The 57,671-nt window shown below is 49.2% G+C and carries 45 protein-coding genes (1 of these 45 running past the window's edge); 6 read left to right on the plus strand and 39 right to left on the minus strand.

Features of this window, described 5'->3' with window-relative positions; all coding sequences use genetic code 11:
• From CWI81_RS06370 to CWI81_RS06460, 20 genes are all read right to left on the minus strand, one after another.
• On the minus strand, window positions 1-3,574 hold a 3,574-nt coding region (locus tag CWI81_RS06370; RefSeq protein ID WP_126784486.1), incomplete at its 3' end, for a beta strand repeat-containing protein.
• Window positions 3,575-3,694: 120 nt separating this feature from the next.
• Window positions 3,695-7,690: a phosphoribosylformylglycinamidine synthase gene (purL, locus tag CWI81_RS06375; protein ID WP_126784487.1), complete on the minus strand. Its 3,996-nt coding sequence runs from the start codon at window positions 7,688-7,690 to the stop codon at window positions 3,695-3,697.
• A 342-nt stretch (window positions 7,691-8,032) separates the two neighbouring features.
• Window positions 8,033-8,518 (minus strand): transcription/translation regulatory transformer protein RfaH, encoded by a 486-nt coding sequence (gene rfaH, locus CWI81_RS06380; protein ID WP_126784488.1) that lies wholly within the window; start codon window positions 8,516-8,518, stop codon window positions 8,033-8,035.
• Window positions 8,519-8,571: 53 nt separating this feature from the next.
• A complete protein-coding gene (locus tag CWI81_RS12875; RefSeq protein WP_276567841.1) occupies window positions 8,572-8,706 on the minus strand; it encodes a hypothetical protein in 135 nt (44 codons plus the stop codon).
• Between the two features lie 91 nt (window positions 8,707-8,797).
• Window positions 8,798-10,162 (minus strand): membrane-bound lytic murein transglycosylase MltF, encoded by a 1,365-nt coding sequence (gene mltF, locus CWI81_RS06385; RefSeq protein ID WP_126784489.1) that lies wholly within the window; start codon window positions 10,160-10,162, stop codon window positions 8,798-8,800.
• A 60-nt stretch (window positions 10,163-10,222) separates the two neighbouring features.
• Window positions 10,223-10,825 carry a hypothetical protein gene (locus CWI81_RS06390; RefSeq protein WP_126784490.1) on the minus strand — a complete coding sequence of 201 codons (603 nt, stop codon included), beginning with the start codon at window positions 10,823-10,825 and terminating at the stop codon, window positions 10,223-10,225.
• On the minus strand, window positions 10,825-11,955 hold the full coding sequence (locus tag CWI81_RS06395) for a transglycosylase SLT domain-containing protein (RefSeq protein ID WP_126784491.1): 1,131 nt from the start codon (window positions 11,953-11,955) through the stop codon (window positions 10,825-10,827). The genes CWI81_RS06390 and CWI81_RS06395 overlap by 1 nt, the downstream gene beginning before the upstream one ends.
• Entirely contained in the window at window positions 11,912-12,640 is a 729-nt protein-coding gene (locus tag CWI81_RS06400; RefSeq protein WP_126784492.1) for a hypothetical protein, read from the minus strand. The genes CWI81_RS06395 and CWI81_RS06400 overlap by 44 nt, the downstream gene beginning before the upstream one ends.
• The gene (locus CWI81_RS06405) at window positions 12,637-13,923 is read right to left on the minus strand and encodes a hypothetical protein (RefSeq protein WP_126784493.1); all 1,287 of its coding nucleotides are present in this window, start codon (window positions 13,921-13,923) and stop codon (window positions 12,637-12,639) included. The genes CWI81_RS06400 and CWI81_RS06405 overlap by 4 nt, the downstream gene beginning before the upstream one ends.
• 26 nt (window positions 13,924-13,949) lie before the next feature.
• The gene (locus tag CWI81_RS06410; RefSeq protein ID WP_126784494.1) at window positions 13,950-15,326 is read right to left on the minus strand and encodes a hypothetical protein; all 1,377 of its coding nucleotides are present in this window, start codon (window positions 15,324-15,326) and stop codon (window positions 13,950-13,952) included.
• On the minus strand, window positions 15,323-16,453 hold the full coding sequence (locus CWI81_RS06415; RefSeq protein WP_126784495.1) for a hypothetical protein: 1,131 nt from the start codon (window positions 16,451-16,453) through the stop codon (window positions 15,323-15,325). Before CWI81_RS06415 ends, CWI81_RS06410 begins: the two co-directional genes overlap by 4 nt.
• Window positions 16,454-16,471: 18 nt before the next feature.
• Window positions 16,472-17,398, minus strand: coding sequence for an LPP20 family lipoprotein (locus CWI81_RS06420; RefSeq protein WP_126784496.1), 927 nt, complete (start codon window positions 17,396-17,398; stop codon window positions 16,472-16,474).
• On the minus strand, window positions 17,398-18,096 hold the full coding sequence (locus CWI81_RS06425; RefSeq protein WP_126784497.1) for a hypothetical protein: 699 nt from the start codon (window positions 18,094-18,096) through the stop codon (window positions 17,398-17,400). Before CWI81_RS06425 ends, CWI81_RS06420 begins: the two co-directional genes overlap by 1 nt.
• A 133-nt stretch (window positions 18,097-18,229) precedes the next feature.
• A complete protein-coding gene (locus CWI81_RS06430) occupies window positions 18,230-19,876 on the minus strand; it encodes an EAL domain-containing protein (protein WP_198678652.1) in 1,647 nt (548 codons plus the stop codon).
• Window positions 19,860-21,458: a methyl-accepting chemotaxis protein gene (locus CWI81_RS06435; RefSeq protein WP_126784499.1), complete on the minus strand. Its 1,599-nt coding sequence runs from the start codon at window positions 21,456-21,458 to the stop codon at window positions 19,860-19,862. The genes CWI81_RS06430 and CWI81_RS06435 overlap by 17 nt, the downstream gene beginning before the upstream one ends.
• Before the next feature lie 150 nt (window positions 21,459-21,608).
• Window positions 21,609-22,907 (minus strand): amidohydrolase, encoded by a 1,299-nt coding sequence (locus CWI81_RS06440; protein ID WP_126784500.1) that lies wholly within the window; start codon window positions 22,905-22,907, stop codon window positions 21,609-21,611.
• 88 nt (window positions 22,908-22,995) lie between these two features.
• Window positions 22,996-23,445 carry a tRNA adenosine(34) deaminase TadA gene (gene tadA, locus CWI81_RS06445; protein ID WP_126784501.1) on the minus strand — a complete coding sequence of 150 codons (450 nt, stop codon included), beginning with the start codon at window positions 23,443-23,445 and terminating at the stop codon, window positions 22,996-22,998.
• Between the two features lie 37 nt (window positions 23,446-23,482).
• Window positions 23,483-24,931, minus strand: coding sequence for a Na+/H+ antiporter NhaC family protein (locus CWI81_RS06450; RefSeq protein ID WP_241970373.1), 1,449 nt, complete (start codon window positions 24,929-24,931; stop codon window positions 23,483-23,485).
• 74 nt (window positions 24,932-25,005) lie between these two features.
• Window positions 25,006-28,161: a TonB-dependent receptor gene (locus CWI81_RS06455; protein ID WP_126784502.1), complete on the minus strand. Its 3,156-nt coding sequence runs from the start codon at window positions 28,159-28,161 to the stop codon at window positions 25,006-25,008.
• Window positions 28,162-28,328: 167 nt separating this feature from the next.
• Entirely contained in the window at window positions 28,329-31,547 is a 3,219-nt protein-coding gene (locus CWI81_RS06460; RefSeq protein ID WP_126784503.1) for a TonB-dependent receptor, read from the minus strand.
• A 415-nt stretch (window positions 31,548-31,962) separates the two neighbouring features.
• Between CWI81_RS06460 and CWI81_RS06465 the strand changes: the two genes are divergently transcribed.
• Both CWI81_RS06465 and xseA read left to right on the plus strand, forming a co-directional pair.
• The gene (locus tag CWI81_RS06465) at window positions 31,963-33,138 is read left to right on the plus strand and encodes an endonuclease/exonuclease/phosphatase family protein (RefSeq protein WP_420809717.1); all 1,176 of its coding nucleotides are present in this window, start codon (window positions 31,963-31,965) and stop codon (window positions 33,136-33,138) included.
• A 169-nt stretch (window positions 33,139-33,307) separates the two neighbouring features.
• A complete protein-coding gene (xseA, locus tag CWI81_RS06470; protein WP_126784505.1) occupies window positions 33,308-34,621 on the plus strand; it encodes an exodeoxyribonuclease VII large subunit in 1,314 nt (437 codons plus the stop codon).
• Between the two features lie 97 nt (window positions 34,622-34,718).
• Here the strand turns inward: xseA and guaA are convergent, their stop codons facing one another.
• Both guaA and guaB read right to left on the minus strand, forming a co-directional pair.
• Window positions 34,719-36,296, minus strand: a complete 1,578-nt coding sequence (gene guaA, locus CWI81_RS06475; protein ID WP_126784506.1) for a glutamine-hydrolyzing GMP synthase — start codon at window positions 36,294-36,296, stop codon at window positions 34,719-34,721.
• 33 nt (window positions 36,297-36,329) lie between these two features.
• Window positions 36,330-37,799, minus strand: a complete 1,470-nt coding sequence (guaB, locus tag CWI81_RS06480; RefSeq protein ID WP_126784507.1) for an IMP dehydrogenase — start codon at window positions 37,797-37,799, stop codon at window positions 36,330-36,332.
• A 296-nt stretch (window positions 37,800-38,095) separates the two neighbouring features.
• Between guaB and CWI81_RS06485 the strand changes: the two genes are divergently transcribed.
• Both CWI81_RS06485 and CWI81_RS06490 read left to right on the plus strand, forming a co-directional pair.
• Complete coding sequence (locus CWI81_RS06485) at window positions 38,096-39,022, plus strand: alpha/beta fold hydrolase (RefSeq protein ID WP_126784508.1); 927 nt, start codon at window positions 38,096-38,098, stop codon at window positions 39,020-39,022.
• Window positions 39,019-40,284 carry an O-acetylhomoserine aminocarboxypropyltransferase/cysteine synthase family protein gene (locus CWI81_RS06490; protein ID WP_126784509.1) on the plus strand — a complete coding sequence of 422 codons (1,266 nt, stop codon included), beginning with the start codon at window positions 39,019-39,021 and terminating at the stop codon, window positions 40,282-40,284. Before CWI81_RS06485 ends, CWI81_RS06490 begins: the two co-directional genes overlap by 4 nt.
• Window positions 40,285-40,475: 191 nt before the next feature.
• On the opposite strand, the gene CWI81_RS06495 is transcribed toward CWI81_RS06490, so the two are convergent.
• The 13 genes from CWI81_RS06495 to gspC form a co-directional block, all read right to left on the minus strand.
• Window positions 40,476-41,294: a mechanosensitive ion channel family protein gene (locus tag CWI81_RS06495; RefSeq protein ID WP_126784510.1), complete on the minus strand. Its 819-nt coding sequence runs from the start codon at window positions 41,292-41,294 to the stop codon at window positions 40,476-40,478.
• Between the two features lie 67 nt (window positions 41,295-41,361).
• On the minus strand, window positions 41,362-42,099 hold the full coding sequence (locus CWI81_RS06500) for a type II secretion system protein N (RefSeq protein ID WP_126784511.1): 738 nt from the start codon (window positions 42,097-42,099) through the stop codon (window positions 41,362-41,364).
• Window positions 42,096-42,629: a type II secretion system protein GspM gene (gene gspM / locus CWI81_RS06505; RefSeq protein ID WP_241970374.1), complete on the minus strand. Its 534-nt coding sequence runs from the start codon at window positions 42,627-42,629 to the stop codon at window positions 42,096-42,098. The genes CWI81_RS06500 and gspM overlap by 4 nt, the downstream gene beginning before the upstream one ends.
• A complete protein-coding gene (gspL, locus tag CWI81_RS06510; RefSeq protein WP_126784512.1) occupies window positions 42,626-43,834 on the minus strand; it encodes a type II secretion system protein GspL in 1,209 nt (402 codons plus the stop codon). The genes gspM and gspL overlap by 4 nt, the downstream gene beginning before the upstream one ends.
• Window positions 43,835-43,836: 2 nt before the next feature.
• Entirely contained in the window at window positions 43,837-44,820 is a 984-nt protein-coding gene (gene gspK, locus CWI81_RS06515; protein WP_241970375.1) for a type II secretion system minor pseudopilin GspK, read from the minus strand.
• A complete protein-coding gene (gene gspJ / locus CWI81_RS06520) occupies window positions 44,807-45,469 on the minus strand; it encodes a type II secretion system minor pseudopilin GspJ (protein ID WP_126784513.1) in 663 nt (220 codons plus the stop codon). Before gspJ ends, gspK begins: the two co-directional genes overlap by 14 nt.
• The gene (gene gspI, locus CWI81_RS06525; RefSeq protein WP_126784514.1) at window positions 45,466-45,873 is read right to left on the minus strand and encodes a type II secretion system minor pseudopilin GspI; all 408 of its coding nucleotides are present in this window, start codon (window positions 45,871-45,873) and stop codon (window positions 45,466-45,468) included. The genes gspJ and gspI overlap by 4 nt, the downstream gene beginning before the upstream one ends.
• Window positions 45,863-46,432 carry a type II secretion system minor pseudopilin GspH gene (gspH, locus tag CWI81_RS06530; protein WP_126784515.1) on the minus strand — a complete coding sequence of 190 codons (570 nt, stop codon included), beginning with the start codon at window positions 46,430-46,432 and terminating at the stop codon, window positions 45,863-45,865. Before gspH ends, gspI begins: the two co-directional genes overlap by 11 nt.
• Window positions 46,433-46,867: a type II secretion system major pseudopilin GspG gene (gene gspG, locus CWI81_RS06535; RefSeq protein ID WP_126784516.1), complete on the minus strand. Its 435-nt coding sequence runs from the start codon at window positions 46,865-46,867 to the stop codon at window positions 46,433-46,435. It lies immediately after the preceding gene.
• A gap of 2 nt (window positions 46,868-46,869) precedes the next feature.
• Window positions 46,870-48,093, minus strand: a complete 1,224-nt coding sequence (gspF, locus tag CWI81_RS06540) for a type II secretion system inner membrane protein GspF (RefSeq protein ID WP_126784517.1) — start codon at window positions 48,091-48,093, stop codon at window positions 46,870-46,872.
• Between the two features lie 2 nt (window positions 48,094-48,095).
• Window positions 48,096-49,583: a type II secretion system ATPase GspE gene (gspE, locus tag CWI81_RS06545; protein ID WP_126784518.1), complete on the minus strand. Its 1,488-nt coding sequence runs from the start codon at window positions 49,581-49,583 to the stop codon at window positions 48,096-48,098.
• Window positions 49,576-51,660: a type II secretion system secretin GspD gene (gspD, locus tag CWI81_RS06550; protein ID WP_126784519.1), complete on the minus strand. Its 2,085-nt coding sequence runs from the start codon at window positions 51,658-51,660 to the stop codon at window positions 49,576-49,578. Before gspD ends, gspE begins: the two co-directional genes overlap by 8 nt.
• 19 nt (window positions 51,661-51,679) lie before the next feature.
• Window positions 51,680-52,546 (minus strand): type II secretion system protein GspC, encoded by an 867-nt coding sequence (gene gspC, locus CWI81_RS06555; RefSeq protein ID WP_157983298.1) that lies wholly within the window; start codon window positions 52,544-52,546, stop codon window positions 51,680-51,682.
• Window positions 52,547-52,674: 128 nt separating this feature from the next.
• Between gspC and hslR the strand changes: the two genes are divergently transcribed.
• Together hslR and hslO are read left to right on the plus strand one after the other, a co-directional pair.
• Window positions 52,675-53,070, plus strand: coding sequence for a ribosome-associated heat shock protein Hsp15 (hslR, locus tag CWI81_RS06560; RefSeq protein WP_126784521.1), 396 nt, complete (start codon window positions 52,675-52,677; stop codon window positions 53,068-53,070).
• Window positions 53,067-53,906: an Hsp33 family molecular chaperone HslO gene (gene hslO, locus CWI81_RS06565; protein WP_198678653.1), complete on the plus strand. Its 840-nt coding sequence runs from the start codon at window positions 53,067-53,069 to the stop codon at window positions 53,904-53,906. The genes hslR and hslO overlap by 4 nt, the downstream gene beginning before the upstream one ends.
• A 26-nt stretch (window positions 53,907-53,932) precedes the next feature.
• Here the strand turns inward: hslO and der are convergent, their stop codons facing one another.
• The 4 genes in view from der to hisS are tightly spaced (at most 11 nt apart) and all read right to left on the minus strand, a layout consistent with a single transcriptional unit that may run on beyond the window.
• A complete protein-coding gene (gene der / locus CWI81_RS06570) occupies window positions 53,933-55,378 on the minus strand; it encodes a ribosome biogenesis GTPase Der (RefSeq protein WP_126784522.1) in 1,446 nt (481 codons plus the stop codon).
• A gap of 5 nt (window positions 55,379-55,383) precedes the next feature.
• Window positions 55,384-56,631, minus strand: a complete 1,248-nt coding sequence (gene bamB, locus CWI81_RS06575) for an outer membrane protein assembly factor BamB (protein WP_126784523.1) — start codon at window positions 56,629-56,631, stop codon at window positions 55,384-55,386.
• Window positions 56,631-57,248 (minus strand): YfgM family protein, encoded by a 618-nt coding sequence (locus CWI81_RS06580; RefSeq protein WP_126784524.1) that lies wholly within the window; start codon window positions 57,246-57,248, stop codon window positions 56,631-56,633. Before CWI81_RS06580 ends, bamB begins: the two co-directional genes overlap by 1 nt.
• Before the next feature lie 11 nt (window positions 57,249-57,259).
• On the minus strand, window positions 57,260-57,671 hold the 3' portion of the coding sequence (hisS, locus tag CWI81_RS06585) for a histidine--tRNA ligase (protein ID WP_126784997.1). It continues 866 nt past the right edge of the window; the window shows 412 of its 1,278 coding nt (coding positions 867-1,278); its start codon lies beyond the right edge, outside the window; the stop codon is at window positions 57,260-57,262.

Below are 57,671 nucleotides of genomic sequence, written 5' to 3' on the forward strand. Positions count from 1 at the left end.
TGGCATCCGTGATGACAACCGTTACCGTTGCACCCTCTTCATCCGAGGTTCCACTGATACTTGGCGTCGCGTCACTCCCGCTTTCTGTATTAACCGTTAGCGTCGGTGCGGTGGTATCTAATTCTGTTGTGCTTGTCACCGTACCCTGGTTACCTGAGCTATCCGTGACGGTCATGGTCACGGTTAACGTGCCATCGTTAAGACCTGCTAATGATTGACCGTTGATAGTAATATTGCCGTTCGCATCAACATTGATCGCTGTACCCGCTACTGTGACCGTATTACCATCTTCGTCAGTAATGACGATACTGTCGACCGTGGCATCCTCTTCAACCGCACCCGTCAGTTCAACACCCGTACTTTCAGCCGCGTTGATAAGAGCGTCTGCAAAACCAATGCTGTTGCCATCGCCGGACTCGTCGCCGGGGGCGGTGGTGTCTAATACTGATTCTGTTGAGTTGGATACTGTATTTTCATTATTGTCAATTGCACTGACGTTCACCGTAATATCTCCGTCTGTCAGACTCGAGATATCCACACCTTCTATGCTGTAGTTGCCATTGCCGTCGACCGTCGCGGTTACTGTAACCGCAGGCGTTGCTTCATCGTTATCATTGATAGTAACCGTAACTATGCTGTCCGGCTCGACATCGTTGGTTGAACCGCTGATGTCGATAGTACCGTCAGTTACCGCGCTGCTGACGGTGATACTCCCGGCGATATTGTCTAATTCAATCGAATCTATTCCAGTAACGGTGTTGCCGTTGTTATCAATTGTCGTTGCTTTCAGTGTTAACTCACCATCCGCTAACGTTGAGATATCGACGCTAGGTAAGCTGTATGTGCCATTCGCGGAGACTTCAGTAGTTACAGTTAGGGAAACACCAAATTGGTCGGTTATGGTAATCGTAACCTCTTCACCTTCTGCTACGTCTTGAGTGTTCCCAAATACGAATAGATCTCCTTGGTTGTTAACATACCCATCGACATTCACCCTGCCATTGACAAGATCAAGTGTGATGTTGTCGGTATCCGTTACTTCATTATCGTTCCGGTCCTGGCCTACAACCGACACACTAACGCTACCATCCGTCAAAGACGAAATATCAATATTATTGAGTTCGTAAGAGCCATCTGCATCAATATTCGTATATACGGTAATAGTAACGCCGGCTGAATCAGTAATATTGATTTCAACTTCTGTGCCTGGGGTTAGATCTTCAGAAGAACCAATAATATTGAGTTGCTTAGCCGCCTTATTAACAAATCCATCTATAGAAATTTCGCCTTCGACAAGATCTAAAGTCACTGAATCGTTGGCATCTAGATCATTGCCGTTGTTGTCACTTGCGGTTGCTTGGATAGTCAGCGGACCATCGACTAAATCGTCAACTTCTGTATCAACGCTATAGGTTCCATCTGCTGCTACGGTTGCGGTGATAGTTACCTCGTTACCGTCCTGGTCGGTAATGCTGATGTTGACCGTATCGTTTTCTTCTAAATCAGCAGAAGTACCTGTCAGTGTTAAGGTTGAACCGTCCAGCTCGCCAGCATCCTGGTCGGTAATAGTGATGTTGACCGTGTCACCTTCTTCGAGATCCTGGGTCGTACCAGAGACAGCTAAGGTCGAGCCGTCCAGCTCGCCGGATACGGTTAATGCCCCTTCGACAACATCCAGCACAACGGAATCATTAGCAGACAGATCATTGCCGTTGTTGTCACTTGCGGTTGCTACGATAGTCAGCGGACCATCGACTAAACCTGAAACATCTTCGGTGATTGTATAAGAACCATCCGCTGCAACAGTGGCAGTCGTCGTAACGATATTGCCATCCTGGTCAGTAATGGTGATGTTAACCGTATCACCTTCTTCGAGATCCTGGGTTGTACCAGAGACAGCTAAGGTCGAGCCGTCCAGCTCGCCAGAAACGGTCAATGCACCATCGACAAGATCTAAAGTCACTGAATCGTCGGCGGCTAAATCATTGCCATTATTGTCCGTCGCCGTTGCATCAATCGTTAGCGGGCCATCAACAAGTCCGGTTACATCGGCGTCAATGGTGTAGGAACCATCCGCTGCAACCGTTGCGGTGGTAGTGACGGTGTTTCCGTCCTGGTCGGTAATGGTGATGTTGACCGTGTCGCCAGATTCAACATCGGCAGTGAGTCCGGAAATCGACAATGTCTCTCCGTTTAACTCTCCACTCACCGTTAATTCGCCTTGGACAGCATCCAACATTTCGATGTCTGTTGCCGTTAACGTATTACCGCTATTATCTTGAGTCGCCGCACTAATAGATAGTATGCCATCGGCAAGTGAGCTGATATCGACACCCGTGGTATTGTACGAGCCATCAGCGTTTACTGTGGCTGTAACTGTGACGGAGACACCGCTTTGATCGGTAATGGTTAACGTAACCGTTGATCCTTCAGCCACATCCTCAGTGTTGCCGGAAATTGACATCGTTGCTGAGGCATTATCAATAACACCATCAACTGTTACATTGCCATTGATGGCATCCAGCGCCTCGATATCAGTATCTGTTACCGTTTCATCATTGTTGTCTACCGTACTTGCTTCAATGATCAGATTACCATCGGTTAGTCCACTAACGTCGACATTATCAAGGTTATAACTGCCATCCGCAGCGACAGTCGCTGTTACCGTTATAACCTGACTGTTTTGGTCTGTAATCGTTAGGGTCACTGTTGCACCCTCCGCCACATCAGTCGTACTGCCGCTGATGTCGACGGTTGAATCACCATTATTGACTATTGCATCGACACTAATGGACCCTGAAACAGCATCAAGCACAACCGCGTCATCTGCCGATACACTATCGCCATTGAAATCAACTCCAGTAGCTTCTACGGTAATGGTGCCATCAGTTAGCTGACCATTATTTTGAATCTGAGTTGAGTAGGAGCCGTCGGCCTGAATAGCAACATTGACTGTTACTTGATTACCGTTGCTGTCGGTCAAAATTAGCGTGACGTTACTTCCCGGCACCAAATTAGTGGTTTGCCCAGTCACTATAACTGAGTCGTCGACCACTTGAGCTGTAACAGTTATCGCACCGGTATCGTCAGTTTGGTTCGCAGTAGACCGTTGCTGGGTATCGTCTGGGAGAATAGTATTTTCTACGGTAATGGGGTTGAATCCAATAGGCGTGTCATAAACTTCCTCAACTATCCGAGACAGTCGAATAAAGTCATTTCCTGCGGTATCAAAGCCGCCTTCTATGCCAGCGGCTGTTTCTTCGAACTGATCCAGTAAGTCTGTGTCGTCTTGCTCTAAAAGGCTTAGAACATCTTCTGCGGATTGCTCGGACGTTTCCGAACCAGTTCGGCTTGGTGGGTCTTGATTGTCCTGCTCGTTGTTTAGAGCGAGGGAGGTGTTTTCTGTAACAAGTAACTCATCACCATTTTCATAGGTAATTGTTGCCTGAGCACCATTTTCGGTGACCAGGGTATCGCCTAGGTTCAGTTCGTCGCCAGGTTGCAGAGGCTCAACCTCACCGTTACTGCGCTGAACATAGGCAGTGCCTACTACTGAAACAACCGTTGCAATCATAACTTGACCCTAATTTCGACAAAAATACTGATATTAGAGTATCTTTTCTCAGGTCAATTAGTATTGTACGGAAGTCCAGTTTTTAGCTTTTAGCGTTAACTAACGCCGTAACGCCCGCCCCTAAAACCGAGTGCGAGCGTTGCGGAAGAGGCGCATCCACGGGCTGTCTTCGCTCCACTCGTCTGGGTGCCAGCTGTTGGCGACGGTGCGGAAGACGCGTTCCGGGTGCGGCATCATTGCGGTGAAGCGGCCGTCGTCGTTGGTGACTGCGGTGATACCGTTGGGGCTGCCGTTTGGATTGCATGGGTAGCTTTCGGTGACTTCGCCCCAGTTATTGATATAACGCAGTGCCACTTGTCCGGCATTTTCTAAGCGACTTTGCTGAGCCGGATGCTGAAACTCGGCGCGGCCTTCGCCGTGCGATACGGCGATTGGCATGCGTGAGCCGGCCATGCCGCTAAAGAACGCAGAATTGGATTCTGGTACTTCGACCAGGCTAAAGCGCGCTTCAAACCGCTCGCTGCGGTTGGTCACAAACCGTGGCCAGTGTTCGGTGCCCGGAATTAACTCTTTTAACGCGGTGAGCATTTGGCAGCCGTTACAGACGCCAAGCGCCAGCGTGTCGTTGCGGTCGAAGAAGCGTTGGAACTGCTCTCGGGCGCGCTGATTAAACAGAATCGACTTAGCCCAGCCCTCACCGGCGCCTAATACGTCGCCGTAGGAGAAACCACCACAGGCGGCCAGTGCCTGCATATCGTTCAGTTCAACACGGCCGGCAAGAATATCACTCATGTGCACGTCGATGGCTTCGAATCCTGCCCGATCCCAGGCAGCGGCCATCTCGTAATGAGAGTTGACGCCCTGCTCGCGCAGAATGGCGACTTTCGGTGCTACGCCTTTGCTGATGTAAGGCGCTGCCACGTCTTCGTTAAGATCGAAGGTTAAATCGGCTTGCAGCCCCGGGTTATCGGCGCGCTGTTTAAGTTTGAACTCTTCGTCGGCGGATACTGGGTTGTCACGCAAGCGCTGCATTTGATGGGTGGTTTCGGCCCATAATGTGCGGAAGTGAGTGCGTGAACCAGTAAGTACTTGCTTACCGTTTAAGCTAAAGCTTAACTCGTCTTTTTCTGTCGGCTGACCGATGTTATGGACGATATTGCCAAGTCCGGCTTCTTGATACGCGTTAGTCACATGCTCCAGCTGCTCGTCGGTTATTTGTAATACCGCGCCGAGTTCTTCGGAGAACAGACCAGCAAGTGCGTCACCACCAACTTTATCCAATGTAACCTCTGCCCCGCAATGACCGGCGAAGGCCATTTCGGCGACGGTGGTGAATAAGCCGCCGTCGGAGCGATCGTGATAGGCGACAATGCGACCCTCGGCGATCAGCCGCTGGGTGGTTTCGAAGAACGCTTTAAATTGTGCGGCATCGTCCAGGTCTGGTGTTTCGGTACCGAACTGCTGGAACACCTGCGCCAGCGACGATGCGCCTAACCGGTTTTTACCGTTACCTAGATCCACCAGCAGTAGTTGCGTACTTCCCTTATCAAGGCGTAGCTGCGGGGTTAAGGTGTTGCGGATGTCATTGACCCGGGCAAACGAGGTGATCACCAGCGACATGGGAGCGGTTACTGCTTTGTCTTCGCCGTCATCCTGCCACTGAGTTTTCATCGACATTGAATCTTTGCCGACCGGAATGGTAATACCCAGCGCCGGGCAGAGCTCTTCGCCAACCGCTTTAACGGCCTCGTACAAGCCCGCGTCTTCACCCGGGTGACCGGCAGCAGCCATCCAGTTAGCCGACATTTTAATACGCTTAAGTTCGCCAACATCGGCGGCGGCCAGGTTAGTCAGTGCTTCACCTACGGCCATCCGCGCGGATGCGCCATAGTTTAATAATGCCAATGGCGTGCGTTCGCCCATGGCCATCGCTTCGCCGTGATAGGTGTCGTAGCTCTGTGCGGTAACTGCAACATCTGCCACCGGGATCTGCCACGGGCCAACCATCTGATCGCGATTGACCAAGCCGGTTACCGAACGGTCGCCAATGGTAATTAAGAAGGTTTTTTCGGCGATGCTCGGCAAGCGCATTAAACGCTCAGCCGCTTCCATAGCATCAACGCCGGCAAAATTGATTGCTTCGCCCTCAGCTTTTTTGCTCTGCACGTCACGATGCATTTTCGGTGGTTTACCCAGCAGCACATCCAACGGCATATCGATTGGCTGATTACTGAACTTCGCATCGTTCAGCAATATCGTCAGCTCTTCTGTCGCCTCGCCGATAACCGCGTACTCGGCGCGTTCGCGGGCACAGATTTGTTCAAAAGTTTGCAGATTTTCCGGCGCAATCGCCATCACGTAACGTTCTTGCGATTCGTTACACCAGATTTCCAGCGGGGTCATGCCCGGTTCGTCGTTTGGAATGTCGCGCAGCTCAAAGCGACCACCACGGCCGCCATCACCGACTAGTTCCGGCATCGCGTTGGACAAACCACCGGCACCGACGTCGTGAATAAAGGCAATCGGATTATCAGCACCAAGCTGCCAGCAGCGGTCGATAACTTCCTGACAGCGACGCTCCATTTCCGGGTTATCCCGCTGCACCGAGGCAAAATCCAGATCTTCAGCAGACTCACCGCTGGCCATGGATGAAGCGGCACTGCCGCCAAGACCAATGTTCATTGCCGGTCCGCCCAGTACCACAAGTTTGGCGCCGACCGGGATATCACTTTTTTGCACATGGGCTTCGCGGATATTACCTAAGCCACCGGCAATCATAATGGGTTTGTGATAACCGCGCATTTCGCGGCCATTGTGACTGTTCACGGTTTGTTCAAAGGTACGGAAATAACCGGTCAGGGCCGGACGACCAAACTCGTTGTTAAACGCAGCGCCACCTAAGGGTCCGTCGAGCATGATGTCGAGTGCGGTCACAATGCGTGATGGTTTGCCGTAGTTTTCTTCCCACGGCTGTTTGAAGCCCGGGATATTCAGGTTAGACACGCTGAAGCCAACAAGACCTGCTTTAGGCTTAGAACCAACACCGGTTGCACCTTCGTCACGAATTTCGCCGCCGGAGCCGGTTGCAGCCCCGGGATACGGGGAGATCGCCGTCGGATGGTTGTGCGTCTCGACTTTCATCAGGATGTGGATGGGTTCATGACTATAAGAGTAGGTGTAGGCTCCGCCTTCGGCTTCGCGGTTTGGGCCCTGCGGGCGGTCTGGGCTCGCGCTTTGCGCTTGCGGTTTGGGGGCTACGCCCGGTACAGGTGCGGGATAAAAACGGCCGGCGTCGAAGCCTTCCATAACCGCAGCGTTGTCTTTGTAGGCCGACAACACATAGTCCGGCGTGGTTTCGTAGGTGTTTTTGATCATCTTAAACAGCGATTTTGGCTGTTTTTCGCCGTCGATGGTCCAGTCGGCGTTAAAGATTTTATGCCGGCAATGCTCTGAGTTGGCCTGCGCAAACATGTAAAGCTCGATGTCGTTGGGGTTGCGATCCAGCTTGTTAAAATTCTCGACCAGATAGTCAATTTCATCATCGGCTAGCGCCAGACCGAGTTTGATATTGGCGTCGGCCAGTGCGGCGCGCCCACCGGCGAGGATATCGACACTGGATAATGGCTTCGGCTGATGCTTTTCAAACAGCTTTTCCGCGTCGGCCTGGTGATACAACACGCTCTCGGTCATGCGGTCGTGCAATAGCGCGGCGGCTTGTTTTAATTCGTCACCGGATAAATCACCCTGCAGCGAGTAGGCAATACCACGCTCGATGCGGTGCACGTTGGTGAGATCGCAGTTATGAGCAATATCGGTGGCTTTCGATGCCCACGGGCTGATAGTACCCAAGCGCGGGGTAACCAGGATGTAGCGTGCGTCCTCGGTGGAGGATTCAGGCGCATCGGATTTTGCGTCCCCAGCAGTTGAATCGGGCCCATAAGTCAGCAACTTCTCGAGCACCTGGCGTTGTTGGTCAGAAAGTGGCGAATGCAAATCGACAAAGTGCCGGTATTCGGCGCTGAGCCCTTTAACGGGTATCCCCGCTTGCTTGAGTTGCTCTAACTTTTTAGTCGTTTTAAAGGCTGATAAAGCCGGTGCGCCACGAAAAATTTCCACGTTCCTGATCTCCAACGCTCGGGGGGATTTTTGCGTGCGAAGTATACAGTAAAGCTCGTGCTAATGGAATATGGCTAGCTGCGCCTTCGGCGGGGGTAGGCTCGCTTCGCTCGCGGGATGGGACCTTCGGTCGGTTTGGGCGCTTCGCGCGGTGTGGGCTTGCCTTCGGCTTCGCGGTGTGGGTTCGCTTCGCTCACGTAAAACACGAGCGCAGCGAGTCTACCCCGGCCGCAGGCCCCACACCGCGCGAAGCGCCCAAACCGCGAAGCCGAAGGCGAGCCCAAACCGACCGGAAGTCCCATCCCGCGCGAAGCGCCCAAACCGCGAAGCCGAAGGCGGAGTCTAAATAGAAAGGTCGTTGTAGCTAAAGTGGGCGGTGATTTCTTTTTGCATCCATTCGAGCATGACGAAGCAGCGGGATTCACCGTCCAGTTTTACAACTTTGGCCAGGAAGCCTTTGAACGGGCCGGTTTTTATTTCCACTTCATCGCCAATACTGGGGGCTTGATCTTCTTCGTGGTTATCCAAGTTCTTCAGTTGCTGAATAAAACTGTCGGGGATTTGCGGGATGTTGTCGCCAAAGCGCACGACCGAGGCTATGCCGTAAGTACTGCGTAATTTATAAAACTGCTCGATTAGATTGTCGGGGTGCACAAATACATACCCCGGAAACATGGGTTCGACCACTTTTTTGCGACTGCCACGGCGGATCTTTTCGACCACAAGTTGCGGGCAATAGCCCTCAAAGCCCTGGTTTTCAAGGTTTTGAACGGCTCTAACTTCCTGTTTGGGCTTGGTTTTTAGTACGTACCAGGCATTAGCTTCCATTTAATGCGTTACTCCGTTTGGGTCCGAACTGTTACTTGCGTCAAGGACGCAAGCTACTCGCACTTGGCGGTGCCGTCCTTTTGCACTATGCGGAACCATTTTTCGCGGCGCTCGATGATGCGTTGTTTGCGTTTACGGACGACTGCTCGACGGCGAGCGTCATTGGCGGTTTTACGGATTCGACGCATAGCGGTTTCCTATCTAGTGTGCCTAGTGTCATTGTGCCGTAGCTTGCGTCTTTGACGCAAGTCGAAATTATTGTCGCGTCAGGGACGCGACCTACAGTCGCCCTTGTTCATCCAGCCATTTTAGGGTGTCGTAAAAGCGGCGGATATTGCCGACGTAGGTAACCGGTTCGTTACCGCGGGCGAAACCAAAACGGGTTTGCCGATAAAATTGTTTTTGCCGTAGCAGCGGCAGGCGCTGTTTTACATCCAGCCAGCGATCCGGATTTCCGCCCTGCTTTTCGGTTAAAATACGCGCGTCTTCCAGATGCCCGAAGCCAATGTTATAGGCGGCCAGTGCAAACCAGGTACGATCCGGCTCGGGAATACGCGCTGGCACCCGCCGCAGCATGCGCTCGAGGTACCGGGCACCGCCGCGAATACTCTGCTCGGCATTTAAACGACTTTTAACGCCCATGGCTTTAGCGGTCGGTAGCGTCAGCATCATCATGCCGCGCACACCTGTAGGCGAAACGGCCCTGGGATTCCACAAAGATTCTTGATAAGAGATGGCCGCCAGCAGTCGCCAGTCGAGAGTTCCAGCGTGCTCTTTGAACATCGCTTCATACTCCGGTAGCTTATTGTTGACGGCTTCGATAAATAAGCTGGTCGTCACATAGTTAAATTGTTTTACGTGACCAAAGTGACGCTCTTTAATGTACGCGAGGCGGCCACTGCTGCGTATTTCGCCAAAGTACTGCACCACCGCGCTAAATAACGAATCGTCGGTGCCCTGCGGCAGCGCCCAGGCTACCGGTTGATCGTGTTTGACCGTAAAAGCCACACTCAAACCGGGGTTACCGCGGCGCTGAACCTCTAACTGGTTACTATCGGCAATGGTGTAATCTATTTCATTGCGAGCCACCATCCGTAATAGTTCGACCGCGTCGTAATCCCGAGTTGCCCGCCATTTCAGCGTTGGAATACTCTCGCCCAGACTTTTTAGATACTCATGATGAGAACTGCCCTCTACGACAACAATTTCGCCGTCGGTAACCTGTTGCAAGTCGCGGGGGCGTTGTCGTGAGCCTTGTTTAAACACCAGCTTTTGGCTAATGATGTCGTAGGGTGGTCCAAAACGGTAGAGAGTGCTGCGTGACCGGGTGCGGTCCAGGCCCGCTGCAATGACATCGACTTCGCCACGGCGCAGCATAGTAAACAGATCGTTGACGTCAAACCGAGGTACCATTTGTAACTCGACGCCCAGACGGCCGGCAAAGCGTTTGGCCAAATCGTACTCAAAGCCTTGCTCCCGATCATGATCGAAATAATAACTGGTGGGATTCATCAAAGTACCAACGCGCAGCACTTCGCGTTCTTTGATAATGCTTAGATGATCAGGCCGCGGCTGCGGGCTACAGCCCGCAAGCATTGCGGCAACAACCAATAATAGTAGGTAGCGCACGAGCAAATTTGGCATTCAGCTCTCTTTATTATTTCGACCCGCTTATTCTACGTTGGCTGGTAGCACAGACGCAAGCTACTGTAATTCGGCTTCCAATTCTTTCATTGCTTTTTGGGCACGGAACTCCTCGTACATGGCCGCTTTGGACTGTGGGTCGATAGTGCGTTTTGATGCATCGACCAATGCCTCGAAAGTATCACGAGTTTGGTCTAAGACGACCATTGAACAAAAGTATTTTTTGCCATCAATACGAGCTAACGACATTTTCTCAGCAGTTGAACCAACCAATGTTTCGCTGGCTACTTGTTTAGAAACCTGTTCGAAACTTGCACCGACCGAACTGCCACCTTCAGCTTGAAGCTTGCGATTATACATCTTATCCAGAACGCTAGCTTTAACCTGTATTTGTTGAGCCAAATCGGCTCGTGCCGCAGCTATTGACTGAGGTTTATCAACCGCCATATTCCCCGACCAGTCCACACAGGAGGATGCTGCCAGGCCTTTGTTTGATTGGGGCGAAAAGACCCAAGCGGGGGTTGAGTCCTTTAAGTTACCCGTTATTTGTTGCACTGATTGATTAGTTTCTGCCTGTTGCTGTTGCTGTGATGTTATCTCAGGCTGTGATGAACAAGCCGTTAAACCGGCACACACGCAAGCCGTTATTATTGCTTTTTTCATTAGGATGCATCCAATAGTTGTTGATAATATTTTTTTCGCTTAAGTACTTTCGTTAAATAATTTTTTGTTTCCTGAGCTGGCAAATAGGTCATTAAATGTTGCTTTAGCTGGTCACTTGTCATTTGGTTAGCTTGAAGACTAGCCTCGGTCAGCGAAGTACCAACGCCAAAAGTATTTGCAACATTACCCGGCCCAGTATTATAAGCTGCGATAGCCATTAGTTCGCGCTTAGTATCATCGCTAATATTTTTAAAGTAACGACGGGTCAACAGGTAAAAATAGACACTTCCAGCCTCTAGATTGTTATCTTGATCAAATAAATAGGCAGGCGCAAATAATCGCTGTTCACCGTAGAGAAACTGACTAACATCTTTGCCCGCCGAGGTTGGTACAATTTGCATTAAACCAAACGCCGGTATATGTGAGCGCGCTAGCGGGTTAAAGCTCGATTCAGTATGTATTATGGCCAGCATTAACGGGACCGATAAGCCATGCTTTTGAGCGTAGGTTTGCGCTGAAGGGAGGACTCGCTGAACTCTTTCTTGATAACTACTGTCCGGTAGTTTAACGGTAATTTTAGTGGTCCGCTTAGTATTTTTCTCGGTCACTAAGTGTTCCACTATTTCCTTCTTTGTCAGCTGACCGACGCCGTCAATTAAGCGGGTGTTATTGTCACGTCCGACGTTAATAGCTATTGGCTTAGGTAATCTTTTTACCACCGGATCGTTGGCTATCGCTTGCCCCACCGTGGTATTTCGCAGCTGGTCAATTCGTCGATTCAGTCGTTGCAACAACTGTTGTTGGTTAACTTGCCCCTGCACTTCTACCGTAACTGTATTGTCTTGGTAATCGATTACCGTTTTCTGATGAGCATCGTCCGAATAACTCACCCAGCGCTTCTTACTAGCCAACTCTGGTTGTTCCCAGGTTTTTGAAAGCTGTTTTGCGTAAGCTTGTTCAGCAGCACGCCATTGTTTAACAAATTCTTCAAACTCTGTTTGCCGCTGTGCTTCAAAATTCTCAAACTCCGCTTGCTGTTTAGCAGTAAACTGTTCAAATTCCGTTTGTTGCGCGGAACCAACGGAGCTAACCGCTAAAATAGTTGCCGAGATCAAAGGCTTTATTAGCATCTTGCTTTTCCTTTTCTTGCTCTGCCTGTAATTGCAAACGACGGCACTCGAGCGTTGAGCAATGTTTCAAAATCGTTAATGTAGTTTGCCAGCGTTGCGCGTCAAAATAGATTTTTGCCGCTGCCAATTGGGCTACATTTAACGTCAAATGCTCTGGTTTTAGGTTGTTATCTAGGTAAGTCAACTGACGTTCGGAAGGTGCTAAAAACGCTATTAATGACACTGCGTCAGCGCTACTACCTTGATGTGATAAGCTCAATCTTAATAAGCTTTTTAACTGAACCTGGTCTAAATCAGACGCCATCGTCCAGGCAGCCCGAACCGCTAGATTGGCTAGATTAGCAGGCTCATCCGTTAAAGTGACTTTACCACGGCAATATTGCCAATCGTCATCACGCCACATTTGCTCGCCGTTAATCTCTCCTTGAAAATAACTTACTGAATCAGCAATTGGGAAGCCCACTTGATCGGCCAGTTGTTGTCTTAGTTTCCCGCGTTGCGGCGAACTAAGCTGCAAGCGACAGGCCTTTTTTTGTAGCGATTGTGGTAACTCTTGGCGGGCTCTAACGGCTGCCGTCTCTTCGTCTTGCCAACGTACCTCAAAACGTTCAAGTAATGACATTTCATCAGCCATTATGCCCTGGCTGAAAACAGCCAGGGCAACGATTAAGAGCAGCTTTTTCATAAGTTATCGTCGTCTGATACCTTACCAGAGGCCCCTTGTGGGTTCTCTGCCTGGTCATTCTGACCACCGTACACGTTAATCGACCGGCCTGAACTGTCTTTCTGTGAGCTACCCCGGCCCTCCATTTCACGTTTAGCTTGGTTAGCCGTGGCTTCGAGGCTTGGTGAGTAAACCGCAACGGTGTAGTGCCAGTTGCCATCATCACTTAAAAAGTTATTACTGTTTACCCCTGCAGGCAGTTGCCCGCGCGTTACAGACTGATATTCATCAGTGGCTTTTACCTGATTTAAAAATTGTACCCGATCGTTATCCAGCTTCTTCACTTGCTCTGGATCCTCGAGATTCGGATCGGTATATTCAAATTGCTGCGTGCTTTCAAATTGGTCTTCACTAAAGCTACCCTGCCAATATACTTCTTCACCTTGTAAAGTTCCAAGAAGTGCAGCGCGTGCTCGAGTTTCAGACTGACGTTTGGCCACATCTTTTAGTCTCTTACTCATCCGCGGGTTGTCATTTTTACGCACGATAGATGAGCCATAACCCATTACGTAGACTTCGTCGGTTTCTGGATGCGTTAAGACTTTTGCGCCCATTGGTGGTAACACACCAGTTTTTACATCTTGCAGTACCTGTCTAAAAATATCATTAGGATCGGTTGTTACTGCCACCGCGCCGGTGTTCTGGCGAATCTGCGAACGTGTTTTCGGTGTTGAAATAAAACTGATACGAACCATGTTTTCGTCAACTTGATCGTACACATCATAGGTAACATAACCCGCGATTGAACCGTTAACAGACTCGACACAACGCTCACGCATCTGTGAACTTTCATTGCCAACACTATCGGTTCCGGTATCAATATAATCCATAGTGACTTTAGCCAAATTATCACACATGACATCGGAGCCTTTCATGTTGCTTACCAATTGACGCTTTGCAATTAACGCCGCTTGGTTGTAAGCGGCACGTTTGGATAGCAGTGTGGCATTTAGATTGTCGTAAGTTTGATAAAAAGCACTTCCGATTGACAGAATTCCGGTTCCACTACCGACTTGTATTAGGCGAATACCGTCTTCGTTATTGTCTACTAGTTGCTGATGAGCTACTGCAACCGCTTGGTTCTCATTGCTTCCGACCACGACATTACCGTCTGTAACTGTGTCACCGCTGTCAACTGACTGTCCCGGGCGCGCTGGTGCCATATCAGTTAAATCAAAATCTTGTGCCTGTACTTGAGTACTTAAGCCAAGGAGTACTGCCATTCCTATCATCGTGCGTTTCATAGTAATTCCCTTATTTATTAGAACGCTTAGTTAAAGCGGATCGAAAATTCGTTAGCCACTGTCGCTTTGGGTAAATCGACGGCAATAATCGGTTTCAGAGATTGCCTTAGAGCAGCGACCAAATCGCCTGTTTTACCGCTGAAGCGCAATTGTGCCTTGTAAAATTGACCATCGTGGGCGACGCTGACATCTTTTGCCCCTCCTAGCGTTGATAAAACGCTGGAGAGCCTATCGGGTTGTGCTAGGTAATCGCTGTTGATCCAGATATCATGCAATAAGCCACCTTCCTGGACCACTCGTACGAACGCATCGCCGAGTTGCTTACGTAAGCCTTTGCTTTGTTCCTCGAGCGACAAGTGAACGTCAATCAGGTCATACAACACAGTGTCTGAACTTGGCAGCGCAATCAGGCTCGAGTCATTACGCCAGCTGCCATACTGATTACCCGCGCGATCATTGACCGTCACTCTCAAATCCAGTCGTGAGGTTCCATTTCGTTCAATCATCCGGGGTTCAGCGACCAGTAATAAATTGGCCTTGTCGCTTAACTCAACACCTTGCTTGGATAACCACTGTTTAAGCTCATTGTCTAATGGTGATGGCGCAGTTACTGATACTCGTGGGGAACCAATTTGCTGCATTATATTCGCCGTAGCGAGCGCAATTTTTTGTTTTTCTACATCCGCTCTAATAGTGACCTCGACACCGTTATTGGGCAGGGCTTTAGAGTCCACCAGTCGCCATTGTTTCACCATTCCCGACGATTTGGTTTGCAGTTGCTGCGCGACAAAATCACTCATCGCCATGCTGTTCTGGGTTTCTGACGTGTAGGCTGCGCTATTGGAATACTGAGTCCGTTGTTCCGTTAACCAGACGCCGACAACTTGTGAAATAGCCCGCCGCAAGGCATCTAACTCTGCGTTCTCACGCGCACTGATGCCCTGTTTATTGTCTCGCCAACCTTCGCCAACAACGGTTACCGATACGGTTGTTTCAGCATTATCCCAAGCTGTTGCTGAGCTATTTTTTGATACCGGTTGTTTGACTAAGGTCACTGTCACGCACGTATCGCTTCCCATTAATTCTGGCGTCGAGACCTGCGTGCGCAACCCCCGCAGATCTATACCTTCTTGTTGTAGCGTGGTTAATTGCTGCAGCCACTCCATCGTCGCCGATGACAACTCTTCTCGTGTCGTTGCAACACTTAGCACCTTACTGGAACTGACAACACGAGAAATTTCTGCCAATGCGCTTGCTTTGGCTTGTTCGATAGCCGGGGCGCCGCGCCCATATGCGCAGCGGTTAACGGAGATATCCCCGTTACCGCTTAAACTAAAATCTTGCGCGACTGTTGCCCAGGTTGGTAATAACAACGCCAGCCCAACCGCCGATGCTTTTATCATGTACGGTTCTCCAGGAAGTTTGCTGGCGTGCCCACCGATACGGCGAAAATTTTTCCTTGGCTTGATGGACGGTAAATTCCTGCCGCAGCCTGGGCCTCAATAGATTCGGCACGTTGTGTATTTTTCCATAAGGTGATTTCGCCGGTCGCGCTATTGCGCGAAGGGTTTACATTAGCAACCCCAATAGGCTCAACAAAGCCCGCACTGTATTCAAAAATGATCATCGTTTCATTAGCCAGCACTCCGGCATTTTGACCGCGATCTAAACTCACTTGGTTACCTTTTATACCCAGCACCTGAGCCGTTGCTGGCATTTCCGATAACATCCGCGTGAGCAGAATATCGATACCGCGCGAGGCCATATCGTTGATAACCGCATTAACGTGAGCGCTGTCAAAATACCGGTAACCACTTACGTAACGGTTATTCGCCATAACGTATTTGAGTTCATTGCGCTCACGGACATCCTCTGACTTAACCCGAATTTTTCCTAAGTTGGGGTAAGGCATAAGCTCTCTGGTATAAGGGTCAATTATGGCCGACGTAATTTCCAAGGTGTAATCCATCCAACCAGTAATGCTGCCTTCATTCTTTACCGTTCTCAGAGTATCGAGTTTGACAATATAATCGGGCTGCAATGTTCGACGCTCTGCTGCGCGGCGGGCAACATTTTTGGCTCCTTGTTGTTCAAGCTGGATCTGCTGCTCCTGCGAGACTGTCTCGTCATCACGAGTAACGATACGAAAACGGTTGATACCGGCAAATTGATTTTCGAGCATCATCAATAACTGATGGTCGTCGTATTCACGCAGGGCATCCACCCCTTGCCCTTGTCCCCCAACGTCAGTGCCTCCAAAGTACATTCTGACGATAGGTTTTTTTAATGGGCAATTGTCATTTTCGTCAGCGCGATCAAAGTTACAGTTAGACAAACCTTGCGTGTCAAAAAACGCAGGAACTTTTATATCGTCCTGCTCAAAACTATAGGCACTCTTCGCGATTATCGCATTAGACGCCCGGTTACTGACTTTTCCTGCTTCTGTTTGCTGCGCCGGTCCAGTGCTTTGACAGGCACTAAGAACACAGAGGGCGACAGCTGATAGGGTGACTTTGAAAGAGGTTTTCATCGAATTTATTCCTACGTTTTAATTTGATTGAAACAACCAATCACTGAAAGGGCGATTAAGTTTTACGATTAATTGCTGTTCCGCATTCTGAGCCGCCTGTTGGCTTGTCCTACCCTTACCAATGACTTCTAATGTCATCCCGTGATACTCGCGAAATGGCGATTTTGGTGAGGTTAAAGATACGGATAATTGACGGCGTTGCTGGAAGCTATTACCGGTATTTCGGTGTTGAGTCTGTTGCTCTAATTGCAGCCATAAATCAGCCTGTGCTGCATTTGGAAGTTGTTGAGCAATACTATTGGCAAGCGGTTGTAACTCGCGACTGGCGATCACTCGCACACCCAGGTTTTGTTCTGCTGCTAAAAGGTTCTCAAGCTGACTGTTTATGCTACTAAACGCGCTGACATCGGTATCAAGTTGCTGTAATGCGAGTTTATAGGCTGCCGCTTGTTTCAAGGTTCCTTTATACCGCAATACCCATAACAACTGTTCTGGTGGTTGACTTGTCTCAGGAAACTGTAACTGGTTGGCCAATCGCAGTTGGTCGATTAAGAAATTTCGCACCTGCTGCTTGGGTACTTTCACTAATACTGAAACTTTAGGGCTATTCTGATGCTGATACTGCCTAATAACCTCAGCATTTGAAAATTGAAGCGGTAAAGATTGGCCGTTAACCTGTAAGACAAACTGACTGTTGCTTTCGCCGCTGGCTTTTTGCAATCGCTGAGTCGTCCTGGACTGTAGGTTTACCGCTACTTGTTGAGCAACCTCAGCAAGCGCTGATTGCCGTGCCCGAACTATTGACTCGCCGGTAGCAACGGCAAAATAGTCATCGGTAGTTGCGACCGGAGGCTGCGCTAACCATGATGGCGGTTGTGCCGACGCACCACCGCTACATAGCAAAGCGACCGTAAATAAGGCCGCAGCTAATCCTGCTGTACGCATTAGCTTTTTGCGTCAAGTTCTGCTTGTAAGCCGTCAATCGCTTCGATGGTTTCTTGCTCTAAAGTGATCAACTTATTCGCATCACGCGCTAACATAATCTGATCTTTTGCGCGGACGATGGCTTTTACTAAATCATTATCTGCAGTTTTCTCGTCTTCTGAGCCAAACATACTTTTTAATGTATTAGCAGCAGTCATTTGAGCAATTTGAGGGCCGTATTCGGTGGTCAGGTAGCCCACTTGAACTAAGTGCTTACCTATTTCAATCGCTAGCTCAGCATTTTGATCAGCGACTTCATCAATTGCCGCTTGATAGGCATTAATTTTTGGACCTATTTTTTCGTCTTCTTTTGTCGCTCCTGCATCAAATTCAGCGATAGCAAGCTTCAACTGTTCTGGTTTTTTGTCTTTATGCGCAAATAGGAAAGCCTGAACGTCAGCATGATTCTCGGCCTGAGTACGATATTGTTCCATTACACTGTATTGACGCTCCAATACTGATGCGCAGATATTCAAAACGTCGTCGACACCCGGTTGAATTTCAACTTTGTTAAAACCTAACTCTTCCATTTCGGTGGACAAAGACGCAATAGCCTGATTACGGTCCATTGTTGCCGCTTGTTGATCATTTCCTGTAGACATACAGCCGGAAGTCGCGAGGATTGCAGCAAATGTTGGTGCCAAGATCCATTTGTTCATTTTAATACCCTTAAATAGATTACAATTTAGTAACATGTTCTTATGATTAAGAATGTGAGTAATGTAAAGTTTGTGTAAATAAAAATCAAATTATTTTGACAAATAATTTAATCTTACAGTTAGCAGTAAGCAGTTAGCAGTAAGTTTCGGGTTGATGAATGTGGAACCCCTGTAAAAAATCGATATTCAGCGGCTTTAAGCGCGTAAGTATTTGCTCACTACTGACAAATTCGGCAATGGTTTTTACCTTTAAGTTGCGCGCCATATCGACAATGCTTTGGGTAACCAGGTAGCTTTGTTCACTGTCCACAATAGAATTGATAATAGAGCCATCAATTTTTATAAATTCGGGTTTTAATTGCACCAAATACACAAAGTTGGAGTAGCCACTGCCAAAATCATCGATCGCGATAGTGGCGCCTAAGTCACGCACTTTTTTAATAAAACCACTGACCTGGTCAAAGTCGTTAACCGCTTCTGATTCGGTTATTTCAAAAATCACCGAACTGCCACCCTGTTGTTTTAACTGTTGCATAATAAACTCGACGGTGTCTTGGTCCAGAATGTCCTGAATCGAGAGGTTAACCGCTACCCGGCAATGCCGTTGCCAGGCAAAGTTAAGCGCCAGAGTCAGTATGGTTTTAGTCAGTTCGGAGTAGTAACGTGTTTTTTTAAGAGGACCTAAAAAATCAGCCGGCGAGACAACACGGCCGTTTTTTAACTTAAGCCGGGCTAGCGCCTCGTATTTGAGCGCTCCGGAGGTGGTCGATTTTATCTGCTGGAAACAGGCGATGACCCGCCCCTCTTTTAACGCTTCTTTTATTTGTTCAACCCAGTAGAAGGTATCGTCACGACTGTTTACGTCGTCTTTAATCACAATTGAACGCCCGTAGAATTTTTCTTTAGAGTCAGCTATCGCGCTCTCTGCGTAAGCCAATGCTCTGTTTTCAGAAACACCCACACCCACGGTTAGCTGAATATCACAGTCAATATCGTTAAACACCATGTCAAAGTGTTCTAACTGGTATTTTAGTTGCTCTGCCATTAAGCAGAACTGCTCTGTGCTCATTGAGTAATTGGGTCGTATCGCGAAACAGGCACCGCCTAAACGGTACAACTTAAAACTGAACTCTCGCTGGCACTCTGCTATTACCTGCGCCAACTTTTTAATATAGACATCACCAATATCAATGCCCCAGTAGTCATTAAAAATTTTAAAGTTGCGCAGGTCTAACACCGCCGTGGTATTAATTTGCAGCTTTTTTAAATCTTTTAATAACGCTAACCGATTAGGCAAGCCGGTGAGTTCGTCGGTTAGCTGTTCACGCACTCGGTTTTTGGCCTCGACAATATCGGTAACGTCGTTACGAATACTCAGAAACTGACTGATGTTTCCCTGACTATCTGTGACCGGCAGAATAACACTTTTAACGTAGTAAGCTCGGCCGTCTTTGCGGCGGTTTTTTATCAACCCGCGCCACGGTTGCTTATCGGTAATGGTTTTCCAAAGATTCGAAAATACTTGTTCGGACATATCCGGGTGACGAACAATATTGTGCTTTTTGCCGATTAATTCGTGTTTCGAGTAGCCACTAGTGCGCTCAAAGTGTTCGTTAACGTAAGTAATCACTCCGTTGGCATCGGTTATTGAGACGATAGCGCTTAAATTCAGTGCCATCAAAAATTGCTGCATCACTTCGACCGAGCAGCCGTCTTGCGGCTGCTGAATAAATTCGGTGAGTGATGTCAGGCTATCTCTGCACTCAGCCAGCTGTTTCATCACTTGATCCCTGCTGTGCATGCCAGAACTGAACCGTCAGCTTATCTAGCTGATTGGCAATATCGACGGTGGTATGACTGACCTGACGGCTTAACTTAACCGCATCCAGGTTTTCTTGAGCACTGTGTTTAATGCCGTCGATACTAGATTTGACGCTTTCGCAGGCCTGTTGTTGCTGCGATGCGGAGCTGACGATCTGATCAGTCATTACGGCGACACGCTCAATCGCTTGTACGATAGTTTGCAGGTTATCCGCCGCCTGCTTGCTTTTGGTGACACTATTGTCGGCCATTGTTTCACCCTGCTGCATGGTTTGTACTGCCTGCTTAACCGAGTCCTGCAGCTGGTCGATAACGTTGTGGATTTCTTCGGTCGATTGCTGAGTACGAGTGGCCAACGATCGCACTTCATCAGCTACCACGGCAAAGCCGCGCCCGGTTTCACCGGCCCGGGCAGCCTCAATCGCCGCGTTTAAGGCTAATAGATTGGTTTGCTCGGCAATGCCTAAAATAACATCCAGGATTTTTTCGATGTCCTGACTGCGTTGTGATACCGCACCAATAACCTGCGAGGCGGTCTGTATTTGTGCGGTCAGCTGACCGATTGACTGTGCCGTCTCGCCAATCAAGGCTTTACCGGCTGTTGCTGTTTGCAGTCCTTGTTGAGTAGCAGAAGAGGTTTCGCGGGTGCTTTGCGCGACTTCATCGACTCCCTGCGTCATCTGTGAGATAGCCGATGCTACCGAATCGGTTTGCTGAAATTGAGTATTGGTGCCGGTTTCTGATTGCATGACCGCACTGCTCAAACTCGAGGCACTGTCGGACAATGACAAGGCGGTATCGTGAATGCGACCAATCAGCGCTGAATTTTCTGACTCCAGTTTTTTCATTGCCAGCAACAGCGCTCCGGCCTCGTTATTTTTGCCGGTATAGACGTAGCGCGCGACTGGATCGTTTATCACTCGTTTGGCCTTAGTAATCGCCTGCTGGTAAGGCTGCCAGATCGCGCTCAACGTTGCTGCCGACAGGATCGCAGCTACCACCAGACTGGCTATCAGCGTCGCGGTGCCGAAACCGGCGAGTAATATTATAAGGGGCAATAAATAAGGCAGTAACGCACACAGCAGCAGAGTATAGCGAGTCGACAACGCCGGCTTCAGTTTTCTCAGCGGTTTATTCTGGTTAATTGAGCGATAGGCTTTTGTCGCCCGCTGTACAAACTGTTTGCTCGGTTTGCGCCGCACCGACTGATACTCGACGACTTTACCTTCGTGCTTGATCGGTGTGACATAAGCGTCGACCCAATAGTGATCGCCGTTCTTACATCGATTTTTAACCATTCCCATCCAGGAACGTTCGGCTTTAAGGTCGTCCCACAGCATTTTAAAGGCTGTTGCCGGCATATCCGGATGCCGGACCATATTGTGCCCGTGGCCGAGTAGTTCATCACGAGTAAACCCACTGATATCGACAAAGTCTTGGTTTACGTAGGTGATATGCCCTTTTAAATTTGTTGTCGACAGAATATTAGCGCGCTCATCGTAGTTCTGCTCGACATCTGTCACCGGAAGATTTTTCTTCATGCAGGCTTTAATCCTATGAGTAATCCATACGGTTTGTAGGGACTTGTTAATTTACTTGAGGATTAAAGTTAAAAAAACGTTATATTGAGAGGTAATTAAGAGGAATTTGACGTGCGTCAAACTCCTCTTTTTATGAGTGTTACGTGACGTCTATTTGAACGATTCTAACGCCCAGTTGACGTAAAGGTTGACGCCAGTGCGCAATGCATCTTCGTCTGCGAAAAAGTGCGGTGAGTGATTCGACGGTGCTTGGTCCATATCCTGATCCGGCGGCGTTACCCCTAGAAATACAAACATACCGGGCACTTCTAATGCGTAATATGAAAAGTCTTCGGCACCTGTTACAAGCGGAACCTCTTTTACCGCTTTGTCACCAGCAACCGCTTTGGTTATCGGCAGCATTTGATCCACCAGATCCGGGTTATTGACGGTTACCGGATAGCCCAGGTCAATCTCGACATCGGCTTCGGCACCATTGGCCTGTGCTACATGCTTGGCGGTGTGCTCTAACTTATCGTGAATGTCAGCCCGGATATCCATATCGAAGTTACGAATCGTTCCGATTAGGGTAACCTCATCCGGAATAATATTATTACGCACGCCACCTTCAACAATACCAAACGACAGTACCGCCGGGGCTTTGGTTATGTTGGTCTGACGGCTGATGATGGTCTGCGCGCTGTTAATAATTTGCGCTGACGTGACAATAGGATCGACCCCGCCCCAAGGGCGTGAGCCATGGGTTTGACGACCTTTTACGGTAATTTCAAATTGATCGGAAGAAGCCATTAGCGGGCCTTTACGATAACCGATATGGCCGGTTGGCATGCCCGCCCACACGTGAATACCGAACACTCGTTCTGGGGTATAGCCCGGGAATACATCGCTAAACAGACCTTCTTCAAGCATCAGCTCTGCACCGCCTTCTTCACCTCCCGGAGCGCCCTCTTCGGCTGGCTGGAAAATAAACAGTACATTACCATTCAGTTCGTCTTGCATGGCGACCAATTGTTCGGCTGCCCCCATTAACATGGCGACGTGAGTATCGTGACCACAGGCATGCATAACGCCCACTTCGTTGCCGCGGTAGGTCGAGGTCACTGTTGATTTAAAGGGCACATCGGTTTGCTCGGTCACCGGCAACGCGTCGATATCGGCACGCAGTGCCACTGTAGGACCATCGCCGTTACCCTTCAATAGCGCTGCAACGCCGGTATGGGCAATGCCGGTTTTTACTTCTAGCCCCAGTGATTCAAGGTGCTGGGTAATATACTTGGCGGTTTCGTACTCGCGGTTACTGAGTTCTGGGTTGGCGTGCACATGTCGACGCCACTCGATGACTTTACTTTCTAAGTTGTCGTCTATGGCTACAGGGGATTGCTGCGCATGAGCCGCAGGCAGTGCAAATGCGCTGGCACCCACCGCCAACGCGATTAATAATTTTTTCATCGGATTCTCCATGGAGGTTTTTTAACCATAGTATGTAGCTTGCGTCTTTGACGCAAGTTATGTCGCAATGTCGCGTCAGGGACGCGAGCTAGCGGCGGGCGCGGAAGAACTGGCGGAGGATGTCGCCGCATTGCTCGGCGAGAACGCCACTCTGCACCTCGACTTTATGGTTCATGGTGCCATGATTGAGCACCTCGATAGCAGTACCAGTAGCGCCGGTGCGTGGATCGGTAGCGCCAAACACCAGCCGCTTTACCCGAGCATGGGTGATCAGCCCGGCACACATCGCACAGGGCTCCAGCGTTACATAGAGGGTGGAGTCGACCAGCCGATAGTTATTTAATGACCTGCCGGCGGCGCGAATCGCCTGCGCCTCGGCATGCGCCGAGGCATCGGACAAGGTAATCACCTGATTATAGCCCTCGCCGATTATCTCATCGTTGAGCACCAGCACTGCGCCAACCGGCACTTCGTCGTCAGCTGCCGCCTGCGCTGCAAGCTCCAGCGCCCGTTGCATGTAATAGTCGTCTTGCTGCATTTTTCTTTCCAGCCGTAACTTGCGTCTAAGACGCAAGCTACAGCATTGTTCCGGTTATTGCGTAGCCGATGGTTGCGGCTACACCTGCTAACAGGGCATAGGGTAGCTGCGTGCGCACATGGTCAATATGCTCAGTACCACTGGCCATCGAGGCTATGATCGTGGTGTCAGAAATCGGCGATGCATGATCGCCAAAAATACCGCCGGAAATCGCAGCGGCAATAAACGGTGCCGCCGGCAGCCCTAACGTCATAGCAATCGGAATTGCCAACGGCAGCATAATTGCAAAAGTTCCCCAACTGGAACCGATAGAAAAACCAGTGATTGCCGACAAGATAAAAATCAGCGGCAGTAACATCCACAAGCTAACCGTACCATCCAGCGCTGCGGCTAAGAATTCACCGGTACCGAGATCGCGGGTAAGCCCACCCAGGGTAATCGAAAGCCATAATATAATGGCCAGCGGCAGGATATTCCAGGCACCCAGCAAGGCACTTTTGAGCACCTTCACCAGTCCTGCTGAGCCGGTAACCAGTGTACCGACAATAGCGATAGCCAGCGCAATATAAATGGCTATAAACACGCTCAGCGTTCCGTTACCTTCAACCAGTACACCGTTACCGGTAATTAACAAGATCACCGGTACCATAACCACCAACGAGCATAAGCTGAGCAGCACCACCGCCGTGCCTTTACCAAAGGAAACGTCCTCGTTAGGGCCATCGCTCCAGGTATTTTGGGAGACCCGATTCGGTTTCGCGTTTTGTTCAAACTTGCGCATTGGTCCGATATTCCAGTCGAACCAGGCGACAATCAGCGCCAGCAGTACCGAAAAAATGGCATAAAAGTTAAAGGCCAGCGACTGAATAAAGGTTAATAAAGGCTGCTCGACACCCTGGTTAGAGATTAAGGTTAAATTGAAAGCGCCCCAGGCGTTTAATGGAATTAAGATACAAATAGCCGCACAAGTCGAGTCGACAATGTAGGCCAGTTTTTCTCGCGAGATACCCAACCGATCATAAATCGGCCTTGAGGTAGTTCCGGAGATCATAATGGTGACGTTGGACTCGATAAACACGATAACGCCGAGTACCCAGGTCATTACCCGCGCTCGACGCTTGGATTCGACCCACTGTTTTTGCTCCAGCTTAAGCACAAATTGCTTAAAGGTACCGCCTTTTTCTAAGACTCCAAATAAGGCACCGATGCCGAGCGTGAAAAACCACACCAACATATTGCTGGGATCGACCAGCGTACTCCAGCTACTTAACCAGACGCCTTCTGCGATATTGGCAGAGGACGGTAAAAACAGCAGTACATTGGCTAAGATAATACCGCCAATCAGTGCCAGTAACACTTTGCGGGTAATTATCGCAAAAATAATGGCCAGTAACGACGGCAGTAAGCTGGTCCAGCTAAGTTCCATGGGGCTTGTGATGTTCGGAGTGATGTGCAAAGAGTACCGTAGCTTGCGTCTTCGACGCAAGTAATCTCCGCCGCAAGACCGATTGCTTGCGTCGGAGATATAAGGCAGAGCACTTGCGTCAGAGACGCAAGCTACTAGAATTTATATTCAAAGCCAATGCGTGCTTCCCACAAAGACGCGTTAGTCACACGGCTCTGACCGGCAGGTTCAAAGAACTCGGAGAACACGTAACGGCCTTGAGCATCCACCGTGGCTTCGACCACTTCCTGATACTGCGGGAATCCGGCTTGATACAACACACCCCAGTCGTCGTTTAACATGTTGGTGAAGTTATCAATAACAAAGAACAAGCTAGCTTTATGACCGTCCATTAAGCCCGGCAATTCCTGCTCTACGCGGATATCGACTTTATGCCACCAGTCACTGTAAAACTCGTTTCTGGGTGCTATGCGGCCGGAAAATTCGTCCAGCCCTGATTGCTCAACAAAGCTAAAGAATGCCTGCTGATTAAAACCATCTTCAAATACAACATTACTGTCATCAGCACCGGTTGGGATGTACATTAGCTGACGACCGTCGGTGATATCAGCGCCACCGATGCTGGTGCCACGAGGTTCGGCGAAAGTAAAGCTGTAAGGCCGGCCTTTGTTAGCTGAACCGAACAGGCTAATAGTGGTGTCGTAGCCGTCAAAGAACTCCTTTTTATAGGTTGCGCGGAACGTGAAACGATGAGGAATCTCATAATTTGACGTGGCCGGACGCGGGTCATTCAAATCTGACAAAGCAACATTGGTGTAGTTTGAATAAGCTACTGAGCTGGTCATTGGGTGAGAGTCTTCTGCGTCCGCATAAGCATAAGCCAGCGTTGCATCCAGTCCGAAGTCGTAGGACTTACTGACTGCAAACGAGGCTGATAGAACATTAGAGTCCTCACTGGCATTGGTCAGCAGTAAATCTTCGCCACGATCCGGGTCTCTGCGCTCATAGATCACGCGGCCATCATCTAGGGTGCGGACCGGTTCAATGGCGATGTTTTTGATCATCGGCTCGTCCTGCTTAACCGTATACATTAAATCGGTTTGCAGAATGTAGTCCGCCGGCAGTCTGTAAGTAGCACCTAATGCATACTTCCATTCGCTCGGAATCTCAAAGTTTGGATCTAGTGCATTCACCGCTGAATCACCGTCAGCATTCGCTACCTGGTCAAACAACTCTTGCGGTACGTCATAGCCCGGGCGGCCTTCGCCGGTTAGCGCCGTATTAAACAAGTCGACGTTATCTAGCCGCACCTGCGCCTGCGAGATACCGTTATTTTGAAAGTTATTCGCTAGCCAGACGTTTGGATTACCGCCCGAATAAAGACCAAAACCACCGCGAACCTCAAGCTCTGGTGATACCACCCAGTTAATACCTAAACGCGGCTGTATCAGCCCTTCACCGTCAAAAGTATTGGTATTGGCGTAACCATAACGCTGCTGAAATTTCGGGTTTAAGGTTGGCTGATCGCTGCTGGTATACCAGTCATACCGTAAACCGGCAGTGATGGTCATATCCATGTCTGCGTAATAATACTCATCCTGCAAATAAGCAGTGTTAACGGCATAACCGAACTCGCCGGCAGCATCACGTGGGTCGTTCGTATTGGCACCGGAACCATAATAAAGACGGTCGATAATACCGTTACGGAAGTTATCGATACCGGTTACGTCGTACTCACCGCCGCGTGAGTGCTGCACGAACATGTTAAAAACGTCCAGGTCTTCGCGTTCAAAACCACCGGAGATCACGTGATCGCCGAAGAAGTAGGTACCACGAATTTTATAGAACAGATTGTCGTAGTACAGGTCGTTCGCCTGACGCGAGTCATCCGCCCCCAGATAAACCGTGGCTCGTGAGTCAACGCCATCGCCGTCGGGGTCGTTCAGGGTTACAATTTGAAAGTCGCCAAAACCTTTAGGCCCGACGGTTTCCTGAGTATTGTCTAACTCAGAATAGCCAACCCGCACTTCGGTAGAAAAGTTATCGGTCCAGTCTGAGAACAGCTGACCAACGTAAGAGGTAGATTCTGCGCCGCGGAAATAGCGGTGGTTAGAAAACTCATACTCATCATTATCACCGTCTGAATTTGACAGATTACCGCCATCATTCCAGTTGTAGGTTAATGAAGCCCGGTGGGCGTCGGTAATAACCCAATCCAACTTAAGCAATAATTTTTCGTCTTCAACAGGTGCTGAGCTGATCGGTGAGCCAACATCGTAGTTATAAATATCCTGGGCGATTTGGCGAATTTCATCTAACTGTGCCTGCGAGACACCCTGTACTGGAGTACCTGCATTAGAATCGGCCGGACCGCGGGTGAAGTTGGTAACCCCTTCAAACTTCTCATAAGCGGCAAAAAAGAACAGCTTATCTTTTAAAATTGCCCCACCGACATTAAAGCCGTACCGGTCTTCGGAATAATCGCCGTTATCCAGCTGGACACCTTCGAGTTCGTCGCCGCGAAAGCTATCACTGGTGTAATCGTAAAAGAAACCACCTTTGAGTTCATTACTGCCTGACTTAGTCACCGCGTTGATATTACAAGCAGTAAAGCCGCCGTATTGCACATCAAACGGAGCGAATTCGACCGCCACTTGTTCAATCGCGTCGTAAGAAAATGGCATTTGTTGGGTCGGGTAACCGTTTGAGTTAAGACCAAAGTTATCGTTTAACCGAACACCATCAACGGTCAGGCTGTTAAAGCGTGGACTACCACCCACACACTGCACGCCATCACCAAAGCTACGATCTACGTATATGCGTGGGTCGGCGCGGATGACGTCTTTTAAATCGCGGTTAATCGCTGGTGCATCTTGCAAGTCAGACAAATTAAAATTGGCGGCCGGACTATTACTGCCATACATTGAATTGGCCATGGAGCTGCCGGTCACCTGAATCGTTTCGATATCGGCGCGAACCGTCAATGACACAGACTCCAGGTCACCTAAGGTTAAGTAGACATTCTGCGCAACATCGCGGCGTCCGTTAGGGCCTTCAGCGATTATTGTATAGGGACCACCCACACTAAGGCCGCGAGCGGAAAACGCGCCCTCTTCGTTGGTGGTATAGGTGCGGGTTGAGCCAGTACGTTCATCACGTACCTGTACTTTTGCATTGCTAACCACCTCGCCTGACTCAGTCGCCACGCTCCCGCGTAAGGCCGACGAGGTATCCTGCGCGATGGCAGTACCGGACAAAGTAACAGCGACTGCTGCAGCAATAGCAGTGCGCTTGAAAGTTAAATTCAACATGATGTTCTTCCCCAGTGTTGTTGTTTTTTTGTACTCCTCTTAATCCTATAGTCTATTTATGACAATTATGTGAAAAAAAAGCCTGATTTCGGTGAATTACCGAAATCAGGCTTTTATATTCGTTTAACCAAAGTGTCCAGTTTTATGGAGTCCCTTCAGGATGCTGTTTAGAAGGTGTAACGAATACCGATTTTCGCGCTCCAGGATGAACTACCCAATTCAACCCTATTGTAGTTGTTCGGATAATATCCTTGGTACACCGGATCTATCTGGTATTGTCCTGTGTCAGATAGACCACCTAAGTCATATAGGTTGATTTGTGGATACGATAACCGACGCTCAACACCCCAGTCCTCGTTTAACAGGTTCGCAAAGTTATCGATGGTTAAGTACAAGATGCCTTTGTGTTCATCCATAAATCCAGGCACTTCTTGCTGGATACTCAAATCCAAATCCGTGACCCACGGCTGGTTGTGGGTATTGCGATCAAGGATGTAGCCTTCACCACCATACGAAATACCAGCGTTGTCCAGCAACATCTTTAACTCGTCCCAAGAAATTGAGTTATCCCAGTCAACATTCGGATCGCTCGCACCTGAAGGAATATAAGGCAGGTAGGCTGACTGACTAAAGAAATTATCGCCTCCGGCTTTATTATCCCCAAAGTCATCGTCTTCATACATACCCATTGCATAACTAAATGGACGACCTGAACGGCGTTCGTAGAACAGATTGAAGCGCGTTTCATAGTCAGCGAAGAACTCAGTTTCGTAACCTAGGGTTACCTTTAAGCTATGCTCAATTTCAAAGTTACCCGTTGCACTAAAGGCCTGGTTACGACTCTTAGCGACGTAGTGCTTATAGTTACTTGCCGCTTGCGAAGAAGAGCCAGCACCATTGTTCTCGATGTCTTGGTGAGTATAGCTTGCAGTAAAGCTAACGCCGTTTTCCCACTGTTTGGCCACCGACTGGGAGAAAATAAAGCTGCGTCCATCTTCTGGCGCATTGGTTAGCATGATGTCATAGTTTTGAGCACCATCACCGTCGTAGCGAGATTCGTAGATAATACGCTCTCCGTCCGCGGCACGACCATCTTCTATCAGTGCAGTATTATACCAAACCGGTTCATCTTGCTTGCGAATATACAATAGTGATGAAGTTGCCCGGAAGTCATCCCCTACCATCGGAATGGCAAACTCGTAATCAAGCGCTAACTGAGCGCGCCAGTCATTTGGCAATTCGAAGTTTGGATCGGTGTAGTTAGTACTACCGTTACCTCGTTCCATTGCTGCCTGAATTTCTTCAGGAACATCGCTAATATCAACGTCAGTGCGGCCATCATAGTAATCTACGATAACACTTTTAGGGGCCTGAACTAAGGTAACACCGTCTTTAGTGAATGGGTTGGTGTACCAAACGTTTGGAATACCACCATAGAAGCGGCCCAGACCTCCACGTACTACCAAGCTGCTGTCGGTGTAATATTTAAAACCAATACGCGGCAATATAATGTCCAAACCATCTAAGTTTTCCTGGTTTGTTATTCCATTGTACGCTTCCTGGAAGTTAGTATTCAGTGTCGGAGTATCCGAAGAATATAAACGTTCATAGCGCAAGCCGGCGTTAATTTCTAAGTTAGGCGTCGCATAGAAGGTATCACCAACATACAGCGCTAATGTCGTACGTTCCACTTCATAAGCAGCGTCTTCTGAATTATTGGTGTACGCGTTTTGGTAGACGAAGTCCCAGTTACCGCGGAAGTTTCCGACAATGCCCTGCTCGAAACCTTCAAAACTATCAAATTCCCAGTTACCACGTGAGTCGGGAACGAATTTATTGTAAAGGTTAAGCTGCTCAATCTCTGTGCCGAACACAATTTCGTGATCACCGGTTAAATAGGTTGCATCGTAATTGAACGTAAGGTTATCGTTTTTAGCAACGTTCGAATGACGGTAGCGGTCTCTTCCAATTGCGAAAGTTGGGCCACGGAAGTACTGGTCGACGCTTACCGCACCAATGTCGGAATTGGTTAGAGAATTCGACTCAACGTCTTTATAAGTTAAGCCCATCTCTGTGACAAAGTTTGAAGACCAATCACTGTATAAACGCAGACTGATGTTGTTCATACGAGTGTGGTATTCGTACCGGCGCGAGTTTAACGCAATGTAATCACCGCCAGTGGCGTAATTACGCTGATCACCGTTATCCTGCCACTGATAGGTTAAATCAAGGCGCTGGTCCTGGTTGATGTTCCAGCTTAGTTTGGTTAACCATTTACGATCGCTGTCTTCTGGATCGCCTCCTAGCGAGTCCGTCATGCCGTATTGTTCGTCGAGAATACGCAAAAACTCGTTATAGTCAGCTTCGGAAATGAAAAACTCATTCGCCGCGCCGCTGCCTTCAAATCCGTAGTCTAAATCAAGCTCACTGCTCCACTCTTCATAGCTAGTGAAAAAGAACAGTTTATCTTCAATAATGGGACCACCCAGCGATAAGCCGAGAGTAGACATGGTTTGAATCGGCTCAACTTCTTCTGTGCGATAAGTCCTGTAACCGTTATCATCTAGTTCACCACGATTTTCTACTAGGTTATCAACATCACCCTTCATACTTGGACCGGAGTATTCGTAGAAAAGCTCACCTGAAAAGTCATTAGTACCTGACTTTGTTATGGCGTTAATAGTACCACCGGAGAAATCACCTTTTTTGACTGAAAAAGGTGCTGCGTCAACAGAAATCTGTTCAATCGCACTTAACGAAACTGGTGCTTGCTCGGTCGGATAGCCGCCGTAGTTCAGACCAAAATCATCATTTTGGCCAATACCGTCAACGGTGATACTGTTCATCCGCGGATCACCACCGGCGATAGTCATTTCACCCGCACCGTTGATAGTCACTAGTGGGTTTATACGCGCGATGTCTTTCAGGTCGCGGGTCATGCTCGGCATGTTATCGATGGTATCTTCACCAAAGCTGCTGCTGGCACCACCTGTTTCAGTTAACAACACTGAACCTGAAACGACCAAACGCTCCATATCGGCCGCTTCAAGTTCACGCGACAGACGGTAGGTATCCCCTAGATTTAAATAAAGATCTTCTAACACCGCATCGCGATACTGATCCGAGTCTAGGATGACTTGATAAGGGCCGCCAACTCGCAGACCTTTAGCTGAGAACTGACCCGCTTCGTTAGTGACAAACTCACTAACAGTACCCGTAGGCTGGTGAATCAAAATAACTTTGGTGTTAGCTGCCGGATTACCTTCCGGACCGGTGATAACACCGCGCATTGAAGACGATGTCTCTTGCGAATAAGCAACGCTAGACATTCCAATAGCTACAGAGATAGCTGCCGAGAGCAGGCTCATCTTGGCATTAAATTTCATGCTTTATTTCCTGATTTTCGAGTGACGATTGAAAGAAATCTGTGTTGACGATAAAAGGTTTTATCGTAGAAAGATGACAATTTGATGAAATATTGAAAAAAGAGGGAACTTTTTCTGAAGGAAGCGAGTTTTGATACGACAAGAGAGCAAGAAAATGGTCGCTTTCGATCCGATGAAGACCCGCGACACAAAAGCTGATTAATCACCGGGAAGCTCATAACGAGACAGGCTTCGCGCGTGCGATAACTGGTAGGAGCTGTGTGAGATGCCATTGATATCATTACGCTTCTAGGACATTTTGTGTCAGATATGTGACATATTTTAATCAATTAATGAGCACTTGCCTAGAGTCAATAGAACCTTTATTGTAAAAAATTGTCTTAGCGGTTCCTCAAAAGGCGTAACGATGGGCTTTATGCGTTCATTTCTTCTTAGTTTAGCGATTTTTTTAATGACTTCTAACTCGAGCTTTGCATCCGATCGCATCCGGATCGCAACTTTTAACGTCAGTATGGATGCCAGTAACTATGTCGAGTACGAGCAACTACCGAAGGTAACCGAGTCGCCGGTACCGGCAAAGCTAGCCGACGGTCACCCGCAGATTGCCGGTATTGCCGAAATTCTGCAGCGCGTGCGTCCCGATATTGTACTGCTTAATGAATTTGATTATGTTGACGCCGAACGCGGCATTAACGTGTTTATCCGTGATTACCTGAGGCAGTCGCAAAACGGCCTCGACCCGATTAATTACCCGCATGTTTATATGGCACCGGTGAACACCGGATTGCCCTCGCCCTTCGATCTGAACCGTGACGGCGAAGCAACCGGCCGTGGTAACGATGCCTGGGGCTTTGGCTGGTATCCAGGCCAGTATGGCATGGTCATTTTGTCGCGTTACCCGTTACTGACCGAGCAAGCACGAACCTTCCAACACTTTTTGTGGAAGGATATGCCGGGGCACCACGTGCCAAAAGTACCTGACGAAAACGGCGAACTAACCGAACAGCACTGGTACTCCGACGAGGTCATGGGTCAGTTTCCGTTAAGCTCAAAATCACATTGGGATGTACCGGTAAAAGTAGGTAACAAAGTCATTCATTTGTTAGCAGCCCATCCGACTCCGCCTGGGTTTGACGGCCCGGAAAACCGGAATGGCATGAAGAACTACGACGAAATTCGGTTATTACGTGACTATCTGACACCAGGGCTGAACCACTATCTATACGACGATAAAGGCGTGCGTGGTGGTTTGCAGAAAGATGCATCTTTCGTGGTGCTGGGTGACTTAAATGCCGCGCCCGATTCAGGTGGTATCGACGGTGCTATTGAACAATTGCTAGAGCACCCTCGGGTTAATGACGTTAAACCGATGAGTAAAGGCGGCAAACGGCACTCTCCGGATCACGACAATTCAGAATACCATACCGCCGCATGGCGCAAGCGTGTCGACTACGTGTTACCGTCTGACGACTTGATCGTAAAAGACGCCGGTGTCTTTTGGCCAATTAAAGGACAGCAGGGCTATCGGTTAATGGCTGAGCGTGGCGCCTCTTCGGACCACCGCCTGGTGTGGATTGATATTAGGTTGTAGAGCCTTCGGCTGGGATGGGCTTCGCGGGTTGGGCCTGCGGCGGTGTGGGGCTTCGTCGAAGGCAGCAAGTTACGCCGCGAGCGAAGCGAGCCCAAACCGGCGCAGCCCCACACCACGCGCAGCGTCCAAACCAAGCGCATTGTCTAAACCACGAACAAAGTGAGTACCCATGGATATCTATTCGGTCTCTAAGCTTAACAACGATATACGGCTGCTGCTGGAGCAGGGCTTTGGCAATATCTGGCTGATGGGTGAGGTATCAAACTTTGCAGCGCCGGGCTCCGGGCACTGGTACTTTACCCTAAAAGACGACAAAGCCCAAATTCGTTGCGCCATGTTCCGTGGTAACAACCAACGCGCTAAAATTAGGCCCCAGAACGGTGTGCAGGTGATGGTTCGGGCGCGGGTAACAGTTTATGCGCCACGCGGCGACTACCAGCTAATTATCGAACATATCGAGGATGCTGGTCAGGGACTCCTGCAGCAACAGTTTGAACAGTTAAAAGTAAAACTTGCCGCCGAAGGTCTATTTGCCAACGAGCGCAAGCGCCCGCTTCCCGATGATATTCGCCGGGTTGGGGTTATCACCTCGCCGACCGGTGCCGCTATTCAGGATATTCTAGCGGTGATGAAACGTCGCGACCCGCAGGTCGAAGTGATTATTTATCCCAGCGTTGTACAGGGTGAAGCGGCTATCCCCCAATTAAAGCAAATGCTGACAAATGCCTATCAGCGCAACGAAGTGGATGTGCTGCTGGTAAGCCGTGGCGGCGGTTCGATTGAAGACCTCTGGTGTTTTAACGACGAATCTGTTGCCCGTTTATTATTGGACGCGCCGATGCCGGTGATCAGCGCTGTCGGCCACGAGGTGGACTTTACCATTTGTGATTTCGTCGCCGACTTGCGTGCTCCCACACCATCCGCAGCGGCTGAACTGGTTACTAAAGATCGTGCGCAAACCCGGCAGCAGTTGCAGTCTCTGCAACAACGCCTGGTGTTAGCGCAACAACGCAGGCTGCAACAGTCCCGGCAGCAACACCAGTTTTTAGCGGCACGATTGCAACAACAACATCCGCAAAGACAATTGCTACAACAATCGCAGCGTGCGGATGAATTACAAGCACGGGCAATGCGCGCGATCAGCAGCCAGCTGCAACGTGTAAGTCAGCGCCAAAGCTATGTGAAAAGCCGGCTGCAGGCACTGCATCCGCAAAAGGATATTGACCGTTACCAACAGCGCCTCGTTGATGCTCAGGAGCGGTTAAACCCAGCGGTGACGCGACTGTTAAAGCAGAAGTCAGAAAGGCAGCGGGCGTTAATGCAGGCACTTAACATCGTCAGTCCACTGAACACTTTAGAGCGCGGCTACGCCATCGTGCGCGACCAGCAAGGCAAGGTTATCCACGCCGCCGAAGAGGCCCCGTCCGGAACCGGGCTATCGATTAAACTGGCCAAAGGCGAGATTAAAGCAAGAACGGTTTAGGCTCGCTTTGCTCGCGGTTTATCATGAGCGCAGCGAATCCAAACCGCGAAGCCCGGAGGGCAAGCCTAAACCGCGAAGCCCAAACCGCCCGCAGGGCCTACTCCCACTCAATAGTAGCTGGTGGTTTGCCGGAAATGTCGTAGGTGACGCGGGAGATGCCGCTGACTTCGTTAATGATCCGGTTCGACACTTTTTCTAATAACTCGTACGGCAGGTGCGCCCAGCGTGCGGTCATAAAGTCGATGGTTTCGACGGCACGCAGTGAAACAACCCAGTCATACTTACGCTGATCGCCCATAACACCGACCGAGCGCACTGGTAAGAACACCGCAAAAGCCTGACTGACTTTATTATACCAATCAGCTTTGTGCAGCTCTTCAATGAAGATCGCATCGGCACGACGCAGTAAGTCGCAGTACTCTTTCTTAATTTCGCCCAGCACACGCACGCCAAGACCTGGCCCCGGGAATGGATGGCGATACAGCATGTTGTAGGGTAAACCCAGCTCAAGCCCAATTTTACGCACTTCGTCTTTGAACAACTCGCGCAGCGGTTCGACCAGACCAAGCTTCATGTCTTCCGGCAGACCACCGACATTGTGGTGCGATTTGATTACATGTGCTTTACCGGTTTTTGAACCTGCCGATTCAATCACATCTGGATAGATTGTGCCCTGAGCTAACCAGTCAACTTCGGTCAGCTTAGCGGCTTCTTCATCAAAAATATGAATGAAGGTGTTACCAATGATTTTACGCTTTTTCTCTGGATCGTTTTCGCCCTGTAAAGCATCTAAGAAGCGATCTTCGGCGCGAATCGGTAGGATGTTCAGACCATAGTGATCACCGAACATTTCCATCACCTGCTCGGCTTCGTTTAGGCGTAATAAGCCATTGTCGACGAAAATACAAGTCAGCTGCTCGCCGATAGCGCGATGCAGTAACATGGCGGTCACTGACGAATCGACCCCGCCAGACAAGCCTAAGATAACTTTATCGCTACCAACTTGCTCACGAATGCGCTCTATTGCGTCATCGATAATTTTTGCCGGAGTCCATTGCTTTTCACAACCACAAATATTACTTACAAAGTGTTCGAGCATGCGCATGCCCTGGCGCGTGTGAGTCACTTCCGGGTGAAACTGAACACCGTAAAACTGACGACGCTCGTCAGCCATTGCCGCGTAAGGGCAATAGGAGGTCTTAGCGACCGTGTGGAAACCCTCGGGGATAGTCTCTACTTTATCACCGTGACTCATCCATACATCAAGCAATGGAGCACCATCGTCACTGACTGCGTCTTCAATAGCTTCGAATAATGGGCTGCTCTCGACCAATTCGATTTGCGCATAGCCAAATTCACGCTCTAACGAGCATTGCACTGAACCACCTAGCTGGTGAGCCATGGTTTGCATGCCATAGCACACACCAAATACCGGTACGCCGGCTTCAAACACATAATCCGGCGCACGCGGCGAGTTCTCTTCAGCGACACTTTCCGGCCCACCTGAGAGGATAATCCCCTTCGGTGCAAAGTCCTTAATATCTTGTTCATCAACGTCCCAGGCCCAGAGTTCGCAATACACGCCGATTTCGCGGATACGGCGGGCAATTAACTGGGTGTACTGCGACCCGAAGTCTAAAATAAGGATTCGGTGGTCGTGAATATCTCTAGTCATTGGTTATAAGTTCCGTTATTCGATTAAAAAGGCTTAAGAGCTACGGTAGTTAGGCGCTTCTTTGGTAATTTGCACATCATGAACATGAGACTCACCCATGCCAGCTGCCGTTACTTTGACAAACTGAGGCTTAGTGCGCATTTCGTCGATATCAGCACAGCCAGTCAGCCCCATTGCTGAACGGACGCCACCCATCTGCTGGTGAATAATCGCCGAAATCGGACCTTTGTAAGCAATCCGCCCTTCGATACCTTCAGGTACCAGTTTTTCCGCTTCGTTGGAGCTTTGGAAATAACGATCCGAAGACCCGTTACGTTGTCCCATAGCACCTAAGCTGCCCATGCCACGGTACGATTTGTAGTAACGCCCCTGGTACAGCTCGACTTCTCCCGGAGACTCTTCGGTACCGGCTAACATGCTGCCAACCATGACACAGTTAGCGCCAGCCGCGATGGCTTTGGCGATGTCACCGGAAAAACGGATGCCGCCGTCGGCAATAACTGGAATACCCGAGCCTTTTAGCGCATCAACGGCTTCGCTGATAGCGGTAATCTGCGGAACACCACAGCCAGTTACGATACGCGTGGTACAAATTGAGCCTGGGCCGATACCAACTTTAACGGCGTCAACACCGGCGTCAGCCAGTGCTTTAGCACCAGAGGCCGTAGCTACGTTACCGGCAATAATTTGCAACTTAGGGAAGTCTTTGCGGGTTTGCGAAACACGTTCGATCACGCCTTGCGAATGGCCGTGCGAGGTATCGATTAGCAACACATCAACGCCGGCTTCTACCAACAACTGAATGCGTTCTTCGGTGCCCGGGCCCACACCAACGGCAGCACCTACTCGCAAAGAACCCAATTCGTCTTTGCAGGCATTTGGTTTGTTTTCGGCTTTTTCAAAGTCTTTAAGAGTGATCATGCCTTTTAGCTTGTAGGCATCATCGACCACCAATATTTTTTCGATGCGGTGTTGATGCATCAACTGCAGGATTTCTTCGCTTTCCGCGGTTTCGTGCACGGTTACCAGGCGGTCTTTGCCGGTCATAATTTCGGTAATTTGCTTGCTGTCGTCGTCTTCAAAACGCGTATCACGGCCGGTAACAATACCGACTAAGTCGCCATTTTTCTCGATGACAGGAAAGCCCTGGAAGCCGTGTTCAGCGGTCAAAGCTTTGATTTCGCCGATGGTGGTATCCGGATGAATGGTTACCGGATCGGCCACAATGCCGCTTTCGTATTTTTTCACTTTACGGACGTGCGCGGCTTGCTGTTCTGCGGTCATGTTTTTATGAATAAAACCAATTCCGCCCTCTTGCGCCAGCGCTATCGCTAACGGAGCTTCGGTAACGGTGTCCATAGCGGCCGAGATTAACGGAATATTCAAGCGAATATCGCGCGTTAACTGAGTACGTAAATCGGCTTGATGGGGTAGGACAGTTGAATGTCCGGGGACGAGTAAAACGTCGTCAAAGGTAAGGGCTTCTTGGGCGATTCGCAGCATTGCAACACTCCGTGACTGGATTCATGTTGCGCGTGGATTATACATAGGAATGTTATTTCGCGCAAGCTTTTTTAGGCTCGCTGCGCTCGCGGTATGGGGGCTTCGCCCGCTTTAGCGAACGGCCTTCGGCGTTCGGGTTTGGAGCTTCGCTGGTCTGGGGGCTAAACCACGCGTAGCGTCTACACCGGCAATGCCCAAAACCGTGAGCGTAGCGAACCCATTTTTAGACGTCTAAATGTCTTGACGGCTTACATGCTGGACTGCTATGTTCCGTGAATAGCGTTTTGGAGGTGTTTATGGTTTTGCCGGTAGGTCGTTCTTTTTATGTCACAACCGATTATGGTCGGGTAAAAGGCTTTCGCTATGCGGCGGATAATGGTCGGCCGGATGCTCCAGTGGTCGTGGTGCAAGGTGGCATTAGTGGCACCGGGCAGCTGTGGCGGCTGGATGGCAGCGGTTGGTGGCAATCTCTGTATGACGCATTTGCTGAGACCGAAGATTTGCAAGTGATTAGCTTCGACTATTTGGGCGGGCTTGGCGGCTCTACTACGCCGGAGCAGCCGTTAACGGTTGAGCAGCATGCCCTTGCCTACTTGCAGGCACTAGAAAAACTTGGGGTGGATCGAATTCATGGCTGGGTTGGTGGCTCCTTTGGTGGAGTGCTCGGGCTGCAAGCTGCAAGTCTTAAACAAGGGCCGCCGATCGATCGGCTAACAGTCATCGGCGCGGCCCATAAACCGTCCATTCAGTCATCCTTACTGCGTTCGTTCCAGCAGTTACTGCTACAGAACTGCGACTGCGAACAGCAAGGTGTGGTGCTAGCCCGCGCTTTGGCCATGCTGAGTTATCGCAACGCAGACGAATTTGAGCGTCGCTTTGAGCACCCCGATGACGCACTGGAGTATCTGCTGGCACAAGGCGAGCGGTTATTGCAGCGGCATGGCAAGCAGGCGAATAAGTTATTTACCCACCTGACGCCAATATTAAATGACTACCACATTGATGTGCGACAAATAACCTGTCCGGTGCAACTGGTGAGTTTTAGTTCGGACACTATAGCACCACCAGCGCTGGTGAGTGAGCTGGAGGCGCTGCTGCCCGACTGCGATAGTTACGTCAGTATCGAAACGCCGTTTGGCCATGACGGGTTTATCAAGAACGTGGCCGATTATCAAACCTCGTTAAGCCAATATCTTCCTCAACTTGCGGAGACCCATGTATGAAAGATGAGACGCTGGCCATTCATCACGGCTACCAAACCGACCCCACCACAAAAGCGGTCGCTACTCCTATTTATCAATCAGTAGCCTTTGAATTTGACGACGCACAGCACGGCGCTGACTTGTTTGATTTGTCGGTTCCCGGAAATATCTACTCGCGCATTATGAACCCGACCAATGATGTGCTTGAGCAGCGCATTGCAGAACTTGAGCATGGCGTGGCTGCTCTGGCGGTAGCGTCCGGCATGGCGGCCATTGAATATGCAATTATTACGCTTGCCTCGCAAGGCGATAATATTGTTACTACCCCTCAACTATACGGCGGCACTTACACGCTCTTCCGACATATGTTGCCGTCATTTGGTATCGAGGTTCGGTTTGCCGACGGTGACAAACCGGAGGATCTGGCACACCTAATTGATGATAAAACCAAAGCGCTTTACTGCGAAACGATTGGTAATCCAGCTGGCAATATTGCTGACCTGGAAGGGCTGGCAAAAGTTGCCCATCAAGCCGGTGTACCGCTAGTGGTGGATAATACCGTGGCAAGTCCAGTGCTTTGCAAACCTATCGACTTTGGTGCCGACATTGTGGTGCATTCGCTGACCAAGTATATCGGCGGGCACGGTAACTCGGTGGGTGGCCTTATCGTTGACTCTGGGCGGTTCGACTGGCTTCAACATAAACAGCGTTTTCCTCAGTTCAGCAGTCCGGAACCCGCTTATCACGGTGTTGTATACACGGAGGCATTTGAAGCTGCGGCTTTTATTGCCCGAGTAAGAACCGTAGCCTTGCGTAACACCGGCGCCGCGTTGTCGCCATTTAATGCATTTTTGCTGTTACAGGGCCTGGAAACGTTATCGCTGCGTTTAGAACGGCATTGCCAGAATGCTGAAAAAGTGGTGGATTACTTACAACAGCACCCTCAGGTGGAATGGGTTAATTTTGCCGGATTACCACAACACCCAGATTATCAACGGGCTCAACATTATCTTAAAGGCGGAATACCGGCCTCGCTGTTAACCTTTGGTATCAAGGGAGGTTTTGCAGCCGGTGTCGCGTTTTACGATAAATTAAAGCTGTTTAAAAGACTGGTTAATATCGGGGACGCAAAAAGTCTGGCCTGTCATCCTGCGTCGACGACGCACCGGCAGCTAACCGTGGACGAGCAGATTCAGGTTGGCGTTAAGCCCGAAGCTATCCGCCTGTGCGTGGGCATTGAACATATCGACGATATTATCGCTGATTTGGAGCAGGCGCTTTGAAGGGATTGGGCTCCCGTTGGTCGCGGTTTAGGCTCTCTGCGCTCGCGGTATGGGTGCTGCGCACGGTCTGGGATCGCGTTGCTCGCGATTTATCATGAGCGTAGCGAATCCATCCCGCGAAGCCCGGAGGGCAATCCCACTCCGCGAACGCTAGTGAGTCTAAACCGCGACCAACGGGAGCCCAAACCCTGTTACTGGTCCTTCTTCATGTGCACATCCATTTGTGGGAATGGAATGCCGATGCCTTCTTCGTCTAAACGGTCTTTAATACGCTCCAGCAGATCCCAGCGGGTTGGCCAGTGATCTTCGGTCTTGGTCCATGGACGTACGTTAAAGTCGACTGACGAGCTGTTCAACGCAGTAACCGTTACCACCGGTGCGGGATCCTCCAGAATCCGTTCATCCTTTTCTAATTCTTCCATCAGCACCTTTTTGGTGTGCTGTAAGTTCGCTGAATAGCTAACGCCGATCACCAGATCGATACGACGCAACGGCTCACGATTATAGTTAACAATAGCGCTACCAATCACTTGTGAGTTCGGTACATACACCACTTTACGATCCGGGGTCATTAGTATGGTCTGGAAGATATTAATCTCTTCCACAGTACCCGCAGTACCGCCACACTCAACGTATTCACCCGCCCGCAATGGCCGGAACATAATTAACAATACGCCTGACGCGATATTGGATAACGACCCCTGTAAGGCCAGGCCAATGGCTAAACCGGCTGCACCTAAAATAGCGATAAACGAGGTTGTCTGAACGCCAATCTGGCTTAATGCAACCAATAGTGCGGTAATGAAAATAATCGATTTAACGATCGCCGATAAAAAGCTAATCACGGCGCCGTCGACTTCTTTCTTCTCCATGCCTCTGCGCATGATGCCGGTAACGATCTTGGACGCGATACGGGAAGCGATCAAAATGACGATCGCAATAATTACTTTGATACTGTACTCGATCAACATGTCTTGGTTATTGTTGATCCAATCAAGAATCGTCTGCATTGGAAGAATTCCTTATTTAACAGCGTGTTTTTAAAAGACTATCCCAGCGTACGCTAGATTAGCAAGCTCAAATGCTAAATCGATAGCGACCCTGACTATCAGCTTGCCCCAAGTAAGTGAACATTTCTGCCAACCCTTCAGGAGTGCGCGGATTTGGCCGCACTGTACCTGAAATAGACACATCGTTGCTATCGATAGTGCCATTAAAGTTTAGCCCCAGGCTATTATTGCCTGCCATTGCGAGCTTTATTGCCCCCTGTTCGGAGCAGCCTAATTGCAACGGAAACTCACCCAATGACAACCATTGGTTATTAACCAGCACTTCTATGTTTTGTCCCTCGGCTGATCCGGTGAGCTGTTCGCACCAACGTTGCTCTAAGGGAAGCTGAAGCTGGTACTCTTTTAAAGTGAGCTGCCAGTTACCTCGTGTCTCGATTGGCATAGCGACATCGGTCAGAGCTAACAGCGGTGCTAACTGGCCCGCCACCTCGAGTTCATTAAGCTTTAAGCCTGCCGTCGAATAGGTCAATTCACCCTGTCCGGCTATGTCATTTTCGGTTGCTGGCACGTTAAGCTGCAATGCGACACGCCCGGCTAGTAGTTGAGTCGGACTTAATGACCAACTAACATCGTAAAACCATTGTTGGTTAACTTTTAGCTGTCCGGCAGAACCGTTCCAGAGCGAGCCAGATACTTGATTAAGCGATATACCAGCGGGTAATTGTACCCAATACAAAGCTCTTGCAGGCGCGTACACAACCAGTAATACCAGCGTAATTATTATCCAAAGTATCCAACGCTTCATAGGGCTTCCGTTACCAATAATTGCCGTACTCGCACTTGTCCGGGACTGTCCAGTTTAGCGATATCGGCGGTTTCTACTTGCAGCTGAAAACGGCTTTCGAGCTGCGCAATAAGTTCTAAAACTTGTTTAAAGTCAGCATCGTCAATACTGACCAGAACGCTATCCTGCTGTGGCTGCAAGCGGGCGATATCAAGCTCTAAAGCGCGCGCGGCTGAATTTATCCGCTGACTCACCGACTCATCGTTACGCGTTCGCTGCGGCGCCCTGTCTTTTGCTGCCTGATAGCGTGCCAATGTTTGCTGGACCCAGCTTAGCTGCTGCTGCTGAGCTGCAACTCGTTGGTTGGCTTGTTGAAGGGCACTAACACTGGGTTGCCAGATAACAAAATAAAGTACGGCGATGCCTAACACAATGGTCAATACACGCAGCAGCCGTTGCTCGCGCTCATTTAAAGCCAACCAGCGCTGCTGGGCTTGCTGATAAAACGAGTGATTCTGTAGTCGCTGCTGCAGCTGGTTTATTACGCTCACGATCGTTCCTCCAGACTCACTGTTATAGTACCCGCAACTTGCGACCCACGATTGCTTAGGGTGCCCTGCTCAACCACTAAGCCCGAATCCTTGGCGCTTTGCTGAAATGTTTCCAGTTCGGCAAACGACTTCGCTATAGCATGTAAGCGCAGTTCGCCACGCTGGAATTTGAGTAGCTCCAAGGTTAACGAGGGAGCGCTACTAAATGCAGCGCCCAACTGGTCAAGTGTGCGCAGCATTGAGGCTTGCTGCCCCTCATTCAGGCCTAACTGATCAATTTGGCGTTGTAACTGCACCCGCAAATTGACCACCCGCTGCTGCGCTGGAAACTGTTCTTGATACAGCGCTAATGCCTGTTGCTGCATCGCGTCCGCCTGACTATTTAAGCTAACCGCGCGCAGCCAGTTATAGCTGACCGCGACCACAAAGCAACACGCGGCCGCCACAGCCAAAGGACGCCAGTTTAGATTCAATGTTTTACGTGGGGTCTTCGGTCTAAATTCTCGCTGACGAATATCAAATCCACCGGTACCCTTCGCCAACGCAGTAACAGGCAGCTCGATATCGGCGGCTTCTGTTAGTACCGTTGGCTCTAGCCAGCCAAGCTCGCCGTAATGAACCAACTTCATTGGGGTTTCACGTTCTACCGCAGAAGCGCTAAGCACCTCACCAAACAAGTCATTTTCCAGGGTAAAACCGTGCCAATGAGAGACTCTAACAATGGTATCGTTGCCCAAAGTTAAGCAATGCCATTCACCTTCTGCATACGGCAGTAAAAGATAATCAGGAATCCACTCATCGGCGCTAATTTGTGCTTTATTTAAGACCGATTGCCATTGCTGCATATGGCGGCGTTCTGTTACAACCACGGGCAATGGCAGCGACGACTTACCGGGCTTAGACCAGGCAAAATGCAATTTTTCAATATCGCTGGCGAGCTCCTCTTCGAGCGCGAACGGGATTACTTTGTCAAGATGACGACGGGCGCCGCTTGGCAGCGTCACATGCTGTAACACTGCGTCCTGTCCCGGAATAGCCACGGTTACAAAACAACGTTCGGCTTGAGCTGCTAGTTGCTTAAGGTCATCGAGCGAATTTAACTCACCACTTGCTATAGTCTCGTTTAATTCAGTGTTAACGATAAACCAGTGAACTTTTTGCTCTTGCATTGACGCGGGTAAACGGAGAATCAGCCGTTCCTGCATATTTAGTCTCCCATCGCTCGGTAAATTACTGTTGTATGTTTGCCGTCCAGTTGTAGTACCGAGCGAGCTTGTATTTCACTGTCTTTCCATTTTAAAAAAGCGGTTAGCTGAAAGAATTGACTATTTACAGTCAACTCCGACAAACCGCCTTCAGTTTCTGTCTTTAACGAACCCAGACTGCCTTCCGATAAAACCGTCGAAATTTCTTCATACCCTTTTTCAGGGCGTCCTCGGAGTACATCTTCAGCGGCTGAAACAGACATGTTGCCCTGAGTCATACCCACCAGCAGCTCAGCGTTATCCAAATCAATCGTATTTATATTGATGGTTAGCTCTTGGTTGTTTGGTATCACACAAACCAGGGGCCGAATCTTATCTACTATCTCAGCAGAAAAGCCTCTAATCAACCGTAACTCACTAATATCAAGTAGCCCGCTATTAGCTGTCTGATAAGGTAACGGTAGCGATTCATAATCGGCATCCTCGGCTCCCTGAGCCGATAATTTAAGGTCCGAATCGACAAAGTCACTCAGCGCGTGAGCCAGCCTCTGAGCTTGGTAAGCATCAATATCTAACGCGACCATTAACGCTGTAAACTGCTTTATGCGCAGTTCTTTTAAGCTTTCGTCCTGTTCGCCACCGGCCAGACTGTTGGCGTTAAAACAACTGTGCAGATCTCTCACTGCTGCCGACAACTGTCCACCGCCGGCTAATTGGAACGGACCCGTTTCTGTCGCCCAAGCCTGCTTTAGATGAGGAATCCCATCGTTTGCATCGAGCTCTTGGGTTAACACCTCGCTCAGCACCTCTTCTGCACTGAGCCACATCCAGTAGCTTTGTTCCGCCTGATAGGCGCTGCTGCTTCGACTGACATGGTTTTGTAATTGGGTCCCCAGCTGCACAGCAACCACGGATACAATAGCTACGACCAGTAGCACTGTTATAAGAGCCGCGCCATGCTGTTTATGTTGCTTAGCTTTCATCATCAGAGCCCTTGCCTGATGAAGCAACGCCACTGGTTAAAAATACTCGATACATTTCACCAAAAACCCGGGATATAATGGTGACTTCTATTGCAGCGGGCATATCTCCCGTCGTCGACCAGTTGCTATTCCAACCTTGCTGCATCCCACTATTATCATCCGCTTGACCTGACTGCCGATAAAACCGAACCTGAAAACTCTCGATGTCTGTCAGCAATGTCTGTACCTGAGGCTCGCCTGACGTGTCGTTAACGAAGGTAAAGCTAAGCCGTTGTAACTCCCCATCCCTTACTCGATACACAATTGGCTGCAATTCGCTGCGTGGCAATCGCAACCCGGGGTTATCAAAGCCACTGCGTACAAAAGCTAATACACCGCTTTCCGAGTCAATATTATCGACATTATTAGTCACGTACTGATGGATGACCTCGCCCATATTGGGTCGAGTTGGCTTAGCAACTGCCTGCCGTACATCCTGCTCTATTAATAGCCAACTAAACTGTAGCTGTTCAATTTTTTCAAAACGTTGTTCCGATTGTTTTTTAGTACTTAACACCTGGTCCAGAATAGAAAAGCTGCCGAGCCCGAGCAATGCGAAAATTGCTATTGTGACCAGTACTTCTACCAGGGTAAAACCGCCGTTATTTTTCATTGCGGTGCTACCGAAGATTCTGTTTTGCTGACCGGTTTACGCAGGTAACTGACTAATTGAATGGCTTCGCCTTCGTCACCCGCCCTGCCGACGCTCACCGTTACCGCCACTACATTCGGCGTCACCGTTTCCGTCACTTGCTGCTGCCAGCGCCAGCGCTGATCCCCCATCATCGCTTCACCGGTCTTATTGTCACTAATCGGCCAGCTACGCTGTAACGCGAGTTCTGCTAAACGGTTAGAAGCAACATACTGCGCATAGGTCTTATCCTGCAACGAGCTAAGCCCACTAATATGGCCACTTGCGGCTTGTAACGCAGCCACGGCAGCCAGTGCAAATATCGCTAAAGCGACCATCACCTCAATTAAGGTAAAACCTGATTGCGGGGGACTTTTAAGCGCCATTGCCATCTCCCTCAGTCACATTTATCTGCCATGCTGTTTCAGTTTCTAACTGCACCGACCTAAGCCCGCCAATAACTCGAAACGTCAGTGAAAAATCAGCGATTTCTCCGCTTGGCAAAATCATAACCTGAGGCTGTTTTAACTCGTCTTCCTGCTCATCAGAATCATCGGACTCTGCCAATAAAAAGTCATCGTTTTGTTGTTCATTAGCTTGAACAGCAAAGCCTAAATTGCGATTAAAATTCCACTCATAATCATCCAGTGACTGTGGTTTTAGGCCGCGCTGTCTCAGTGGCTGCCATTGTTGTTGCTGCCATTGTAAAAACTCATAACGTCTGTTTTCTGAGTCTAAAAACAACCCGACTGGCCGTTGCCTTAACATCGCATACTGTCGCGCGATATCTAGCTGCAGCTTTAAGCGGCCGGCCAGCTCGCGTGCCTGATTATCATTGTCTTTAGACGACGGTAAAGTCATTACCACGGCGCTGGCCATAATGGCGATAATAGCCATTACCAGTAATATTTCTATTAAGGTAAAACCACGCGCGCGTGCCATCATTTAGTTACTGTTTTGTTCTCCAATCATCCAGCTACCAAAGTCATCATCGGTACCCGGCTGCCCATCTGGCCCGGGCGAAAAAATATCGATATCGCTGTATTCACCTGGGTTCAACAGTAAGTAGTCGTTACCATAAGGGTCTTGTGGCAAACGCCGAATGTAACCGCCCTGGCGATAGTTGCGAGGTTGCGGGTCCAGGTTGGGACGTTCCACCAATGCTTCCAGGCCTTGCTCGGTGGTTGGATAAGAAGAGTTATCAAGATGATACTGCGCTAACGCGTTTTCTAACGCGACAATATCGGCAATGACTTTTTGCTCGTTAGCGCGCTGCTGGTTACCCAAAACATTGGGTAATACCATGGTCGCCAGAATGCCAATAATGGCGATTACCACCATCACTTCTACCAGTGAAAAACCTTGTGATTTACCTTTCATAACTACAACCCTACGCTATTATTTAACTGAAGTATTGGCTGGATAATCGCCAATACAATAAAGAACACAATACCCGCCATAGTGACAATTAATGCGGGCTCGAAGACTTTCAAAGATACTTGTACCAAGCCTTCAAATTCGCGGTCCTGATTGTCCGCTGTGCGGCGCAACATTTGCTCCAGCTCACCTGATTTTTCGCCAGCGGCAATCATATGTAGCATCATCGGCGGAAATAGTCCCGTTTGCTGTAACGCTGCCCTTAAAGACGAGCCTTCTTTTACGTGTGTTGCGGCCGTTTCAATGGCTTCTCGAATCGCAAGATTACCAATCACTTTCGCTGTAATTTGTAACCCCGTTAGCAGTGGTACCGCGGAAGACGTCAATATACTGAGTGTGCGTGCAAAGCGAGCGGTGCTTACGCCTCTAATAATCTTCCCCAAAAACGGCAAGCGCAATAACATTAAATGATATCTGTACTTGTTCTTATCCACTCTAAGCCATTGTTTAAAGATAACCATCGCTACTGCCAATATGACCAGCATCCAAAGCCCATAGTTCTGCAAAAATTCAGAAATACTGAGCATCGCGGTAGTTGTCGGTGGCAACGACTGTCCCATCGTTGAAAAGTTGTCAACGATCTGTGGCACAATTGACACCAGTAAGAATATGACAATACCTATCGCTACCAGGGTTAACATCAGTGGATAAACTGAGGCCTGGGTTAACTGACTGCGCATATGTTGGCGCTGTTCGGTATAATCGGCCAATTCGGTCAATACCTGATCCAGATGGCCAGACTTCTCGCCAGCCGCGACCATTGCCGTGTACAGATTGTCGAATACATGGGAGTAGTCGCGCATTGCTTCGGCAAGGCTATAACCTTCCACCACCTTGCTGCGAACTGACATGAGCAGGTTTTTTAAACGAGTTTTTTCTGTCTGATCGGCCACCGCCAACAACGCTTGTTCAATTGGCAACGCCGAGCCGACCAGTGTTGATAGTTGTCGGGTAAGTAATGCTAAGTCTTGTGCTTTTACTTTGCGTTTAAAGCTCCAGCGGGTGGTTTTTTGATTACTTTTTTCTTGCTGTGAGGCTATTTCTACCGATAACGGCATTAACCCCTGTTCGCGCAACTGTTGTCGAACTTGTCGTATCGTGTCCGCTTCCAGTACCCCACGCTTCTTTCGTCCATTGGCGGTGACTGCTTGATACTCAAAGGCTGCCACAATTACTCCTCGCGCGTTACGCGCACTACTTCTTCGAGTGTTGTCTTACCTTTCAACACTTTATCTAAGCCGTCACGACGGATGCCCGGGTGAGCTTTGCGCGCGTGCTTTTCTATGGCTTGTTCGCCGTGGCCATTGTGGATAAGTTCGCGAACATGATCATCGACCACCAGCAACTCGTGAATACCGGTACGGCCACGATAGCCACTCTGGTTACAATGTTCACATCCGGCGGCCCGGTATATAACACTTTCCTGATCCTCGGCAGGCAGTCCCAGTAGCTGTTTTTCCTCAGCATCTGGATGTCTGCTTTGTTTACAATGATGACATAAGGTTCGAACCAATCGTTGCGATACAACGGCCAGCAGACTCGAAGACAATAGGAAGGATTCAACCCCCATATCTTCCAGCCGGGTAATAGCACCGGACGCTGTATTAGTGTGCAACGTGGATAATACTAAGTGACCGGTCAACGAGGCCTGAACTGCAATCTGCGCGGTCTCGACGTCACGAATTTCACCGACCATAACGACATCCGGGTCCTGTCGAAGGATCGCTCTTAAGCCACGCGCAAAAGTCATATCAACCCGCGGGTTGACCTGAGTTTGACCAATACCATCTATGGCGTATTCGATCGGGTCTTCAACCGTCAGGATATTGCGATCTTTGGAGTTTATTTCGGTTAGCCCGGCATATAACGTTGTCGACTTACCGGACCCGGTAGGGCCGGTTACCAAAATAATGCCATGCGGCTTGTGGATAAGTTGCTCAAAAATTGCGCGATTAGCGTCTGTCATCCCCAGCTGTTCAAGGCTCAGCCGCGCGTTGTTTTTATCTAATAAACGCAATACCACCCGTTCGCCATGGTTAGAGGGCATTGTTGAAACACGAACATCCACTGCCCGCCCCGCAATCAGCAAGGAAATACGGCCATCCTGAGGGACACGTTTTTCGGCGATGTCGAGCTGCGCCATAACTTTTATTCGAGAAATTAATAATGACGACAGTTTGCGGTTTGGCTTTAACACTTCCTGTAACACGCCATCAATTCGAAACCGAATTAACAACTCTTTCTCAAACGTCTCGATATGAATGTCAGAGGCGCCTTCTTTGATCGCTTCACTCAGCATCGCGTTAATTAACTTGATGATTGGCGCATCATCTTCACTTTCCAGCAAATCTTCTGTCTGCGGTAGTTCGTCGGCCAATGAGAACAAATCAGACTCATTACCAATATCTTCCATCAACTGCTTGGCTTCGGACGAATCGCGTTGGTACGACTTAGCTAACAAACTTTCGAATTCGGCAGGACTATGCTCGGTGAGAGTAAATCCGCTGCCGAGCTTACGCCGAACTTCGCGCAAGCTGTTTAGTGAGACACCTTCTCTGACATGTAGGCTCGGGTACTCGCCCTGCTCCACAACAATGCCATGGCGCTTGGCGAAACTAAACGGCAGCCGTTGAGTTGCTATCTCAGGTGTACTAGTCATCTTTAGATGACTCCTGCTGCGACTTTTTATCGGGTTGACGCTCGTCCATATATTCATCAAAGCTTGGTGGTAACGTCAATTCACCATCCCATTCTGGCATTACCGGAGTGTCTTTAGTTGGCATTAAATCAACGCCTCGAGCACGTTCATCTAACTGTAAAGCTCGCATGTAATTGTATTTCTGCTTGCTAATTTGTCCCAATTTAGAGCCGTCGCGGACGATAGTTGGCCGCAAAAACACCATCAGATTACGCTTTTGCGTTGACGTCGACGTAGAGCTAAACAATTTACCCAAGAACGGAATATCACCTAATAACGGGATTTTTTGTACCGACTCTTGAACGTCTTCGTCAATTAAACCACCAAGCACGATGGTTTCGCCATCATTCGCCATAACGGTGGTTTTTAATTCACGTTTGTTGACGATGATATCGACTGAAGTCGCACCACTTAAACTAGAGACCTCTTGTTCAATGGTCATCTGTACGGCATCGCCTTCGTTAATCTGCGGGGTGACTTTTAACTTAATACCGACTTCCTGCCGGTCAACCGTTTGAAACGGATTATCGTTGTTATTGCCGACGGTTGAGCCAGTTATAGTCGGCACTTCCTGGCCAACCAGGAAGCTCGCCTCTTCGTTATCAACAGTTACGATACTCGGTGTTGCCAAAATATTTGAGTTGGTGTCCTGAGATACCGCTTGCACCACAGCGGCCCAATCATTTTTGATGGTACCGAACATCATACCGTTAACACTGCCTAATAAATTAGCCAACAAGCTAACATCACCGGGTTGATCGGGGTTCTGAGTTTCCGCCCCATTCTCGGAAATGACTGTCGAGCCTTCTCTGGGTCGAGCCTGGTAAGCCGCTGCTGCGAGACCGCCAATCGGCACATTGTTGCCATTGTTATATTGCACCAGGCCACCGTCTTCGCTAATCCACTGAATACCAAAGTTAACATTATCACCTTCCATAACCTCGACGATGATTGCTTCGACCTGGACCTGGGCGCGACGAATATCGAGATCCCGAATAACATTTGCCAACGATGCCAACATATCCGGTTCTGCAGTTATCACCACGGTATTAGTTGATTCATGCGCACTGATGCTGACGGTATCACCTGATCGTGATCTTCTGCTCTGAGAAGCTGTGCCAGTTTGCTGTTCAGTTTCTGCCTGAATGGAACGGCTGACATTCTCCAGTACCCCTACCAGCTCTTCAGATTTGGCGTACTTAAGATAGAAAACCCGAGTGTTACCCTCAGTTTTTAAGTCTTGGTCGAGCTGACGAATAAGCTTTTTAACCCGTTCACGGGCGCGCGGCTCGCCACTAATGACAACACTATTGCTACGCTCATCGGCGACAATCTTCGGGATTAATAACTGTGGGGTACCGTCATTCGCTTTTTCAAAAATTGACTGAGCAATACGAACCAGCTCGCTTGCAGACGCATAATCCAGCTTGATCATATCAACATCCTGATCACCTGCACGGTCGACACGCTCAATAATTTCGACCAGCCGCGAGATAGTTTCTGAACGACCTGTCATCATAATCACATTAGACGGATCGTAGCTGACCACCATGCCACCACCCGTTTGGTCATTTAACTGACGTAACAGCGGAGCCAACTCGCGTACCGAAACATTTTCGACCGGCACCACGCGCGTTATCATGACATCACCGCGAGAAGCCGCCTCTCCTGAAACAACCGGCAATGGCGAATGCTGGGCGTCTTTATCGCGAATAACCTTGATCACCCCAGAGTCCATTTCGATGGCTGCAAAGCCATAGACTTCCAGTACATTTTGGAAAAACTGGTAATACTGTTCGGTATTCATCACGTCGTAGCTACGGACGTCAATCTTACCGCGCACATTAGGATCGATAATGATTGTGCGACCCAAGTTACGACCGACTACCTGAATAAACTCTGTTATGTCAGTATTCTTAAAGCTTGCGGCGTATTCTTCTGCTACAGCTTGTTGCTGTATCAATGGGATGGTCGTTAAACTTACTCCAAAGAACGCGGCCAAAAGCCAACGTCTTAACGAATTCTGCTTCGCTGCCATGGTATTACCTATTGTTTTATTAGAGCTCAATGTCTAGCTCCATTTGTTCGTCATTGCGCAGGATCGTCACTGTTAGTTGACGCGCGTTTTGAAGCAGCTGCCCTGCTTCCATCGCTTGTTGCATGTTGGTCAAATCTAAGCCGTTGATAGAGACAGCAATGTCTCCGCTTTGAAAGCCAGCTTGATTGAACAATTCTGGTTGATTGCCCGGGCGTAACCGATAGCCTTTAAGAGACCCATTGACCACAATCGGCGAGATCTCGACATAATCCAACATCGACTCAGGATTGGCGGTCAGTTTTTCGCGAGCTTCGCTAACATTGTCAGGACTAAGCTCTGCGGCTTCAGAGTCTGACCCACCAATTTTTAGTGATAGAGCGGGTCGACTTTCACCAATATCTTCCAGCTTGAGAACTTCTAACGAGCCTGAGTTATCCAAAATAACGCGATCTGCGTAGATATCTTCGATAGTCACATTGGAATTTGCTAGCTCCTCGCCGACAATATAGGTTTGCTGTTGGCCGCGCTGTTCAATAATCGCTGCGGAGCGCAATGGGTTGCTGCTGGCTGAAACACCAATTAATCTTACATTAAGCTGCGTCTCGGGAGCCGACTCTATACGGCTACGGCTTCGCTGCTCTGCGGCCGTACCAAATATATTATGAGACTTAATCTGGGTAAGATTTACACGATTCTCGGCCCGGCCAGATACGTGATAAGCTGGTAACTCAAGCGTATCAGAATTATTACTTACCGGTGTTATTAACCACCAAATTAATTGCACCGCTAAAGCAGCCACCAGCAGCCAGGCGACAGTGGTAGCAATATTAAGAGCGATAGAAATAAGTTGACTGTTCGCTACTGAGCGTATTTGAAGTTTTGACAATTCGCGCGCCACTTTTTTATTGTTTTAATAGAGTCATGGGCCCACAGGCATTTTAACTTATCATACCCTAGGGTTCATTTTTCAACAATCCATTAACAGACATTTTATGATATTAGCATGACAAACTTATGACAACTTCTAACGCAGTAAGATTAGACAAATGGCTTTGGGCGGCGCGCTTTTATAAGACGCGGGCGATTGCCCGGCAAATGATCCAGTCGGGTAAGGTACACTACGACGGACAGCGGGCTAAGCCAGCCAAGATGGTACAAGTTGGGGCGATGCTAAAGCTGCGGCAGGGCTTCGACAGCAAAGAGGTCGAGGTATTGGCGTTAAGCGAACAGCGGCGCGGTGCACCAGATGCACAACAGCTATACCGGGAAACTGATGCCAGTGTGGAAAAGCGTGAAGAAAACGCTCAAGCGCGAAAGCTAAATGCCATGTATAATCCGCACCCTAAAGGGCGCCCGGACAAAAAGCAGCGGCGTCAGCTGATCAAATTTAAAGACGGTGGAGAGTCATGACACAACAGGCAATCGAATACCCGACCGATCAATTGGTTCGCTATACCTTTGCTGACCAGGATGTGCGCGGCGAATTAGTGCAGTTGACCAGTAGTTACCAAAGTTTAATTCGCGGCCACCAATACCCACCGTTAGTGCAACAGGCGTTGGGTGAAATGATGGCGGCAGTATCACTGTTAACGGCAACGCTAAAGTTCGAAGGGCATATTGCGGTTCAGCTGCAGGGCGACGGCCCATTAAACTTCATTGCTGTTAATGGTAATCATCAGCAGCAATTGCGTGGCATTGCCCGGATTCGGGACGAGATTAAATCGACCAATATTCGTGACATGATTGGCAAAGGCCAATTAGTTATCACGCTGGAGCCGGAACAGGGTGAACGTTACCAGGGCGTAACCAGTGCCGATGCCGATTCTATTGCAGAGATGTTAGAAAACTATTTTATGCAGTCCGAACAACTTGCCACCAAGATTTGGCTTAACGCTGATGGTGAACATGCCGCTGGCATGCTATTGCAGCGTATGCCTGCCTCTGGTAAAGATATGACCGGCTTTGAGCATTTAACGACGCTAACAGAAACTATCACCGAGCAGGAACTATATACCTTGCCGGCAGAACAACTGCTACATCGTTTATACCATGAAGAGACCGTTCATATTTATCCACCACAGTCAGTCTCGTTTGTCTGCGGCTGTTCCCGTGAACGCACCCTTGAAGCATTAGCCAGCGTGCCGGTGGAGCAAATAAAAGAAATTTTAGAACAAGATGGGGAAATTGTTATGACCTGCGATTACTGTCTGACAGAGTATCGGTTTAGCCAAGAAGATTTTGGTTAACGTGCGTCAAAGACGCACGCTACCGATTACTTCTTGTTCTTAATAAACTTCATCAGGCGGCGGCGTTTGCGCTGCTGCGACAGAGTCAGTTGGTTTTTCTTGCCTTCGTACGGGTTGGTCGGTTCGCGGAACTCAACTTTTATCGGTGTCCCCATCACTCCTAATGCTTTGCGGAAGTAATTGATCAAATAGCGCTGATAGGAGCCAGGTAACTTTGTCACCTGACTGCCGTGGATAACAATCCGTGGAGGGTTGTAACCACCGGCGTGGGCGTATTTAAGTTTTACCCGACGACCACTGACTAGGGGCGGTTGATGTTCTTCCTGCGCCATTTCCATAATTTGGGTCAGCTTGGCCGTACTTACCCGACGAGTGGCACTGGCGTAAGCTTCTTCGACACTTTCAAACAAATGTCCAACGCCGGTTCCATGTAGCGCAGAAATAAAGTGCAAGCGTGCAAAATCGACAAAACCTAAGCGTCGATCCAGTTCGCGCTTTATTTCTTCTTTATGGTCATTGCTTAAGCCATCCCACTTATTCACCGCTATTACGATTGAGCGTCCGGCGTTAAGGGCAAAACCAATCAAGTTTAAATCCTGATCAGTGATGGTTTCCCGTGCATCAATGATAATTAATACGACGTTAGCTTCTTCGATAGCCTGCAGCGTTTTTACTACCGAGTATTTTTCGATGGATTCGTCGATACGTCCGCGACGCCGCACACCGGCGGTATCAATTAGAATATACTCGCGTTCATCGCGCTGCATCGGGATATAAACCGAGTCGCGGGTAGTTCCCGGCAAATCATATACAACCACCCGTTCTTCACCCAAAATACGGTTAGTGAGTGTGGACTTACCTACGTTAGGACGACCAACGATGGCCAACTTAAGTGGCAACGCATCGTAATCAATTTCGTCATGGGCAAGGTCTTCGGAAACCTCCCCCTGCCCAACAATCACCTCTGGGTAGTCATCGGCTAATGGCTTAAAACAACTTTCCAGCAGCTGTTCAACACCTCGGCCATGAGCGGCCGCAATACCATATAAGCTACCGAGAGCAATGGAGTAAAAGTCTGCCATAGCGGATTGCGAATCGATGCCGTCAATTTTATTACAAACCATGTAGACTTTTTTCTGCTGCTGTTGCTTGCGCAGATGTTCAGCAATGGCCTGATCACCGACAGTCACTCCGTCGCGGGCATCGACTAAAAATAACACCACATCGGCTTCTTCGATGGCCTGCAATGACTGCTTAGCCATCACCTCGTCAATGCCTTCTTCGTCACCATGAATACCACCGGTGTCGACGACAATGAATTGATAACCATCGTAATTAGCCTGACCATATTTACGATCGCGGGTCAGGCCTGGGAAGTCTGCTACCAGTGCATCACGGCTACGGGTTAAACGATTGAACAGTGTGGATTTACCCACATTCGGGCGCCCAACTAAGGCGACGACTGGTAACATGCTATTTAATTTCCTGCAGTCAATTCAATAGCGACTAAATCGCCATCTCGAGTTTGAGTATAAAGTGTGTTGCCATCCACAATCGGCTGCGCATAAATGCCGTCGCCGCCAATTTCGTAGCGACCTTCGATATTTCCACTAGCTGGGTCTATCCAATGCAGGTAGCCTTCTAAATCGCCTAACGCAATAAAGCCATCGTGCCAAACCGGGCCGGTGAGCTTGCGCCCGAACATTTGGTTGTTACTCCAAAGCTCAATACCACCTTGTTGGTTCAGTGCATAAATATGGCTTTCGTGGTTTGTTAAGTAGATACGCCCACCGTGCACCAGTAAGTTTTCGAAAGCACTGTAGTCTCGCTTCCAGCGCACTTCGCCGCTGCGCAATTCGAGCGCTGCCAGCTCGCCATTATATGCAATCATATACACTACCGAACCGACGAGTACCGGGTTAGCATCGATATCGGCTAAAGCTTCTAGTTCGGTCGATCCGGTCGGCTGCCCAACTCGCTGGCTCCAAGCCTGTTGACCATTTTTGGCAATCAGCACCGTTGCAGAGCCATTGTCATCACCGACCATAACACCACCGTTCGCGATGGTCGGGGCTGATGAGCCTCGTATACTCAGCATGGGTGTCTGATATTCATAGAACCACTGCTGTTCGCCGCTGGCCGCATCAAAACTAATAACTTTACCGCCTGTGGTATGAACAACTACCCGATTCTCGCCCACGGCCGGATCAGAGTTAATCTCATTACCCACTTCGGTGTGCCATGCCAGTTCGCCAGTTTCCGCTTCCAAGGCTATCAGGTCACCGTTCTCGGTGCCCAAATAGAGTTTGTCATAAGAGGCAACCAAGCCACCGGAAATACGCGCTGAGAATGTTTGCGAAAAAATACCGCTGAACCAACTCTCTTCGGTCGCTTCATTAACATTGATTAAGCTGTGTAGATCTTGTGTCCAGATCGTTTTGCCGTTGTTCTTGTTAAATGCCTTAATACGCCCCTGCCGGTCAGCGGCAAAAATTGTGTCACCGTAGACGACCGGGTTCAGGCGTGAAAAGTAATCGCCGACCCCATCACCAACACTGCGCTGCCACTTAACTTTGGCAGCAACGCTTTGATTAATTGGCTGTAACGGCGCAATTTTGATTTCTTCGTCGTCATCACTAAAAATCGAACAACCACTCAAGGTAACGGTCATTAGACCTACCGTGAGCATTGATGCCGCTTTTTTAAGCTGCTTAAATACCTGCATTATGATGTCGCCAGACTGTTGAGTTTAAGTTCCAGAGCCGGTGTTAATGCCTCTCCGTCGGCAGCCAGTGCCCGTTGGTAAGCTTCACGAGCCTGCTGGTTATTACCCTGCGCACCGTAAATATCTCCTTCTAGCTCAGCTGCCGCGGCCTGATAGGCACTTGGCACTTCTGCCTGAACATTCGCTAAGGCAGCATCGTACTGCTGCTGCGCCAATAACACCCGCGCTAAACGGATACGTGCGACCGCCTTCAAGTTGTTATCATCGCTGCCATCAACAACTTGCTGTAGCGCAGTTACTGCAGTCGCCAGATCAGCTTCGGAAGCAGCGTACTGAGCCAACTGCAATGACGCCAAATGAGCGTACTGCGATCCCTGGTGCTCACTAATAAACTGTTGTGTATTAGCCAGCGCATTTTCGGAACCTTGCTGCAACTGATTCGCCACTTGCTGATAGCCGGCAGAAGCCGCATTTTGTGCACTAATTTGTGCACTATCGTAGTAGCGCCAACCAAAAAACAGACCAAAACCGATTACTGCACCAGCAATGATGCCTTTGCCATGCTCCGCCCAAAAATCTTTAATTCGCTCAACTTGTTGTTCTTCTGTCTGATCCACAGGGTCACCTCTTACGCTTCTGTCAGTGGCCGCAAATATTCTATCAATTCTGCGTGTCCTAAGGTTTTTTGTTCAGCATCACTGCGTAACGGTTTCACCGTAACCTGCTGCTCTGCTAGCTCGTTTTCACCGATAATCAGCGCCACTTCAGCACCGGATTTATCCGCTTTTTTAATTTGTTTTTTCATCGCCCCGCCGCCACAATGCACGACCAGCCGCAACTCCGGCAAGGCATCTCTCAGCTGTTCGGCAATTGCCTGCGCTTTAAGTTCCGTTTGCTCACCTAACGGCATTAAGTAGGCATCGACCACCCGCCGCGGAGATAGCTTTTCTTGTTCTTGTAACAGCAACACAAAACGTTCCATGCCCATCGCAAATCCCACAGCTGGCGTTGACTTACCACCTAACTGTTCGACTAATCCG

The organism is Idiomarina seosinensis (genome assembly GCF_003987275.1).
GTDB classification, from domain to species: domain Bacteria; phylum Pseudomonadota; class Gammaproteobacteria; order Enterobacterales; family Alteromonadaceae; genus Idiomarina; species Idiomarina seosinensis.

What these genes read in the sequence shown, in the direction of transcription:
- rfaH (WP_126784488.1), bottom strand. Translation starts at nt 8,518, where the DNA reads ATGGAAGCTAATGCCTGGTACGTACTAAAAACCAAGCCCAAACAGGAA.
- CWI81_RS12875 (WP_276567841.1), bottom strand. Translation starts at nt 8,706, where the DNA reads ATGCGTCGAATCCGTAAAACCGCCAATGACGCTCGCCGTCGAGCAGTC.
- mltF (WP_126784489.1), bottom strand. Translation starts at nt 10,162, where the DNA reads ATGCCAAATTTGCTCGTGCGCTACCTACTATTATTGGTTGTTGCCGCA.
- CWI81_RS06390 (WP_126784490.1), bottom strand. Translation starts at nt 10,825, where the DNA reads ATGAAAAAAGCAATAATAACGGCTTGCGTGTGTGCCGGTTTAACGGCT.
- CWI81_RS06395 (WP_126784491.1), bottom strand. Translation starts at nt 11,955, where the DNA reads ATGCTAATAAAGCCTTTGATCTCGGCAACTATTTTAGCGGTTAGCTCC.
- CWI81_RS06400 (WP_126784492.1), bottom strand. Translation starts at nt 12,640, where the DNA reads ATGAAAAAGCTGCTCTTAATCGTTGCCCTGGCTGTTTTCAGCCAGGGC.
- CWI81_RS06405 (WP_126784493.1), bottom strand. Translation starts at nt 13,923, where the DNA reads ATGAAACGCACGATGATAGGAATGGCAGTACTCCTTGGCTTAAGTACT.
- CWI81_RS06410 (WP_126784494.1), bottom strand. Translation starts at nt 15,326, where the DNA reads ATGATAAAAGCATCGGCGGTTGGGCTGGCGTTGTTATTACCAACCTGG.
- CWI81_RS06415 (WP_126784495.1), bottom strand. Translation starts at nt 16,453, where the DNA reads ATGAAAACCTCTTTCAAAGTCACCCTATCAGCTGTCGCCCTCTGTGTT.
- CWI81_RS06420 (WP_126784496.1), bottom strand. Translation starts at nt 17,398, where the DNA reads ATGCGTACAGCAGGATTAGCTGCGGCCTTATTTACGGTCGCTTTGCTA.
- CWI81_RS06425 (WP_126784497.1), bottom strand. Translation starts at nt 18,096, where the DNA reads ATGAACAAATGGATCTTGGCACCAACATTTGCTGCAATCCTCGCGACT.
- CWI81_RS06430 (WP_198678652.1), bottom strand. Translation starts at nt 19,876, where the DNA reads ATGAAACAGCTGGCTGAGTGCAGAGATAGCCTGACATCACTCACCGAA.
- CWI81_RS06435 (WP_126784499.1), bottom strand. Translation starts at nt 21,458, where the DNA reads ATGAAGAAAAATCTTCCGGTGACAGATGTCGAGCAGAACTACGATGAG.
- CWI81_RS06440 (WP_126784500.1), bottom strand. Translation starts at nt 22,907, where the DNA reads ATGAAAAAATTATTAATCGCGTTGGCGGTGGGTGCCAGCGCATTTGCA.
- tadA (WP_126784501.1), bottom strand. Translation starts at nt 23,445, where the DNA reads ATGCAGCAAGACGACTATTACATGCAACGGGCGCTGGAGCTTGCAGCG.
- CWI81_RS06455 (WP_126784502.1), bottom strand. Translation starts at nt 28,161, where the DNA reads ATGTTGAATTTAACTTTCAAGCGCACTGCTATTGCTGCAGCAGTCGCT.
- CWI81_RS06460 (WP_126784503.1), bottom strand. Translation starts at nt 31,547, where the DNA reads ATGAAATTTAATGCCAAGATGAGCCTGCTCTCGGCAGCTATCTCTGTA.
- CWI81_RS06465 (WP_420809717.1), top strand. Translation starts at nt 31,963, where the DNA reads ATGCGTTCATTTCTTCTTAGTTTAGCGATTTTTTTAATGACTTCTAAC.
- xseA (WP_126784505.1), top strand. Translation starts at nt 33,308, where the DNA reads ATGGATATCTATTCGGTCTCTAAGCTTAACAACGATATACGGCTGCTG.
- guaA (WP_126784506.1), bottom strand. Translation starts at nt 36,296, where the DNA reads ATGACTAGAGATATTCACGACCACCGAATCCTTATTTTAGACTTCGGG.
- guaB (WP_126784507.1), bottom strand. Translation starts at nt 37,799, where the DNA reads ATGCTGCGAATCGCCCAAGAAGCCCTTACCTTTGACGACGTTTTACTC.
- CWI81_RS06485 (WP_126784508.1), top strand. Translation starts at nt 38,096, where the DNA reads ATGGTTTTGCCGGTAGGTCGTTCTTTTTATGTCACAACCGATTATGGT.
- CWI81_RS06490 (WP_126784509.1), top strand. Translation starts at nt 39,019, where the DNA reads ATGAAAGATGAGACGCTGGCCATTCATCACGGCTACCAAACCGACCCC.
- CWI81_RS06495 (WP_126784510.1), bottom strand. Translation starts at nt 41,294, where the DNA reads ATGCAGACGATTCTTGATTGGATCAACAATAACCAAGACATGTTGATC.
- CWI81_RS06500 (WP_126784511.1), bottom strand. Translation starts at nt 42,099, where the DNA reads ATGAAGCGTTGGATACTTTGGATAATAATTACGCTGGTATTACTGGTT.
- gspL (WP_126784512.1), bottom strand. Translation starts at nt 43,834, where the DNA reads ATGCAGGAACGGCTGATTCTCCGTTTACCCGCGTCAATGCAAGAGCAA.
- gspK (WP_241970375.1), bottom strand. Translation starts at nt 44,820, where the DNA reads ATGATGAAAGCTAAGCAACATAAACAGCATGGCGCGGCTCTTATAACA.
- gspJ (WP_126784513.1), bottom strand. Translation starts at nt 45,469, where the DNA reads ATGAAAAATAACGGCGGTTTTACCCTGGTAGAAGTACTGGTCACAATA.
- gspI (WP_126784514.1), bottom strand. Translation starts at nt 45,873, where the DNA reads ATGGCGCTTAAAAGTCCCCCGCAATCAGGTTTTACCTTAATTGAGGTG.
- gspH (WP_126784515.1), bottom strand. Translation starts at nt 46,432, where the DNA reads ATGATGGCACGCGCGCGTGGTTTTACCTTAATAGAAATATTACTGGTA.
- gspG (WP_126784516.1), bottom strand. Translation starts at nt 46,867, where the DNA reads ATGAAAGGTAAATCACAAGGTTTTTCACTGGTAGAAGTGATGGTGGTA.
- gspE (WP_126784518.1), bottom strand. Translation starts at nt 49,583, where the DNA reads ATGACTAGTACACCTGAGATAGCAACTCAACGGCTGCCGTTTAGTTTC.
- gspD (WP_126784519.1), bottom strand. Translation starts at nt 51,660, where the DNA reads ATGGCAGCGAAGCAGAATTCGTTAAGACGTTGGCTTTTGGCCGCGTTC.
- hslR (WP_126784521.1), top strand. Translation starts at nt 52,675, where the DNA reads ATGACAACTTCTAACGCAGTAAGATTAGACAAATGGCTTTGGGCGGCG.
- hslO (WP_198678653.1), top strand. Translation starts at nt 53,067, where the DNA reads ATGACACAACAGGCAATCGAATACCCGACCGATCAATTGGTTCGCTAT.
- der (WP_126784522.1), bottom strand. Translation starts at nt 55,378, where the DNA reads ATGTTACCAGTCGTCGCCTTAGTTGGGCGCCCGAATGTGGGTAAATCC.
- bamB (WP_126784523.1), bottom strand. Translation starts at nt 56,631, where the DNA reads ATGCAGGTATTTAAGCAGCTTAAAAAAGCGGCATCAATGCTCACGGTA.